49 protein-coding genes and 1 pseudogene (2 of these 50 running past the window's edge) are annotated in these 57,671 nt (G+C 61.6%); 25 read left to right on the forward strand and 25 right to left on the reverse strand.

The features are described from left to right. The 7 genes from ispC to rpsB all read right to left on the reverse strand — a co-directional run. Window positions 1-519: the beginning of a 1-deoxy-D-xylulose-5-phosphate reductoisomerase gene (gene ispC, locus PFEN_RS02470; protein ID WP_191485447.1), read on the reverse strand. It extends 672 nt beyond the left edge of the window; 519 of the gene's 1,191 nt are visible here — the first part of the coding sequence; the start codon lies at window positions 517-519; its stop codon lies beyond the left edge, outside the window. Continuing rightward, window positions 516-1,322, reverse strand: a complete 807-nt coding sequence (locus PFEN_RS02475) for a phosphatidate cytidylyltransferase (protein ID WP_191485448.1) — start codon at window positions 1,320-1,322, stop codon at window positions 516-518. The genes ispC and PFEN_RS02475 overlap by 4 nt, the downstream gene beginning before the upstream one ends. Then, window positions 1,322-2,077 (reverse strand): polyprenyl diphosphate synthase, encoded by a 756-nt coding sequence (gene uppS / locus PFEN_RS02480; RefSeq protein WP_191485449.1) that lies wholly within the window; start codon window positions 2,075-2,077, stop codon window positions 1,322-1,324. Before uppS ends, PFEN_RS02475 begins: the two co-directional genes overlap by 1 nt. 16 nt (window positions 2,078-2,093) lie before the next feature. After that, a complete protein-coding gene (frr, locus tag PFEN_RS02485) occupies window positions 2,094-2,651 on the reverse strand; it encodes a ribosome recycling factor (protein ID WP_191485450.1) in 558 nt (185 codons plus the stop codon). Next, window positions 2,648-3,391 carry a UMP kinase gene (pyrH, locus tag PFEN_RS02490; RefSeq protein ID WP_003189161.1) on the reverse strand — a complete coding sequence of 248 codons (744 nt, stop codon included), beginning with the start codon at window positions 3,389-3,391 and terminating at the stop codon, window positions 2,648-2,650. Before pyrH ends, frr begins: the two co-directional genes overlap by 4 nt. A gap of 203 nt (window positions 3,392-3,594) precedes the next feature. Then, entirely contained in the window at window positions 3,595-4,458 is an 864-nt protein-coding gene (tsf, locus tag PFEN_RS02495) for a translation elongation factor Ts (RefSeq protein WP_191485910.1), read from the reverse strand. Window positions 4,459-4,648: 190 nt separating this feature from the next. Then, window positions 4,649-5,395 carry a 30S ribosomal protein S2 gene (gene rpsB, locus PFEN_RS02500; RefSeq protein WP_191485451.1) on the reverse strand — a complete coding sequence of 249 codons (747 nt, stop codon included), beginning with the start codon at window positions 5,393-5,395 and terminating at the stop codon, window positions 4,649-4,651. A gap of 397 nt (window positions 5,396-5,792) precedes the next feature. On the opposite strand from rpsB, the gene map reads away from it, so the two are divergent. The 3 genes from map to dapC all read left to right on the forward strand — a co-directional run bounded on the left by map (window position 5,793) and on the right by dapC (window position 10,705). Continuing rightward, entirely contained in the window at window positions 5,793-6,575 is a 783-nt protein-coding gene (gene map, locus PFEN_RS02505) for a type I methionyl aminopeptidase (protein ID WP_191485452.1), read from the forward strand. Between the two features lie 56 nt (window positions 6,576-6,631). Then, a complete protein-coding gene (locus PFEN_RS02510) occupies window positions 6,632-9,334 on the forward strand; it encodes a [protein-PII] uridylyltransferase (RefSeq protein ID WP_191485453.1) in 2,703 nt (900 codons plus the stop codon). A 171-nt stretch (window positions 9,335-9,505) separates the two neighbouring features. Next, on the forward strand, window positions 9,506-10,705 hold the full coding sequence (gene dapC / locus PFEN_RS02515; RefSeq protein WP_191485454.1) for a succinyldiaminopimelate transaminase: 1,200 nt from the start codon (window positions 9,506-9,508) through the stop codon (window positions 10,703-10,705). 335 nt (window positions 10,706-11,040) lie between these two features. Here the strand turns inward: dapC and PFEN_RS02520 are convergent, their stop codons facing one another. Further along, window positions 11,041-12,696, reverse strand: a complete 1,656-nt coding sequence (locus PFEN_RS02520) for a Na+/H+ antiporter (RefSeq protein ID WP_191485455.1) — start codon at window positions 12,694-12,696, stop codon at window positions 11,041-11,043. A 269-nt stretch (window positions 12,697-12,965) separates the two neighbouring features. On the opposite strand from PFEN_RS02520, the gene PFEN_RS02525 reads away from it, so the two are divergent. The 4 genes from PFEN_RS02525 to PFEN_RS02540 all read left to right on the forward strand — a co-directional run bounded on the left by PFEN_RS02525 (window position 12,966) and on the right by PFEN_RS02540 (window position 16,150). Beyond that, the gene (locus tag PFEN_RS02525; RefSeq protein WP_412071372.1) at window positions 12,966-13,274 is read left to right on the forward strand and encodes an arsenate reductase; all 309 of its coding nucleotides are present in this window, start codon (window positions 12,966-12,968) and stop codon (window positions 13,272-13,274) included. 45 nt (window positions 13,275-13,319) lie between these two features. Continuing rightward, the gene (dapD, locus tag PFEN_RS02530; RefSeq protein ID WP_191485457.1) at window positions 13,320-14,354 is read left to right on the forward strand and encodes a 2,3,4,5-tetrahydropyridine-2,6-dicarboxylate N-succinyltransferase; all 1,035 of its coding nucleotides are present in this window, start codon (window positions 13,320-13,322) and stop codon (window positions 14,352-14,354) included. Between the two features lie 189 nt (window positions 14,355-14,543). Then, the gene (locus PFEN_RS02535; protein ID WP_191485458.1) at window positions 14,544-15,749 is read left to right on the forward strand and encodes an aminotransferase class V-fold PLP-dependent enzyme; all 1,206 of its coding nucleotides are present in this window, start codon (window positions 14,544-14,546) and stop codon (window positions 15,747-15,749) included. Continuing rightward, window positions 15,746-16,150 carry a SufE family protein gene (locus PFEN_RS02540; RefSeq protein ID WP_191485459.1) on the forward strand — a complete coding sequence of 135 codons (405 nt, stop codon included), beginning with the start codon at window positions 15,746-15,748 and terminating at the stop codon, window positions 16,148-16,150. Before PFEN_RS02535 ends, PFEN_RS02540 begins: the two co-directional genes overlap by 4 nt. 1,857 nt (window positions 16,151-18,007) lie before the next feature. Here PFEN_RS02540 and tcdA read toward each other — a convergent pair. After that, window positions 18,008-18,817 carry a tRNA cyclic N6-threonylcarbamoyladenosine(37) synthase TcdA gene (gene tcdA, locus PFEN_RS02545; RefSeq protein WP_191485460.1) on the reverse strand — a complete coding sequence of 270 codons (810 nt, stop codon included), beginning with the start codon at window positions 18,815-18,817 and terminating at the stop codon, window positions 18,008-18,010. Window positions 18,818-19,080: 263 nt separating this feature from the next. On the opposite strand from tcdA, the gene PFEN_RS02550 reads away from it, so the two are divergent. From PFEN_RS02550 to PFEN_RS02565, 4 genes are all read left to right on the forward strand, one after another. Beyond that, entirely contained in the window at window positions 19,081-21,672 is a 2,592-nt protein-coding gene (locus tag PFEN_RS02550; RefSeq protein ID WP_191485461.1) for a glycosyltransferase, read from the forward strand. Window positions 21,673-21,908: 236 nt separating this feature from the next. After that, complete coding sequence (gene dapE / locus PFEN_RS02555; RefSeq protein ID WP_191485462.1) at window positions 21,909-23,060, forward strand: succinyl-diaminopimelate desuccinylase; 1,152 nt, start codon at window positions 21,909-21,911, stop codon at window positions 23,058-23,060. Then, window positions 23,060-23,869, forward strand: coding sequence for a putative RNA methyltransferase (locus tag PFEN_RS02560; RefSeq protein WP_191485463.1), 810 nt, complete (start codon window positions 23,060-23,062; stop codon window positions 23,867-23,869). The genes dapE and PFEN_RS02560 overlap by 1 nt, the downstream gene beginning before the upstream one ends. A gap of 85 nt (window positions 23,870-23,954) precedes the next feature. Next, on the forward strand, window positions 23,955-24,332 hold the full coding sequence (locus tag PFEN_RS02565; protein ID WP_191485464.1) for a hypothetical protein: 378 nt from the start codon (window positions 23,955-23,957) through the stop codon (window positions 24,330-24,332). Between the two features lie 189 nt (window positions 24,333-24,521). Here the strand turns inward: PFEN_RS02565 and PFEN_RS02570 are convergent, their stop codons facing one another. Further along, window positions 24,522-24,731, reverse strand: a complete 210-nt coding sequence (locus PFEN_RS02570; RefSeq protein ID WP_177092989.1) for a cold shock domain-containing protein — start codon at window positions 24,729-24,731, stop codon at window positions 24,522-24,524. Window positions 24,732-24,974: 243 nt separating this feature from the next. Between PFEN_RS02570 and plsB the strand changes: the two genes are divergently transcribed. The 4 genes from plsB to PFEN_RS02590 all read left to right on the forward strand — a co-directional run bounded on the left by plsB (window position 24,975) and on the right by PFEN_RS02590 (window position 29,457). After that, window positions 24,975-27,482 (forward strand): glycerol-3-phosphate 1-O-acyltransferase PlsB, encoded by a 2,508-nt coding sequence (plsB, locus tag PFEN_RS02575; RefSeq protein WP_191485465.1) that lies wholly within the window; start codon window positions 24,975-24,977, stop codon window positions 27,480-27,482. A gap of 126 nt (window positions 27,483-27,608) precedes the next feature. Further along, window positions 27,609-28,229, forward strand: a complete 621-nt coding sequence (locus PFEN_RS02580) for a hypothetical protein (RefSeq protein ID WP_191485466.1) — start codon at window positions 27,609-27,611, stop codon at window positions 28,227-28,229. 107 nt (window positions 28,230-28,336) lie between these two features. Further along, a complete protein-coding gene (locus PFEN_RS02585) occupies window positions 28,337-28,735 on the forward strand; it encodes a YbaY family lipoprotein (RefSeq protein WP_191485467.1) in 399 nt (132 codons plus the stop codon). A 32-nt stretch (window positions 28,736-28,767) separates the two neighbouring features. Then, complete coding sequence (locus tag PFEN_RS02590; RefSeq protein ID WP_191485468.1) at window positions 28,768-29,457, forward strand: DUF4197 domain-containing protein; 690 nt, start codon at window positions 28,768-28,770, stop codon at window positions 29,455-29,457. Window positions 29,458-29,695: 238 nt separating this feature from the next. Here PFEN_RS02590 and PFEN_RS02595 read toward each other — a convergent pair whose 3' ends face one another. Then, window positions 29,696-32,761, reverse strand: coding sequence for an efflux RND transporter permease subunit (locus PFEN_RS02595; RefSeq protein ID WP_191485469.1), 3,066 nt, complete (start codon window positions 32,759-32,761; stop codon window positions 29,696-29,698). A 6-nt stretch (window positions 32,762-32,767) separates the two neighbouring features. Beyond that, window positions 32,768-33,871, reverse strand: coding sequence for an efflux RND transporter periplasmic adaptor subunit (locus tag PFEN_RS02600; protein WP_191485470.1), 1,104 nt, complete (start codon window positions 33,869-33,871; stop codon window positions 32,768-32,770). A 93-nt stretch (window positions 33,872-33,964) separates the two neighbouring features. Here PFEN_RS02600 and PFEN_RS02605 point away from each other — a divergent pair, with 93 nt between their 5' ends. Next, window positions 33,965-34,600, forward strand: coding sequence for a TetR/AcrR family transcriptional regulator (locus tag PFEN_RS02605; protein WP_191485471.1), 636 nt, complete (start codon window positions 33,965-33,967; stop codon window positions 34,598-34,600). Between the two features lie 70 nt (window positions 34,601-34,670). Here the strand turns inward: PFEN_RS02605 and PFEN_RS02610 are convergent, their stop codons facing one another. Then, entirely contained in the window at window positions 34,671-35,462 is a 792-nt protein-coding gene (locus PFEN_RS02610; RefSeq protein WP_191485472.1) for a class I SAM-dependent methyltransferase, read from the reverse strand. Between the two features lie 92 nt (window positions 35,463-35,554). Here PFEN_RS02610 and PFEN_RS02615 point away from each other — a divergent pair, with 92 nt between their 5' ends. Then, window positions 35,555-36,169: an energy transducer TonB gene (locus PFEN_RS02615; RefSeq protein ID WP_191485473.1), complete on the forward strand. Its 615-nt coding sequence runs from the start codon at window positions 35,555-35,557 to the stop codon at window positions 36,167-36,169. Window positions 36,170-36,353: 184 nt separating this feature from the next. Here PFEN_RS02615 and PFEN_RS02620 read toward each other — a convergent pair whose 3' ends face one another. The 6 genes from PFEN_RS02620 to ppc form a co-directional block, all read right to left on the reverse strand. After that, complete coding sequence (locus PFEN_RS02620) at window positions 36,354-37,181, reverse strand: isocitrate lyase/PEP mutase family protein (RefSeq protein ID WP_191485474.1); 828 nt, start codon at window positions 37,179-37,181, stop codon at window positions 36,354-36,356. Between the two features lie 33 nt (window positions 37,182-37,214). After that, window positions 37,215-38,087, reverse strand: a complete 873-nt coding sequence (locus PFEN_RS02625; protein ID WP_191485475.1) for a DUF72 domain-containing protein — start codon at window positions 38,085-38,087, stop codon at window positions 37,215-37,217. Window positions 38,088-38,100: 13 nt separating this feature from the next. Continuing rightward, a complete protein-coding gene (locus tag PFEN_RS02630) occupies window positions 38,101-38,400 on the reverse strand; it encodes a hypothetical protein (RefSeq protein ID WP_191485476.1) in 300 nt (99 codons plus the stop codon). 285 nt (window positions 38,401-38,685) lie between these two features. Further along, window positions 38,686-39,360, reverse strand: coding sequence for a tRNA (adenosine(37)-N6)-threonylcarbamoyltransferase complex dimerization subunit type 1 TsaB (gene tsaB / locus PFEN_RS02635; RefSeq protein ID WP_191485477.1), 675 nt, complete (start codon window positions 39,358-39,360; stop codon window positions 38,686-38,688). Window positions 39,361-39,453: 93 nt separating this feature from the next. Continuing rightward, complete coding sequence (gene adk, locus PFEN_RS02640) at window positions 39,454-40,101, reverse strand: adenylate kinase (RefSeq protein ID WP_191485478.1); 648 nt, start codon at window positions 40,099-40,101, stop codon at window positions 39,454-39,456. Between the two features lie 286 nt (window positions 40,102-40,387). Next, window positions 40,388-43,018, reverse strand: a complete 2,631-nt coding sequence (gene ppc / locus PFEN_RS02645; RefSeq protein WP_191485479.1) for a phosphoenolpyruvate carboxylase — start codon at window positions 43,016-43,018, stop codon at window positions 40,388-40,390. A 223-nt stretch (window positions 43,019-43,241) separates the two neighbouring features. Here ppc and PFEN_RS02650 point away from each other — a divergent pair, with 223 nt between their 5' ends. The 3 genes from PFEN_RS02650 to PFEN_RS02660 all read left to right on the forward strand — a co-directional run bounded on the left by PFEN_RS02650 (window position 43,242) and on the right by PFEN_RS02660 (window position 45,272). After that, window positions 43,242-43,583: a pilin assembly protein gene (locus tag PFEN_RS02650; RefSeq protein WP_191485480.1), complete on the forward strand. Its 342-nt coding sequence runs from the start codon at window positions 43,242-43,244 to the stop codon at window positions 43,581-43,583. A 414-nt stretch (window positions 43,584-43,997) separates the two neighbouring features. After that, window positions 43,998-44,420 (forward strand): DUF4398 domain-containing protein, encoded by a 423-nt coding sequence (locus PFEN_RS02655; RefSeq protein ID WP_191485481.1) that lies wholly within the window; start codon window positions 43,998-44,000, stop codon window positions 44,418-44,420. Window positions 44,421-44,480: 60 nt separating this feature from the next. Beyond that, a complete protein-coding gene (locus PFEN_RS02660; RefSeq protein ID WP_191485482.1) occupies window positions 44,481-45,272 on the forward strand; it encodes an OmpA family protein in 792 nt (263 codons plus the stop codon). 60 nt (window positions 45,273-45,332) lie between these two features. On the opposite strand, the gene PFEN_RS02665 is transcribed toward PFEN_RS02660, so the two are convergent. The 6 genes from PFEN_RS02665 to prfB all read right to left on the reverse strand — a co-directional run bounded on the left by PFEN_RS02665 (window position 45,333) and on the right by prfB (window position 51,480). Further along, window positions 45,333-45,659, reverse strand: coding sequence for a hypothetical protein (locus tag PFEN_RS02665; protein ID WP_191485483.1), 327 nt, complete (start codon window positions 45,657-45,659; stop codon window positions 45,333-45,335). After that, entirely contained in the window at window positions 45,656-46,570 is a 915-nt protein-coding gene (locus PFEN_RS02670; RefSeq protein ID WP_191485484.1) for an alpha/beta hydrolase, read from the reverse strand. Before PFEN_RS02670 ends, PFEN_RS02665 begins: the two co-directional genes overlap by 4 nt. 82 nt (window positions 46,571-46,652) lie before the next feature. Further along, window positions 46,653-47,966: a flavohemoglobin expression-modulating QEGLA motif protein gene (locus PFEN_RS02675; protein ID WP_191485485.1), complete on the reverse strand. Its 1,314-nt coding sequence runs from the start codon at window positions 47,964-47,966 to the stop codon at window positions 46,653-46,655. 9 nt (window positions 47,967-47,975) lie between these two features. Then, window positions 47,976-48,692, reverse strand: coding sequence for a TetR/AcrR family transcriptional regulator (locus PFEN_RS02680; protein WP_191485486.1), 717 nt, complete (start codon window positions 48,690-48,692; stop codon window positions 47,976-47,978). Window positions 48,693-48,785: 93 nt separating this feature from the next. Beyond that, entirely contained in the window at window positions 48,786-50,288 is a 1,503-nt protein-coding gene (gene lysS, locus PFEN_RS02685; RefSeq protein WP_191485487.1) for a lysine--tRNA ligase, read from the reverse strand. Between the two features lie 96 nt (window positions 50,289-50,384). Continuing rightward, window positions 50,385-51,480 (reverse strand): peptide chain release factor 2 gene (gene prfB / locus PFEN_RS02690; protein WP_191485488.1). Its coding sequence is split into 2 segments (ribosomal slippage): window positions 50,385-51,407 and window positions 51,409-51,480, totalling 1,095 coding nucleotides; the frame shifts between segments, so codons are not numbered across the junction. Window positions 51,481-51,720: 240 nt separating this feature from the next. Between prfB and PFEN_RS02695 the strand changes: the two genes are divergently transcribed. From PFEN_RS02695 to PFEN_RS02715, 5 genes and pseudogenes are all read left to right on the forward strand, one after another. Further along, entirely contained in the window at window positions 51,721-53,928 is a 2,208-nt protein-coding gene (locus PFEN_RS02695; protein ID WP_191485489.1) for a type VI secretion system tip protein VgrG, read from the forward strand. Further along, window positions 53,925-54,926, forward strand: coding sequence for a DUF2515 family protein (locus PFEN_RS02700; RefSeq protein ID WP_224770872.1), 1,002 nt, complete (start codon window positions 53,925-53,927; stop codon window positions 54,924-54,926). Before PFEN_RS02695 ends, PFEN_RS02700 begins: the two co-directional genes overlap by 4 nt. Further along, complete coding sequence (locus PFEN_RS02705) at window positions 54,923-55,813, forward strand: hypothetical protein (protein WP_191485490.1); 891 nt, start codon at window positions 54,923-54,925, stop codon at window positions 55,811-55,813. The genes PFEN_RS02700 and PFEN_RS02705 overlap by 4 nt, the downstream gene beginning before the upstream one ends. Before the next feature lie 195 nt (window positions 55,814-56,008). Next, window positions 56,009-57,010, forward strand: a pseudogene (locus PFEN_RS02710) (DUF2515 family protein). Between the two features lie 74 nt (window positions 57,011-57,084). Continuing rightward, window positions 57,085-57,671, forward strand: partial view of a hypothetical protein gene (locus PFEN_RS02715; RefSeq protein ID WP_191485491.1) — the 5' portion only. The gene runs 226 nt beyond the window's last position; 587 of the gene's 813 nt are visible here — the first part of the coding sequence; it begins with the start codon at window positions 57,085-57,087; its stop codon lies off the right edge, out of view.

Consider the following 57,671-nt stretch of genomic DNA (forward strand, 5'->3'; position numbering starts at 1 on the left):
CGCCGCCAGGCCACGGGCGTGATCCCCGGGCAAGCACTGGAAGATCGCATTGTGCTCGCTGTCGATCGGCAGCAATACCGAACCACTCCTGCGCACCGCCTGCATGAACAGCGCGCCGGTCATCACCAGCGCTTCCTTGTTCGCCAGCAGGATCTTCTTGCCCGCCTCGACCGCCGCCAGCGTCGGCCGCAAGCCGGCAGCACCGACGATCGCCGCCATCACCGCATCGACTTCGGGATCGGCCGACACCTGGCACAGGCCCGCCTCCCCGACGAGAACTTCGGTCGCCAGGCCGGCGTTGCGCAATTGCGCCTGCAGGCCACGCGCCGCGGACGCCTCGGGCACCACCGCATAACGCGGACGATGGCGCACGCAGAGGGCAAGCAACTCCGCCAGCCGGCTGAAACCGCTCAAGGCAAAGGCCTGGTAACGCTGCGGATGACGAGCAATGACATCCAGGGTGCTCAAACCGATGGAGCCGGTGGCGCCCAGTACGGTAATTTGCTGTGGCCGGCTCACGATGCGGCGATCCACAGGAGCACGGCAAAGATCGGAATGGCCGCGGTCAGACTGTCGATGCGATCGAGAATGCCGCCATGTCCGGGCAACAGGTTGCTGCTGTCCTTGATCCCCGTCTGGCGCTTGAACATGCTCTCGGTCAAGTCACCGACCACCGAGATCAGCACGACCAGCGCCGCCCCCAGCAGACCGGCGATCATCTGCCCCGCCCCCCAGCCACGCACAACCCCGACCACCGCGGTGATCACCAGGCTCAAGGCCAGGCCGCCAAAGACGCCTTCCCAGCTCTTGCCCGGGCTGACCGCTGGCGCCAGCTTGCGCTTGCCGAAGGCCTTGCCGGAAAAGTAAGCACCAATGTCGGCTCCCCAGACCAGGATCATCACCGCCATGATCAAGCCGTTCCCCAACGGTTCCTGCTTGATCAGGATCAGCCCCTGCCAGGCCGGCAAGAGGATCAGGAAGCCGATCACCAGCTTGCTGGCGGTCGTCGACCAATGCGCGCTGGTCCCCGGATAAGTCAGCACCAGGAATGTCGCCAAGCCCCACCACAGCACGGCGGCGCCCAACACCCAGGGTGCCAGGTTGGGGAGGATATAGAGGAAGAACAACAGCACCGCGACCAGCGCCGCATAGGCCACCCGGGCCGGCTGCGCCTCGAACCCCGCCAGGCGCGCCCATTCCCAGGCGCCAAGGGTGACGACCAGGCCGATGAACAGCGCAAAGCCCGCGCCTTCGAGCAGGAAAAACCCGCACAAGGCAATAGGCAGGAGGATGAGTGCCGTGATGATGCGTTGCTTGAGCATTAAACCCGGGCCCCGGCTTCGACCTGCTCGCTCGTTTTACCGAAACGACGCTGGCGAGAAGCAAAATCAGCCAGCGCGGTGCGCATGGCCTCGTGTTTGAAGTCCGGCCAGAACAGGTCGGAGAAATACAGCTCGGCATAGGCCAACTGCCACAACAGGAAATTGCTGATGCGGTGCTCGCCGCCGGTGCGGATGCACAGGTCCGGCAACGGCAGGTCGCCGGTCGCCAGGCAGGTCTGCAGCAGTTGCGGGGTGATATCGTCCGGGCGCAGATGCCCGGCCTGCACTTCACGGGCCAGACGCTGCGCCGCCTGGGCGATATCCCACTGCCCGCCGTAGTTGGCGGCGATCTGCAGAATGAAACGATTGCTGCCGGCCGTCGCGGCTTCCGCCTCGCGCATGGCCGCCTGCAATTCGGGGTGAAAGCGCGAGCGATCGCCAATGATCCGCAGGCTGATGTTATTCTCATTGAGGCGCTTGGCCTCGCGGCGCAGCGCCTTGAAGAACAGGTCCATCAAGGCACTGACTTCGTCGGCCGGGCGCTGCCAGTTCTCGCTGGAGAACGCGAACAGGGTCAATACCTCGACCCCGGCCTCGGCACACACCTCAATCACCGCACGCACCGCGTCGACGCCAGCCTTGTGCCCGGCAACACCGGGCAAAAAGCGTTTCTTCGCCCAACGGTTATTGCCGTCCATGATGATTGCAACATGGCGCGGCACCGAGGACGGCACAGCCTGCTTGGTCTTTTCCATGAAAACGTCCTGACCCTTATACGGCCATCAGGTCCGCTTCTTTTTGCTTCATGGCCACTTCGATTTCCGCCACGAACTTGTCGGTCAGCTTCTGGATATCGTCAGCCGCGCGACGCTCTTCGTCTTCACTGATCTCTTTTTCCTTGACCAGATCCTTCAGGTCGCCCAACACGTCGCGACGAATATTACGCACGGCAACGCGAGCGTTTTCCGCTTCTTCACGCGCCTGCTTGGTGAAGCCGCGACGGGTCTCTTCGGTCAGCGCCGGCATCGAGATCAGCAGCAGTTCGCCGAGGTTGGTCGGGTTGAGATTCAGACCGGCGCTGCCGATCGCCTTGTCCACGGCACCGAGCATATTGCGCTCGAAGGCCACGACCTGCAGGGTGCGCGCATCCTTGACGGTGATGTTGGCCACCTGTTTGATCGGGGTGTCAGTGCCATAATAAGGCACCATCACGCCCTCCAGGATGCTCGGGTGAGCCTGCCCGGTACGAATCCGGCCAAACGCGTGGGCCAGGGATTCCAGGGACTTCTTCATGCGCTCTTGAGCGTCTTTCTTGATTTCGTTGATCATTGCTGGCCTTCCTCGATCAGGGTTCCTTCAGCGCCGCCATGTACGATATTCAGCAGGGCGCCGGGCTTGTTCATGTTAAATACGCGCAGCGGCATCTTGTGATCGCGGCACAGGCAGATAGCGGTGAGGTCCATGACACCCAGCTTGCGATCCAGCACTTCATCGTAGGTCAGATGATCGAACTTCTCGGCATGCGGGTCTTTGAACGGGTCCGCGGTGTACACGCCATCGACCTTGGTGGCCTTGAGCACCACATCGGCATCGATCTCGATCGCCCGCAGGCAGGCTGCCGAATCCGTGGTGAAGAACGGATTGCCGGTACCGGCCGCGAAGATCACCACTTCCTTGGAGTTGAGGTGGCGCATGGCTTTGCGACGATCATAGTGATCGGTCACGCCGACCATGGAAATAGCCGACATCACAATGGCCGAGATATTCGCACGTTCCAGCGCGTCGCGCATCGCCAGCGCGTTCATCACAGTGGCCAACATGCCCATGTGGTCGCCGGTGACACGATCCATCCCGGCGGCACTCAAGGCGGCGCCGCGGAACAGATTGCCGCCGCCGATCACCAGGCCGACCTGAACACCGATGCCGACCAGTTGGCCGACTTCCAGCGCCATGCGATCCAGGACTTTCGGGTCGATCCCGAACTCTTCCGAGCCCATCAGGGCCTCGCCGCTAAGTTTGAGTAGAATGCGTTTATAGCGAGCTTGATAGCCACTGCCCTGCTGAGCCATTGCGAATCTCTCCTGCGGCGTTTAAAAAATCTTGCGAGCTGTTTGCAGCCTGCGCTAACTCTAGCTTGGCGCTGCGACAGCGCCATCAGAACACGTCTCTGTAAGACAGTTCCGAATGGAAAAAGAGAAAACCCCTAGTCCCATTTGAAAAGAGGCTGCGCGCGTAAGCGGGCAGCCTCTTGGGTCGACAGTTGAAAACCGTCTTATTGCTTGCTGGCAGCCACTTGAGCAGCAACTTCTTCCGCGAAGTTGTCCACAGGCTTCTCGATGCCATCACCTACCTTGAAGTAAGTGAAGGAAACGATTTCAGCGCCGGCTTTCTTGACCAGGGCACCGACGGTGACTTCCGGGTTCTTGACGAAAGCTTGCTCAACCAGGCTGGCTTCGGCCAGGAACTTGTTGATACGGCCGCCAACCATTTTTTCAACGATTTCAGCTGGCTTGCCTTTGATCTTGTCTTCGTTGAGGGTCAGGAAAACGCCTTTTTCGCGTTCGATGGCCTCAGCGGAAACCTGCGATGGCAGCAGGAATTCAGGGTTGGTCGCGGCAACGTGCATGGCAACGTCTTTGGCCAACTCTTCGTTGCCGCCCTTGAGGGCCACAACCACACCAATCTTGTTACCGTGCAGGTAAGCACCAACCACATCACCTTCGATACGAGCCAGGCGACGGATATTGACGTTCTCGCCAACTTTGGCAACCAGCGCTTCACGCGCCGATTCCTGCGCGGCGATCAGCGGTGCGGCGTCGGTCAGCTTGTCAGCGAAGGCTTTTTCAACGCTGGCAGCGACGAAGCCCTTGAAGTCGTCCTGCAGAGCCAGGAAGTCGGTCTGCGAGTTCACTTCCAGGATCACGGCAGCCTTGCCGTCGCCCTTGATTGCGATGGCGCCTTCAGCAGCAATGTTGCCCGCTTTCTTGGCAGCCTTGATGGCGCCCGAAGCGCGCATGTCATCAATGGCTTTTTCGATGTCGCCGCCAGCCTTGGTCAAGGCTTTCTTGCAGTCCATCATGCCTTCGCCGGTACGCTCGCGCAGTTCTTTGACCAACGCTGCAGTAATCTCTGCCATTTCAAAATTCCTCTTGGATAGGTTATCAACCATTCCACCCGATCGAACGGGCGTTCAATTCTTCCCGACCCCGTTGTAGCGAGCGCACATTACAAAGGCTGTAGCGGCACCACCGACAAACGGTTTTCGAGGTGGCAAAAAGGGGGCCAAGCCCCCTTTTTGCTTACTGAGTCAACGCCAGGGGCGTCAATTACTCAGCTGCGGCGACCGGAGCTTCTTCAGCAGCGGCGGCGAACTCGACGGTGCCACCGTTGACGTTGTTGCGACCGCGGATCACGGCGTCAGCCATCGAACCCATGTACAGCTGGATGGCGCGAATGGCGTCATCGTTGCCTGGGATGATGTAGTCAACGCCTTCCGGGCTGCTGTTGGTATCGACTACGCCGATAACCGGGATGCCCAGCTTGTTGGCTTCGGTGATCGCGATACGCTCGTGGTCAACGTCGATCACGAACAGTGCGTCAGGCAGACCGCCCATGTCCTTGATACCACCCAGGGAACGATCGAGCTTTTCCAGGTCGCGAGTGCGCATCAGCGCCTCTTTCTTGGTCAGCTTGGCGAAAGTACCGTCTTCGGCTTGCACTTCGAGGTCACGCAGACGCTTGATGGAAGCACGGATGGTTTTGAAGTTGGTCAGCATGCCGCCCAACCAGCGGTGATCGACGTACGGCGAACCGCAACGTGCTGCTTCTTCGGCAACGATCTTGCCAGCGGAACGCTTGGTGCCGACGAACAGAATCTTGTTTTTGCCCTGGGCCAGACGCTCTACGAAAGTCAGCGCTTCGTTGAACATTGGCAGGGTTTTTTCAAGGTTGATGATGTGGATCTTGTTACGCGCGCCGAAAATGTACTTGCCCATTTTCGGGTTCCAGTAACGGGTCTGGTGACCGAAGTGCACACCGGCCTTCAGCATATCGCGCATGTTGACTTGGGACATGATAGTTCCTTGATTAAGTCGGGTTTGGCCTCCACGTATCCCAATGACCAACCAGCAGCATCAGCTGAAGGCACCCAGGTCATCGTGTCGACACGTGTGTGGATTTAAGCTTCGCGGGGCTATCCCCGGAAAGCGGCGCATTTTATACCACAGCAACGCCAAAAACGAAACCCGCATTCGCATTTCCCGCCCCGGGCTTTTGCGCGCGTCTTGGATTCAGGCCAGAATGCCCCCAGCTTGATAGAGAGAAGCGATGGCCGGATGCTCATGGTTTACCCCTTCCGTCTGGTAGAATCGCGCTTTTAAGGGTGCTGAAACACCCGGCCGGCCGTCGCGCCCCCGCCGCTTCAGCCCCACTCCGTGTTTATTCGCGCCCGGCGCGTAAAAGAGAGCCTGTATGACCGTCACCCTCAAAACCCCCGAGGACATCGCAAAAATGCGTGTCGCTGGCCGCCTGGCTGCCGATGTACTGGAAATGATCGGTGAGTACGTCAAGCCCGGCGTCACCACCGAGGAACTCGACCGTATCTGCCACGACTACATCGTCAACGTGCAGCAGGCCATTCCCGCGCCACTCAACTACAAGGGTTTCCCGAAGTCGATCTGTACCTCGGTCAACCACGTGGTCTGCCATGGCATCCCGGGCGACAAGCCGCTCAAGGATGGCGATACCCTGAACATCGACGTAACCGTCATCAAGGACGGCTACCACGGCGACACCAGCAAGATGTTCCACGTCGGCAGCGTGCCGGTGTGGGCCGAGCGCCTGTCGCAGATCACCCAGGAATGCATGTACAAGGCCATCGAGATCGTCAAGCCCGGCTGCCGCCTGGGCGACATCGGCGAAATCATTCAGAAGCACGCGGAAAAGAACGGTTTCTCGGTGGTGCGTGAGTTCTGTGGCCACGGCATCGGCAAGGTGTTCCACGAGGAGCCGCAGATCCTGCACTACGGTCGCGCCGGTACCGGCATGGAACTCAAGGCCGGCATGACCTTCACCATCGAGCCGATGATCAACCAGGGCAAGGCCGATACCAAGGTGCTGGGTGACGGCTGGACCGCGATCACCAAGGACCGCAAGCTGTCGGCCCAATGGGAACATACCCTGCTGGTCACCGATACCGGCTATGAGATCTTCACCCTGCGCGGCGATGAGACCATCCCTCGCGTCTCGGCCTGATCCATTGCACCTGCTGCCTTATACAGAACGCCTATAGACCCAAGGAAAGCCAATCGATGCCGCAGGTGGATCCCGAACTCTTCGACCGCGGCCAGTTCCAGGCGGAACTGGCGCTGAAGGCCAGCCCCATCGCCGCCTTCAAGAAAGCCATCCGCCAGGCCCGCGAGGTCCTCGACGAGCGCTTTCGCGCCGGGCGCGATATCCGCCGGCTGATCGAAGACCGCGCCTGGTTCGTCGATAACATCCTGCAACAGGCCTGGGACCAGTTCAGCTGGAGCGAAGACGCCGACATCGCCCTGGTGGCGGTCGGCGGCTACGGTCGCGGCGAACTGCACCCCTACTCGGACATCGACCTGCTGATCCTGCTCGACAACGCCGACCACGAAATTTTTCGCGATTCCATCGAGCGTTTCCTGACCCTGCTCTGGGACATCGGCCTGGAAGTCGGCCAGAGCGTGCGTTCGGTCGACGAGTGCGCCGAAGAGGCCCGGGCCGACCTCACGGTCATTACCAACCTGATGGAAAGCCGCACCGTCGCCGGCCCCGAACGCCTGCGCCTGCGCATGCTCGAGGTCACCAGCACGGCGCACATGTGGCCGAGCAAGGACTTCTTCCTGGCCAAGCACGCCGAGCAGAAGGCCCGGCACCACAAGTACAACGACACCGAATACAACCTGGAACCCAACGTCAAGGGCTCGCCCGGCGGTCTGCGGGATATCCAGACGATCCTCTGGGTCGCCCGGCGCCAGTACGGCACCCTGAACCTGCGGGCCCTGGCCGGTGAAGGCTTTCTGGTGGAAAGCGAAAACGCCCTGCTGGCCTCGTCCCAGGAGTTCCTCTGGAAAGTCCGCTACGCCCTGCACATGCTCGCCGGACGCGCCGAAGACCGCCTGCTGTTCGACCACCAGCGCAGCATCGCCGGGCTCCTCGGTTTCAAGGGCGACGATGCGAAACAGGCGATCGAAAACTTCATGCAGCAGTACTACCGGGTGGTCATGAGCATCGCCCAGCTCAGCGACCTGATCATCCAGCATTTCGAGGAAATCATCCTCGCCCCGGAAGACGAAGCGCCGCCACAACCGTTGAACTCGCGCTTCCAGTTGCACGATGGTTACATCGAGGCGAGCAACCCCAACGTCTTCCGGCGCACACCGTTCGCCATGCTGGAAATCTTCGTGCTGATGGCCCAGCAGCCGGAAATCAAGGGCGTGCGTGCCGACACCATCCGCCTGCTGCGCGAATACCGCCATCTGATCGACGACGACTTCCGCAACGATATCCGTAACACCAGCCTGTTCATCGAACTGTTCAAGTGCAAGATCGGTATCCACCGCAACCTGCGGCGGATGAACCGCTACGGCATCCTCGGGCGCTACCTGCCGGAGTTCGGCGATATCGTCGGGCAGATGCAGCACGACCTGTTCCACATCTACACCGTGGACGCGCACACCCTGAACCTGATCAAGCACCTGCGCAAACTGCAGTACACCCAGGTTTCGGAGAAATTCCCGCTGGCCGCCAAGCTCATGGCCAAGCTGCCCAAGCCCGAACTGATCTACATGGCCGGGCTCTACCACGACATCGGCAAGGGCCGTCACGGCGACCATTCGGAACTCGGTGCGGTGGATGCCGCGGCCTTCTGCGCGCGCCACCAACTGCCGCAGTGGGACAGCCGCCTGATCGTCTGGCTGGTGCAGAACCACCTGGTGATGTCCACCACCGCCCAGCGCAAGGACCTCTCCGACCCACAGGTCATCCATGACTTCGCGCAGACCGTCGGCGACCAGGTGCACCTGGACTACCTGTACGTACTGACCGTCGCCGACATCAACGCGACCAACCCGAGCCTGTGGAACTCCTGGCGCGCCAGCCTGTTGCGCCAGCTCTACACCGAGACCAAGCGTGCCCTGCGCCGCGGCCTGGAAAACCCGGTGGACCGCGAGGAGCAGATTCGCCAGACGCAAAGCGCCGCGCTGGATATCCTGGTACGCGCCGGCACCGACCCGGACGATGTCGAGCAGCTCTGGTCGCAACTGGGCGATGACTACTTCCTGCGCCACACCGCCGGCGACGTGGCCTGGCACAGCGACGCGATCCTGCAGCAGCCGGCCGATGGCGGCCCGCTGGTGCTGATCAAGGAAACCACCCAGCGCGAGTTCGAGGGTGGCACGCAGATCTTCATCTACGCCCCGGACCAGCATGACTTCTTCGCCGTGACCGTGGCCGCGATGGACCAGCTCAACCTGAACATCCACGACGCCCGGGTCATCACCTCCAGCAGTCAGTTCACCCTCGACACCTACATCGTGCTGGACAACGACGGTGGCTCCATCGGCGACAATCCGAAGCGGGTCAAGCAGATCCGCGACGGCCTGACCGAAGCCCTGCGCAACCCGGACAACTACCCGACCATCATCCAGCGCCGGGTACCGCGCCAACTCAAGCACTTCGCCTTCGCGCCGCAGGTGACCATCCACAACGATGCCCAGCGGCCGGTCACGGTGCTGGAACTGAGCGCGCCGGACCGCCCCGGGCTGCTGGCGCGGATTGGCAAGATCTTCCTGGAGTTCGACCTGTCGCTGCAGAACGCCAAGATCGCCACCCTGGGCGAGCGGGTGGAGGACGTGTTCTTCATTACCGACGCCGACAGCCAACCGCTGTCCGACCCGCAGCTGTGCAGCCGATTGCAGGACGCCATCGTCGAACAGTTGAGCGTCGACGCCGAACCGCCCATTGAAACGATGCGCCTGAGTATCTGATAAATGCTTCCCTGTAGGAGCGGCCGGTCGACGCGCGATTGCTCGCGATGCGTCAGTCCAGACACCTTGCTGACGACTGACACAGCGTCATCGCGGGCAGGCCGCTCCGACACTTGATCGACCCGCGCCCGGCAGGCCGCATGCCTACAACCGAATTGAACGAGACTGTCCATGAACAACGCCCTGAACCAGTTGCAGCCCTATCCGTTCGAGAAACTGCGCGCCCTGCTCGGCAGCGTGACGCCGAATGCGGACAAGCGGCCGATCGCCCTGTCCATCGGTGAACCGAAGCACCGCTCGCCGGCGTTCGTCGCCGAAGCCCTGAGCGCCAACCTGGAGCAGATGGCGGTGTACCCGACCACCCTCGGCGTACCGGCCCTGCGGGAAGCCATCGGTGCCTGGTGCGAGCGGCGTTTCGGCGTGCCCAGCGGCTGGATCGACCCGGCGCGCAATATCCTGCCGGTCAATGGCACCCGCGAGGCGCTGTTCGCCTTCACCCAGACCGTGGTCAACCGTGGCGACGACGCGCTGGTGGTCAGTCCCAATCCGTTCTACCAAATCTACGAAGGTGCCGCCTTCCTCGCCGGGGCCAAGCCGCACTACCTGCCGTGCCTGGACGAGAACGGCTTCAACCCGGACTTCGATGCCGTGCCGGCCGAGATCTGGCAGCGCTGCCAGATCCTGTTCCTGTGCTCGCCGGGCAATCCGACCGGGGCGCTGATCCCGCTGGAAACCCTGAAGAAGTTGATCGCCCTGGCCGACGAACATGACTTCGTGATCGCCGCCGACGAGTGCTACAGCGAGCTGTATTTCGACGAACAGACCCCACCGCCGGGCCTGCTCAGCGCCTGTGTGGCTCTCGGGCGCAAGGACTTCAAGCGCTGCGTGGTGTTCCACAGCCTGTCCAAGCGTTCCAACCTGCCAGGACTGCGTTCCGGCTTCGTCGCTGGCGACGCGGATATTCTCAAGGCTTTCCTGCTGTATCGCACCTACCACGGCTGCGCGATGCCGGTGCAGACCCAACTGGCCAGCGTGGCGGCCTGGAACGACGAAGTGCATGTGCGGGCCAACCGCGCGCTGTACCGGGAAAAGTTCGATGCGGTGCTGGAGATCCTGGCGCCAGTGCTGGATGTGCAACGACCGGATGGCAGCTTCTACCTGTGGCCGAATGTGCAGGGCGATGACGCGGCGTTCTGCCGTGACCTGTTCGCCGAGGAACATGTGACGGTGGTGCCGGGTTCCTACCTGTCCCGCGAAGTCGACGGCGTCAACCCGGGGGCTGGGCGCGTGCGCATGGCGCTGGTCGCGCCATTGGCCGAGTGTGTCGAGGCGGCGGAACGGATTCGCGCGTTCATCCTGCGCCGTAAGTAGTTACGGCCAGGGGCGCCCTCAAGCCGAACGCAATCCTGTGGCAAGCGGGCTTGCCCGTGCTGGGGCGCGAAGCGACCCTAAAACCGATGAACTCAGTCTGGCAGGTAGACCGAGATAACCGATTTTACGACTGCTTCGCAGCCGAACGCGGGCAAGCCCGCTCGCCACAAAGCACAAGCCTCAAAGCACAAGGCACAAGGCACAAGGCACAAGGCACAAGGCACAAGGCTCAAGGCTCAAGGCTCAAGGCTCAAGGCTCAAGGCTCAAGGCTCAAGGCTCAAGGCTCAAGGTAGTGTGACTAACTGAACAGCCTGTGAATACCACTCGCCGCAGGCTATTTCACCGAGCCGAGGTTCGCCTCGCTCAGGTCCAGCTCCGCCAGCACCTCGCGCAACACATCGTCGCCGATCTGGTGCTGGCGACTGAGCCGGTACAACTCCAGGCGCTGCGCGCGCAGCGCCTTCAAACGCAGGCGGCGCTCCAGCAGATCCATCTGCAACGCCTGCGCCTGGGCCTCGGCGGAGTCGTTGAACACATCCAACTGATGCCGGTATTCGGCCATCAACTGCGCCTTCAACTCGGTCGCCAACGCAGCCTGGCTCGCATCCAGGGCCGTGGCCGTGTCTTGCGGGGCGCCCAGTTCCTCGACCTCCAGCACACGGATCGCCGCCTCGGCGGTCTTCTTCCAGGCTTCGCGCACTTCGCCGCGGTGCTGGTCATCCTCACTCTTTGGAAGGTCGCGCAACAGCAGCGGCAGGGCAATGCTGGCCGTCGCCAAAGACAGCAGGATTACCCCAGCAGCGATGAAAATCAGCACGTCTCGCTCGGGAAAATCCACCCCGGGCGCAATCAGCAGCGGCACCGACATCACACCCGCCAGCGTCACCGCCCCGCGCACGCCGCCTACCGTCAGCAACCAGCAGGAGCGCCCCTTGGCCATCCCCGACAACTGGCTTTTACCCCGCCAGTCCCGCAGCAGCTCCGCCAAGCGCCAAATGCTGTGCACCCAGATAAAACGCAATGCCAGCAACGCCAGAAAAATCGCCAGCACCTCCAGGCAGCGGTACAGCAGGGTCGGCCATAACGAGGGCTGATGACTGGCGACCGCCTTGACGATGTCCGGTAACTGCAAGCCCAACAACAGGAAAATCAGCCCGTTGAAGGCAAACTCCAGCAACGACCAGACACTACGGTTGAGCAGTCGGGTACTGGTCTGACGCGGCAACAGGTCGAGCCAGCTCTGCATCATCCCCGCCGCCACCGCGGAAAGAATCCCCGACACACCAAGGCGTTCGGCCAACACATAAGCAGCGAATGGCAACAGCAACATAAACACCACGTGGGTCGCCGGGTCGTCCCAACCGCGAGCGATCATCCACACCCGAAGCCGGCCCACCAGCCAGCTCAGTCCCACACCGATGGCCAAACCGCCGACGGCCACCAGGACAAAAGCCACACTCGCACTGGCCAGGGAAAATACCCCGGTCACGGCCGCCACCAGGGCGAACTTGAAGGTCACCAGACCCGACGCATCGTTCATCAGCGCCTCGCCCTGGAGCATGTGCATCAACGGCGTCGGCAAACGGTTCTGGGCGATGGCGGAAACCGCCACGGCATCGGTCGGCGACAACACGGCCGCCAAGGCGAACGCCACCGGCAAGGGGATGGCCGGCAACAACCAGTTAATGAAATAGCCGGCACCGACCACCGTGAACAACACCAGCCCCACGGCCAGGGTCAGGATCGGTCCACGCAAGCGCCACAGCTCGCGCTTGGGCATGCGCCAGCCATCGGAAAACAACAAGGGTGGGAGAAACAGAAACAGAAACAATTCCGGATCCAGCGCCACATGCAGGCCCAGGGTCGGCCAGGCCAACAAGGCGCCCGCGGCGATCTGCACCAGGGGCAGGGGCAGCGGGAGCACCCGCCAGAGCAAACGCGAGACGCCGACCAACATCAGCAGAATCAGGACGGTGTAGGCAGTCTGCATAAAAGGCATTCCCAATCGTTCAACAACACATCCCTGGCAAACGCTTGCCGTCGAAGTGCCATATTAGCCGCTTAAGCTGCCGTCCGGGCGCTGCACGAAAGTCGCAGCCGCCAGGGGAAGATGTAACCACGCACGACTAAGGCGCCTAAGCGGCCCGCTCATGGCATAATCTTTCACCTTTCATCCTTCGCATCTCCAAAGGGGAGGCAATTGCTGTGACCGCTTCGAGCAAAACGTTGCACCTTTTCGGAATCAAGGCCTGCGACACCATGAAAAAGGCCCGCACCTGGCTCGACGAGCAGGCCGTGCCCTACGAGTTCCATGACTACAAGACCACCGGCATCGACCGCGAACACCTGACCCAGTGGTGCAACGAGCACGGCTGGGAAGTACTGCTGAACCGCGCCGGAACCACCTTTCGCAAACTCGACGACGAACGTAAAGCCGATCTCGACCAGGCGAAAGCGATTGAACTGATGCTGGCACAACCCTCGATGATCAAGCGCCCGGTGCTTGATCTCGGTGACCGAACCCTGATTGGCTTCAAGCCAGATAGCTATGCGGCGGCCCTCAACTGAGCCAGAGCGCTCAAGGCCCCCACTCATTTTGCAAGAGGTAACAGCATGTCCACTACTCTGTTCAGCCTGGGCTTCGGCGTTGGCACCCAGAACCGTCAAGGTGCCTGGCTGGAAGTTTTCTACGCCCAACCCCTGATTCAGCCAGCAGCCGAACTGATCGCCGCGATCGCGCCGATCCTCGGCTACAGCGGCGGCAACCAGGCGATCACCTTCAGCACCGCCCAAGCCTCGCAACTGGCCGAGGCCCTGAAAAGCGTCGACGCCGCCCAGGCCGCCCTGCTGACCCGCCTGGCCGAAAGCCACAAGCCGCTGGTCGCCACCGTGCTGGCCGAAGACGTCCAGCTGACTTCGACCCCCGAGGCCTACCTCAAGCTGCACCTGCTCTCCCATCGTTTGGTCAAGCCTCACGGCCTGAGCCTGGCGGGCGTGTTCCCGCTGCTGCCGAACGTGGCCTGGACCAGCCTGGGCGCGATCGACCTGTCGGAGCTGGCCGCGCATCAACTGGAAGCCCGCCTGCGCGGCGAGCTGCTGGAAGTATTCTCGGTGGACAAGTTCCCGAAAATGACCGACTACGTGGTCCCGAGCGGCGTGCGCATCGCTGACAGCGCGCGGATTCGCCTGGGCGCCTATATCGGCGAAGGCACCACCGTGATGCACGAAGGTTTCGTCAACTTCAACGCCGGCACCGAAGGCCCGGGCATGATCGAGGGCCGCGTGTCGGCGGGCGTCTTCGTCGGCAAGGGTTCCGACTTGGGCGGCGGCTGCTCGACCATGGGCACCCTGTCCGGTGGCGGCAACATCGTCATCAAGGTCGGCGAAGGCTGCCTGATCGGCGCCAACGCCGGTATCGGCATTCCGCTGGGTGACCGCAACACCGTGGAGTCGGGCCTGTACGTGACCGCCGGGACCAAGGTCGCGCTGCTCGACGAGAACAACCAGCTGGTCAAGGTGCTCAAGGCCCGCGACCTGGCCGGCCTGCCGGACCTGCTGTTCCGGCGTAACTCGGAAACCGGCGCGGTGGAGTGCAAGAGCCACAAATCGGCCATCGCGCTGAACGAAGCCCTGCACGCGCATAACTGAGCAGGATTGCTGCCGGCGATGGCGCCCGCAAGGCCGCCTTCGCGGGCAAGCTCCGTTCCCACAGGTTCATCGCGTGCTCGGCACCTGCGCGCGACGCCGTACCGTGGGAACGGAGCTTGCCCGCGAAGAGGCCCTCAAAGCGACCACGAATCTCGCCGGCAAGTGTTCCCACCACCAGGGCCGAACACCATGTTGATACCGTCTCCCTGGCGCGCCGATTTCCCGGCCATCGCCGCCCTGCAACGGCAAGACCAGATCTATCTGGACAGCGCCGCCACGACCCAGAAGCCCCAGGCGCTGATCGCTGCCCTGGCGCACTATTACAGCAACGGTGCGGCCAACGTGCACCGTGCCCAGCACCTGCCCGGCGCCCACGCCACCCAGGCCTTCGAAGACAGCCGGAGCAAGGTCGGCCAGTGGCTCAACGTGGGCAACAGCGGACAGATCGTTTTCAGTCACGGCGCCACCTCGGCGCTGAATCTCCTGGCCTATGGCCTGGAAGCCCTGTTCCAGCCCGGCGACGAGATTGTCATCAGCGCCCTGGAGCATCACGCCAACCTGCTGCCCTGGCAGCAACTGGCACAACGCCGGGGACTGCGACTGGTGGTGCTGCCAATCAACGCCGGCGGCCTGATCGACCTGGGCGCCGCCCAGCAGTTGATCGGCCCGCGGACTCGCTTGTTGGCGCTCAGCCAGCTGTCCAACGTGCTCGGGGCCTGGCAACCGCTGGAACCCTTGCTCGCGCTGGCGCGGTCGTTCAATGCGCTGAGCGTGGTCGACGGCGCCCAGGGCGTGGTCCACGGTCGCCACGACGTCCAGGCACTGGGCTGCGATTTCTATGTTTTTTCCAGCCACAAGCTCTACGGCCCCGACGGCGTGGGCGTGCTCTATGGCCGCAACGAAGCCCTGAAGCAACTGCGCCACTGGCAGTTCGGCGGTGAAATGGTGCTGGACGCGGACTATCAGCAGGCCAACTTCCGCCCCGCGCCATTGGGCTTCGAAGCCGGAACGCCGCCCATTGCCGGCGTCATCGGCCTCGGCGCGACCCTCGACTACCTGGCCGGCCTCGACCAGGCCGCCGTCTCGGCCCACGAAGCGGCGCTGCACGCCCATCTGTTGCAGGGTTTGCAGGTACGCAATGGCGTCCGCCTGCTGGGCGAACCGCAGTTGGCGCTGGCCAGTTTCGTCGTCGACGGCGTGCACAATGCCGATCTGGCTCACCTGCTGACCGACCAGGGGATTGCCGTGCGCGCCGGCCATCACTGTGCGATGCCACTGATGAAACAGCTCGGGTTGGCGGGCGCGATCCGCGTATCGCTGGGGCTGTACAACGACTCCGACGACCTGGAGCGGTTTTTCGAGGCGCTGGATCAAGCCCTGGAGCTATTGCGATGAGCCTGCCCGCCGAGGCGCGGCTCGTGCTGGAAAACTTCCAGCACCTGGCGGGCTGGGAACAACGGGCACGGCTGCTGATGCAATGGGGTGAGCGCTTGCCGCCCTTGGGCGACGCCGACAAGACCGAGGCCAACCGCGTGCATGGCTGCGAAAGCCGGGTGTGGTTGACCGGTCGCTTGCAAGATGGTCAGTGGCAGTTTGCCGCGAGCAGCGATGCACGCTTGATTCGCGGCCTGGTGGCGCTATTGCTGGTGCGGGTCAACGGCTTGAGCGCCGACGAGTTGCGGCAGGTCGACCTGCCGGACTGGTTCGCCCAGCTTGGCCTGTCCCGGCAGTTGTCGCCATCGCGCAGCAACGGGCTGAATGCCGTGTTGCAACGAATGCGTGAGTTGACGCAATAGCCCTCAAGTGTGGCGAGCGGGCTTGCCCGCGCTGGGGAGCGAAGCCGCCCTAGAACCAGCCGCTCCGCTGTGTCAGCTAGAATGCGTATATCGGCTCATGCAATAGATCCACTGCGGGAGACCGCATCAACCGGTTTTTCGGGGGCTTCGCCCCCCAACGTGGGCAAGCCCACTCGCCACAAGGGCGGTCCCCTTCGCGGCGGTGCGACGTCCCGACAAGCCCTGCTCCTACAGTACCGAATGCCGTGACACAACGAATGCGTGAGTTGACGCAATAGCCCTCAAGTGTGGCGAGCGGGCTTGCCCGCGCTGGGGGGCGAAGCCGCCCTAGAACCAGCCGCTCCGCTGTGTCAGCTAGAATGCGTATATCGGCTCATGCAATAGATCCACCGCGGGAGACCGCATCAACCGGTTTTTGGGGGGCTTCGCCCCCCAACGTGGGCAAGCCCACTCGCCACAAGGGCGGTCCCCTTCGCGGTGGTGCGACGTCCCGACAAGCCCTGCTCCTACAGTACCGAATGCCGTGACACAACGAATGCGTGAGTTGACGCAATAGCCCTCAAGTGTGGCGAGCGGGCTTGCCCGCGCTGGGGGGCGAAGCCGCCCTAAAATCAGCCGCTCCGCTGTGTCAGCTAGAATGCGTATATCAGCTCATGCAATAGATCCACTGCGGGAGACCGCATCAACCGGTTTTGGGGGGCTTCGCCCCCCAACGTGGGCAAGCCCACTCGCCACAAGGGCGGTCCCCTTCGCAGCGGTGCGACGTCCCGACAAGCCCTGCGCCTACAGTACCGAATGCCGTGACACAACGAATGCGTGAGTTGACGCAATAGCTCTCAAGTGTGGCGAGCGGGCTTGCCCGCGCTGGGGGGCGAAGCCGCCCTAGAACCAGCCGCTCCGCTGTGTCAGCTAGAATGCGTATATCAGCTCATGCAATAGATCCACCGCGGGAGACCGCATCAACCGGTTTTTCGGGGGCTTCGCCCCCAACGTGGGCAAGCCCACTCGCCACAAGGGCGGTCCCCTTCGCGGCGGTGCGACGTCCCGACAAGCCCTGCGCCTACAGTACCGATGCCGTGCCGCAGCGGATGCGTGAGTTGACGCAATAGCCCTCAAGTGTGGCGAGCGGGCTTGCCCGCGCTGGGGGGCGAAGCCGCCCTAAAACCAGCCGCTCCACTGTGTCAGCTAGAATGCGTATATCAGCTCATGCAATAGATCCACTGCGGGAGACCGCATCAATCGGTTTTTCGGGGGCTTCGCCCCCCAACGTGGGCAAGCCCACTCGCCACAAGGGCGGTCCCCTTCGCGGCGGTGCGACGTCCCGACAAGCCCTGCTCCTACAGTACCGAATGCCGTGACACAACGAATGCGTGAGTTGACGCAATAGCCCTCAAGTGTGGCGAGCGGGCTTGCCCGCGCTGGGGGGCGAAGCCGCCCTAAAATCAGCCGCTCCGCTGTGTCAGCTAGAATGCGTATATCAGCTCATGCAATAGATCCACCGCGGGAGACCGCATCAACCGGTTTTTGGGGGTCTTCGCCCCCAACGTGGGCAAGCCCACTCGCCACAAGGGCGGTCCCCTTCGCGGCGGTGCGACGTTCCGACAAGCCCTGCGCCTACAGTACTGATACCGTGCCGCAGCGGATGCGTGAGTTGACGCAATAGCCCTCAAGTGTGGCGAGCGGGCTTGCCCGCGCTGGGGGGCGAAGCCGCCCTAAAACCAGCCGCTCCGCTGTGTCAGCTAGAATGCGTATATCGGCTCATGCAATAGATCCACCGCGGGAGACCGCATCAACCGGTTTTTCGGGGTCTTCGCCCCCAACGTGGGCAAGCCCACTCGCCACAAGGGCGTCCATCTGCTACTCAGGTTTGAGCCGATCCGCCGGCCGGCGCATGCCCGCGACGATCTTGTCCACCGCCTTGGTCGCCGCGACCATGCCGAAGGTCGCCGTCACCATCATCACCGCCCCGAAACCACCGGCGCAGTCCAGCTTCACCCCATCGCCGACAAAACTCTTCTGCAGGCAAATGCTGCCATCGGGCTTCGGATAACGCAGCTGCTCCGTGGAAAACACGCAAGGCACGCTGTAGTGGCGGGTCACCGTGCGCGAAAAGCCGTAGTCGCGACGCAAGGTCGAACGCACTTTCGAGGCCAGGGGATCATTGAACGTGCGGTTCAGGTCGCAGACCTGGATCAGCGTCGGGTCGATCTGCCCACCGGCACCGCCGGTGGTGATGATCTGGATCTTGCGCCGCTTGCACCAGGCGATCAGCGCCGCCTTGGCATTGACGCTGTCGATGCAGTCGATCACACAGTCGATGTCCGTGGTGATGTACTCGGCCATGGTCTCGCGGGTGACGAAATCACTCACCGCGTGTACCCGGCAGTCCGGGTTGATGCCCTTCAGGCGCTCGGCCATGACCTCGACCTTGGCCCGCCCCACGGTACTGTCCAGGGCATGCAACTGGCGATTGCTGTTGCTGACGCAGACATCGTCCAGATCGAACAGCGAGATCTCACCGACACCGCACCGGGCAATGGCCTCGGCGGCCCAGGAACCGACACCACCGACGCCGACGATCGCCACATGGGCGGCCTTCAGCCGTTCCAGACCTTCAATGCCATACAACCGGGCAACGCCGGCAAACCGCGGATCTTCTGCACTCATGACCATTACCCAAAAAACCGGCGCGCATTATAGGGCCGGGCGTAGGCGACGGACATCTCCAGCCTATGAATGGTCGGCGACAAGTGTCAAATCACAACGTTTTGACGAGAATAGCGCTACAACAAACAAGGAAAGAACTTAAACCTCGCGCCATTGCCCAATGCCTGCTTGTACCTACGGTGCTGTACGCTCGACGGATAGCAAGTGTAGGATGCGCGCCGCTCTGTTCCCTGTTCTAGCCCTTTTCGGAACCCGAAATACCTATGTCATCGCGTAAATTTGGACTCAACCTGGTCGTGGTGTTGGCCATTGCCGCACTGTTCACCGGTTTCTGGGCGCTGATCAACCGCCCGGTTTCGGCGCCTGACTGGCCCGAACAGATTGCCGGCTTCTCCTACTCGCCTTTCCAGCAGGGTCAATTCCCGCAGAAAGAACAGTACCCGACCGACGATGATATGCGTCGCGACCTGGAGATCATGAGCAAGCTGACCGACAACATCCGTATCTATTCGGTCGACGGCACCCTACAGGACATTCCCAAGCTCGCCGAAGAATTCGGCCTGCGGGTGACCCTGGGGATCTGGATCAGTCCGGACCAGGAACGCAACGAGCGCGAAATCACCCGAGCCATCGAACTGGCCAACAGCAGCCGCAGCGTGGTACGCGTGGTGGTCGGCAACGAGGCGATCTTCCGCAAGGAAATCACCGCCAAGGAACTCGGCGTGCTGCTCGACCGCGTGCGGGCCGCCGTCAAGGTGCCGGTGACCACCTCCGAACAGTGGCATATCTGGGAACGCAACCCGGAACTGGCCAAGCACGTCGACCTGATCGCCGCGCACATCCTGCCCTACTGGGAGTTCATCCCGATGGAGAAGTCCGGCCAGTACGTGCTGGATCGCGCCCGCGAACTCAAGCGCATGTTCCCGAAAAAGCCGCTGTTGCTATCGGAAGTCGGCTGGCCGAGCAATGGCCGCGTGCGTGGCGGTGCCGAAGCGACCCAGGCCGACCAGGCCATCTACCTGCGCACCCTGGTCAACAAGCTTAACCGCCAGGGCTTCAACTACTTCGTGATCGAAGCCTTCGACCAGCCGTGGAAGGCCAGCGACGAGGGTTCGGTAGGCGCCTACTGGGGCGTGTTCAACGCCGCGCGCCAGCAGAAGTTCAACTTCGAAGGCCCGGTGGTAGCGATCCCGCAATGGCGCGTCCTGGCCATCGGCTCGGTGGTGCTGGCGTTGCTCTCGCTGACCCTGCTGATGATCGACGGCTCGGCCCTGCGTCAGCGCGGACGGACCTTCCTGACCTTTATCGCGTTCCTCTGCGGTTCGGTGCTGGTATGGATCGGCTACGACTACAGCCAGCAATACAGCACCTGGTTCAGCCTGACGGTGGGCTTCTTGCTGGCTATCGGCGCCCTGGGCGTGTTTATCGTCCTGCTGACCGAGGCCCACGAACTGGCCGAGGCAGTCTGGACCCACAAGCGCCGACGTGAATTCCTGCCGGTGGTAGGCGACTCGGACTACCGGCCGAAAGTCTCGATCCACGTGCCGTGCTACAACGAGCCGCCGGAAATGGTCAAACAGACCCTCGACGCCCTGGCGGCCCTCGATTACCCGGACTACGAAGTCCTGATCATCGACAACAACACCAAGGATCCGGCGGTCTGGGAACCGGTGCAGGCTTATTGCGAAACCCTCGGCCCGCGCTTCCGCTTCTTCCACGTCGCGCCGCTGGCCGGGTTCAAGGGTGGGGCACTGAACTACCTGATCCCGCACACCGCCAAGGACGCCGAAGTCATCGCGGTGATCGACTCGGACTACTGTGTCGACCGCAACTGGCTCAAGCACATGGTGCCGCACTTCGCCGATCCGAAGATCGCCATCGTGCAATCGCCGCAGGATTATCGCGACCAGAACGAAAGCACCTTCAAGAAGCTCTGCTACTCGGAATACAAAGGCTTCTTCCATATCGGCATGGTCACCCGCAACGACCGCGACGCGATCATCCAGCACGGCACCATGACCATGACCCGGCGCTCGGTCCTGGAAGAACTGGGCTGGGCCGACTGGTGCATCTGCGAAGACGCCGAGCTGGGCCTGCGGGTGTTCGAGAAAGGCCTGTCGGCGGCTTATCACCACGAGAGCTACGGCAAGGGCTTGATGCCGGATACCTTTATCGACTTCAAGAAACAGCGTTTCCGCTGGGCCTACGGGGCGATCCAGATCATCAAGCGGCATACCGCCAGCCTGCTGCGCGGCAAGGACACCGAACTGACCCGCGGCCAGCGCTATCACTTCCTCGCGGGCTGGCTGCCGTGGGTCGCCGACGGCATGAACATTTTCTTCACCGTCGGTGCCCTGCTCTGGTCGGCGGCGATGATCATCGTGCCGAAACAGGTCGATCCGCCGCTGTTGATTTTCGCGATCCCACCATTGGCGCTGTTCGCCTTCAAGGTCGGCAAGATCCTGTTCCTTTACCGCCGCGCGGTCGGGGTCAACATGAAAGATGCCTTCGCCGCCGCGCTGGCTGGCCTGGCCTTGTCGCACACCATCGCCAAGGCGGTGCTGTACGGCTTCTTCACCAGCAGCATCCCGTTCTTCCGCACACCGAAAAACGCCGATAACCACGGCCTCTGGGTGGCGATTTCGGAAGCCCGGGAAGAGATGTTCATCATGCTGCTGCTGTGGGCCGCGGCGCTGGGGATCTGCCTGGTGAATGGCTTACCGAGCTACGACATGCGCTTCTGGGTGGTCATGTTGCTGGTGCAGTCGCTGCCGTACCTCGCGGCGCTGATCATGGCGTTTGTTTCCTCGCTGCCGAAACCGGCCAGCGCGCAAGAGCCGGCGGCGCTCGCCTAATCGCGACGCACTGCACGAAACGGCGGCCTGCGGGTCGCCGTTTTGCTTTAAGATATCCACCTTTTGCGCACCTCTATATTCCTGTAGGAGCAGCCGGTCGACGCTCGATTGCTCGCGATGATAGTTCAGGCTCCGCGGGGGTTCAGGCTCCCCGCGTTATCGTTAACGCCTATCGTCTCGGAGCGCTGCCCGGAGCAAGCTCGCTCCTACATACATACCCGTTTCGGAGCTTTGCCATGACGGCCCACGCCGACCTTTCGCCGACCCTGCAACTCGCTTGCGACCTGATCCGCCGCCCTTCCGTGACACCGGTCGACGCCGACTGCCAGAAGCTGATGATGCAGCGCCTGGGCGATGCCGGTTTCAAGCTCGAACCGATGCGGATCGAAGACGTCGACAACTTCTGGGCCACCCATGGCCAACAGGCGGGCCCGGTGCTGTGCTTTGCCGGTCACACCGACGTAGTGCCCACCGGTCCGGTGCAGGCCTGGCAGAATGATCCGTTCGATGCACTGATCGACGAACACGGCATGCTCTGCGGACGTGGCGCGGCCGACATGAAAGGCAGCCTGGCAGCCATGCTGGTGGCCGCCGAGCGTTTTGTCGCCGCCTACCCGGACCACAAGGGCTCGGTCGCCTTCCTGATCACCAGCGACGAAGAAGGCCCGGCCCATCACGGCACCAAGGCCGTGGTCGAGCGCCTGGCGGCGCGTAACGAGCGCCTGGACTGGTGCATCGTCGGTGAGCCGTCGAGCACGACCCTGGTCGGTGACGTGGTGAAAAACGGCCGGCGCGGTTCCCTCGGTGCCCGTCTTACCGTACGCGGCGTGCAAGGCCATGTGGCCTACCCGCACCTGGCGAAAAACCCGATCCACCTGGCCGCCCCGGCCCTGGCCGAACTGGCCGCCGAGCACTGGGACGACGGCAACGCGTTCTTCCCACCCACCAGCTTCCAGATTTCCAACCTCAACTCAGGGACCGGCGCGACCAACGTGATCGCCGGCGAACTGGTGGCACTGTTCAACTTCCGCTTCTCCACCGAGTCCAGCGTCGAAGGCCTGCAACAGCGGGTCGCGGCGATCCTCGACAAGCACGGCCTGGACTGGCACGTGGAATGGGCACTGTCCGGCCTGCCGTTCCTCACCGAACCGGGCGCGCTGCTCGATGCGGTGTCGGCGAGTATCAAGGCAGTCACCGGGCGCGAAACCCAGGCCTCCACCAGCGGCGGGACCTCCGACGGTCGGTTTATCGCCACCCTCGGCACCCAGGTGGTCGAGCTGGGCCCGGTCAACGCGACGATCCATCAGGTCAATGAGCGGGTCCTGGCCAGCGACCTCGACGTGCTCACCGAGATCTACTACCAGACCCTGATCAAGTTGCTTGCCTGATGCTTACCTGCCCACTCTGCTCCGCGCCCCTGAGCGCGGTCGACAATGGCGTGGCCTGTCCGCTCGGGCATCGTTTCGACCGCGCGCGCCAGGGTTACCTGAACCTGCTGCCGGTCCAGCACAAGAACAGTCGCGACCCGGGCGACAACCTGGCCATGGTCGAGGCCCGGCGCGATTTCCTCAACGCCGGCCATTACGCACCGGTGGCCCGCCGCCTGGCGGAACTGGCCGCCGAGCGGGCGCCGGGACGCTGGGTCGATATCGGCTGCGGCGAGGGCTACTACACCGCGCAACTGGCCGAGGCCCTGCCCGCGGCCGACGGCTATGCGCTGGATATTTCCCGCGAGGCGGTCAAGCGTGCCTGTCGACGCAACCCGCGACTGACCTGGTTGATCGCCAGCATGGCGCGGGTGCCCTTGGCCGACGCCAGTTGCCAGTTCATCGCCAGCGTATTCAGCCCGCTGGACTGGCAGGAGGCCAAGCGCCTGCTGAGCCGCGGGGGCGGCCTGATGAAAGTCGGGCCGACCAGCGGTCATCTGATGGAACTGCGTGAACGTCTGTACGATGAAGTGCGCGAGTACACCGACGACAAGCACCTGGCGTTGGTGCCCGCCGGCATGGCGCTGGAGCACAGCGAAGTACTGGCGTTCAAGCTGAGCCTGGCCAACGCCCAGGACCGGGCGAATCTGCTGGCCATGACCCCTCACGGCTGGCGCGCGAGTGCCGAGCGCCGGGCACGGGTCATCGAACAGCCTGAGCCGTTCGAGGTCAGCATCTCGATGCGTTACGATTACTTCGTCTTACAATAAATCCACTATTCATGGCCTTGAACAGTGGTTCAAGGCCGACAAAATCCGCGAATGGATTTTTCGAACAGCCACAGCGAGGACTTCCATGCGCCAGCCCGATATCGAGATTTACCTCAAGGACGACGACGTCGACCACAAGGCCATTGCCACCTGGCTCGGCGCCGCGCTGGGCCCTTGCAGCGACTGGAGCCAGAAAGGCCAGACCTGGAAGTGCCTGGCCGGCGGCGTGCCGGTGACCTGGCTGCCCAAGGCCGTGGGCAAATGGAACAGCTTGTACCTGGAAAGCGACCAGACCCCATGGGATGACGACATCGCCTGCGCCCGCGCCGCCTTTGCCGCGCTGAACGTGGAAGTGCGTTGCGCCCCGGGGAGCTGGGTCGAGGAGGAAGGCGAGGAGACCGCCGATCGCTGGATCCGCATCAGTGCCGATGGCGAAGAAGAGATCACCTGGCGTACCGCCTGATGCTGACTGCGGGCACGGAGTCTGTGTGCCGAGCGGGCCCCTGTGGCGAGAGGGCTTGCCCGCGCTCGGCGGCGAAGCCGTCGTCAATCGGCTGAAAGACCGCGTCAGCCGGTTTTGGGGCTGCTTCGCAGCCCAGCGCGGGCAAGCCCGCTCGCCACAATAGGCCCTTCAACAGCATCACATCGGCGGTTACAGCCCGACCACATCCTCGGCCTGCAGACCTTTCTGGCCTTCCACCAGCGCGTACTCCACCTGCTGCCCTTCCGCCAGGGAGCGGTGGCCTTCGCCACGAATCGCGCGGTAGTGCACAAACACATCCGCTCCGTCTTCACGCTGAATGAAACCGTAACCCTTGGCGTCGTTGAACCACTTCACATTGCCTGTCTCGCGCGTTGCCATGAATCCGTACTCCGTCTTGTTATTGTGGAATGGGCCCGGCTCGAAGAGCCCTTCATGGATCGTCGCCTGAACGTCGTGCTGTGCGGATGAGTCCTGCCGTTCATGGCGAACCTCTGAGTATAGGACAGGTCAAAAAACTCTCAATCAATATTAGTTCGCCGCGTTTTTGCCGATCCTGGGTGAATACGGCACACTAGCCGCCGAGCAAACGCTCGGTTCACTCCACTTGCCTGCAGATGCCGTATGACCCGTTCCCCGTTCCGCCGTCTCGTGTTTGGTACCTTGCGTCGCCTCCTGTACCTGTGGGTGCGCTCGGAGACGATCAACCAGTCGTCGCTGACCCTCAACCTCGACCGCAGCCGGCCAGTCTTCTACGTCCTGCAATCACCGTCGCTGACCGACCTCGCCGTGGTCGACCACGAATGCACCAAGGCCGGCCTGCCGCGCCCGGTACTGCCGGTGGCGGTCGGCACACTGGTGGAACCAGCAGCGTTTTTCTACCTGACCCCCGAACCCGACTGGCTGGGCCGCCAGGACAAACGCGGGGCACCACCGACGCTGAACCGGCTGGTCAGCGCCTTGAGCGAAAATGCCGCCGAAGATGCGCTGATCGTCCCGGTGAGCGTGTTCTGGGGCCAGTCGCCGGACAGCGAATCGAGCCCCTGGAAACTGCTGTTCGCCGACAGTTGGGCGGTCACCGGGCGCCTGCGCCGTCTGCTGAGCATCCTGATTCTCGGGCGCAAGACCCGCGTGCAATTCTCCGCGCCGATCCATCTGCGGGGCCTGATCGAGCACAACAAGGGTCACGAGCGTACCGTGCGCATGGCCCAGCGCATCCTGCGGGTGCACCTGCGCAACCTCAAGGCCGCGGTCATCGGTCCGGACATCTCCCACCGGCGCAACCTGGTCAAGGGCCTGGTCAACGAACCGCTGGTGCGCCAGGCGATCGTCGAAGAAGCCCAGCGCGAGAACATCTCAGTGGAAAAAGCCCAGGCCCAGGCCCTGCGCTACGGCAACGAGATCGCCTCGGACTACACCTACACCGCGATCCGCTTCCTCGAAGTGGTACTGAGCTGGTTCTGGAACAAGATCTACGACGGCATCAAGGTCAACCATATCGAAGGCGTGCAGGCCGTGGCCCAAGGCCACGAAGTCATCTACGTACCCTGCCACCGCAGCCATATCGACTACCTGCTGCTGTCCTACCTGCTGTTTCGCAACGGCCTGACCCCGCCGCACATCGCCGCCGGGATCAACCTCAACATGCCGGTGATCGGCAGCCTGCTGCGCCGCGGCGGGGCGTTCTTCATGCGCCGCACCTTCAAGGGCAACCCGCTCTACACTTCGGTGTTCAATGAATACCTGCACACCCTGTTCACCAAGGGTTTCCCGGTGGAGTACTTCGTCGAGGGTGGCCGCTCGCGCACCGGGCGCATGCTGCAACCGAAGACCGGCATGCTGGCCATCACCCTGCGCAGCTTCCTGCGTTCCTCGCGCATGCCCATCGTCTTCATCCCGGTGTACATCGGCTACGAGCGGGTCCTGGAAGGACGGACCTACCTCGGCGAACTGCGCGGCGCGAGCAAGAAGAAAGAGTCGATCTTCGACATCTTCAAGGTCATCGGGGCGCTCAAGCAGCGCTTCGGCCAGGTCGCGGTCAACTTCGGCGAGCCGATCAAACTGGCCGAGTTCCTCGATCAGGAACAACCGGACTGGCGCGCCCAGGCGTTGGGCCCGCAATTCCGCCCGGCCTGGCTCAACCAAGCCACCCACCGCCTCGGTGAGCGCGTGGCCCGCCATCTGAACGAAGCCGCGGCGATCAACCCGGTGAACCTGATAGCCCTGGCCCTGCTCTCGACCACCCGCCTGGCCCTCGACGACCGCGCCATGGCCCGGGTGCTCGACCTTTACCTGGCGCTGTTGCGCCGCGTGCCCTACTCGCCGCACACGACCTTGCCGGAAGGTGATGGCCGCGCGCTGATCCAGCACGTCAAGGACATGGACCTGCTGGCCGAGCAAAGCGACGCCCTGGGCAAGATCCTCTACCTGGACGAGCAGAACGCCGTCCTGATGACCTATTACCGCAACAACGTGCTGCATATCTTCGCCCTGCCCTCATTGCTGGCGAGCTTCTTCCAGAGTGCCACGCGCATGAGCCGCGAGCAGATCCTGCGCTACACCCGCGCGCTCTATCCCTACCTGCAGGCGGAACTGTTCATCCGCTGGTCACTCGATGAACTGGACGCGGTGGTCGACCAATGGCTGGAGGCTTTCGTCGAACAGGGTCTGTTGCGCCTGGAGAACGAGGTCTACCTGCGACCGGCGCCAAGCTCGCGGCACTTCGTGCTGTTGACCCTGCTGTCGCGGAGCATCGCCCAGACCCTGCAACGCTTCTACATGGCCATCTCGCTGCTGCTCAACAGCGGCCAGCACAGCATCAGTGCCGAGGAGCTGGAAGACCTGTGCACGGTCATGGCCCAGCGCCTGTCGATTCTCCACGGCCTGAACGCCCCGGAGTTCTTCGACAAGAGCCTGTTCCGTCACTTCATCCAGACCCTGCTCGACCTCGAGGTCCTGCGCCGCGACGCCAATGGCAAGCTGGGCTATCACCCACTGCTCGGCGAGCTGGCCGAGGGAGCGGCGAAAAGGGTGCTGCCGGCGGAAATCCGCTTGTCGATTCGCCAGGTTGCGCTGCATCGCAGCGAAGATGCCGACGAACAACGCCCCGATCAAGGCATTGAAGTGGGATAAGACCAACCGCCCCAGTCAGACGATTCGGTAAAGCAGCAAGGATGCTTCCCTGGCCGTTTTCAAGTCCGAAGGCGCGTGTAGACTCAATCTTGCGTCGCTTTTGGCGCGTTCGATAAGGACATCGAGATGACTGCAAAAAACCTCGTGACCGCTGTTTTCCATTTCCCTGCGGACTATTCGATCCCGGCCAGGGCCGAAACCCGTATCACCCTGCGCAACCGCTGCACCGACACCCTGCTGGGAACCTGGACCAGCGCTCGGCTTCCGGCCCAATCGCCGTGGCGTTTCACCTTCGAACTGCCGGCGGACCTCAAGCGCAACTGCAAGGTCGAGATCGACATCGACATGAGCGTCGCCGGCACCTCGCTGCTGCCGGATATCAAGTACAGCTTCCGCTGGCGCCGGGACAATCAGGAGGAAATCTTCCACCTGAGCCCGCCGGGATACCTGTACCTCAGCGCCGCGTTGGTGCCGATGATCGGCACGCAGGACAATACCCTGGCGACCCTGCGATTGGTGGCCCAGACCGAACCCGGTATTCCGGTGCATGTCCTCAGCGAGGAAATCACTTTCTTCAAGGGCTCGATCCCGCGCTACCTGCGTTACGACGTGAGCAAGGTCAAGCCGGGCCAGACCTACGAAACCCAGGGCACCTTCGGTGGCCGGCGCAAATTCACCATGAAACCGATTCCGCGGACGGTGGTGCTGCGCAGGGAGAAACCGCAAAGCCTGATACTCAGCGCTTGAGTACATTCCAGCGTTTTTCGAAAACTGGCGTTTGCCGATAAATCCGTTAGATTCTTACTGGCTGGCGCCAGGTTACTTCTGGCGCCATGACCTCGTGAGAAGCCATCATGAAAAAGCTTTCCCTGCTGTGCCTGAGCGTATTGCTCGGCGCCTGTCAAAGCATGGCCCCGAGTGCCAGCGCGCACCTTGACGGAGAGGTGTTCTACTTGCAACGCAGCGCCCTGCCGCCCACGGCGGTGCTGAGCGTCAGCTTGCGGGACGTGTCCCTGGCCGACGCCCCGGCGGTGCTCCTGGCCGAGCAGAAAGGCCCGGTCAAAGGCCAGGTGCCCTTGCCGTTTCACCTCAGCTACGACCCGGCCCAGGTCAAGCCCGGCCATCGTTATTCGATCAGCGCTCGCATCGAACTCGACGGCCAGTTACTGTTTATCAGTAGCCGGCATCAGGGCGTTCAATTGAATGGCCAGGATCCACAACCCTTGCGCATCCGGGTCGACTCGGTGCGCTGATTTCCTTAACCGACCCCAACAAGGAAGCTTACATGCTCCGTCCCTCCCTTCGTCTGGCTGGCCTCTGTGCGGGCCTGCTGATTTCCGTCAACGCCCTGGCCTTGTCCCTGGGCAGTCTCAGCCAGGACCAAGCGTCCGGCGGCCTCAAGGATGCTCTGGCCCAGGGTGCCGTGGCGGCCGTGACCAACCTCGGCAAACCGGGTGGTTTCAGCAACAACCCTGAAGTGAAGATCGAACTGCCGGGCAGCCTCGGCAAGGTCGCCAACAAGATGAAACAGTTCGGCATGGGCGCCCAGGTCGACCAGTTGGAAGCCAGCATGAACAAGGCCGCGGAAGCCGCCATGCCACAGGCCCAGGCGTTGTTGGTGGATGCGGTGAAAAAGATGACCGTGACCGATGCCAAGGGCATCCTCACCGGTGGCAAGGATTCGGCCACCCAGTACCTGAGCAAGACCAGCCGCGAGCAGATCCGCGCCAAGTTCCTGCCGATCGTCAAGCAGGCCACCGACCAGGTGGGCCTGGCCAAGCAATACAACGCGTTCGCCGGGCAGGCGGCGACCCTCGGCGTACTCGACGCCAAGAGTGCCAACGTTGAAGGCTACGTCACGGAAAAGGCCCTGGACGGCCTGTTCAAGATGATCGCGCAGAAGGAAGAAGACATCCGCGCCAACCCGGCGGCGGCGGCCACCAGTCTGGCGAAGAAGGTGTTTGGCGCGCTTTGACGCAACACACGCTGTAGGAGCCGATCTGTTCACTCAAGCCTGAGCACCCACCTTGTGGGAACTGGTCTGTTCATTCAAGCCTGAACACCCACCTGGTGGGAACTGGTCTGTTCATTCAAGCCTGAACACCCACCTGGTGGGAGCCGGATTTATCCGCGAAGGGGCCCTTGAAGCCGCCAAAAGCTTCGCGGCGGTGCGGCGATCCGCCAAGCACCGCTCCCACAGGTTATCTGGCGCTTTATGGCGCGGTCTTCCTCACCCTGAACCATCCCGCATACAGCGCCGGCAGGAACAATAAGGTCAAAGCCGTCGCTACGATCAACCCGCCCATGATCGCCACCGCCATCGGCCCGTAGAACACGCTGCGCGACAGCGGGATCATCGCCAGCACCGCCGCCAGGGCGGTCAGCACGATGGGCCGGAAGCGCCGCACCGTCGCCTCGATAATCGCCTGCCATTGCGACATGCCGGCACGGATATCCTGCTCGATCTGGTCCACCAGGATCACCGAGTTGCGCATGATCATCCCCGACAGGGCAATGGTCCCGAGCATCGCGACAAAGCCGAATGGCTGGCGAAACACCAGCAGGAACAGGGTCACCCCGATCAGCCCCAGCGGCGCGGTGAGGAACACCAGCGCCACCCGCGAGAAACTGCGCAGTTGCAGCATCAACAAGGTCAGCACAACCACGATGAACAACGGCACGCCGGCATTCACCGAAGCCTGGCCGCGCTCCGAATCTTCCACGGTACCGCCGACGTCCAGCAGGTAGCCGTCCGGCAGTTCGGCGCGAATCGGGTCCAGGGTCGGCATGATCTGCTTGACCAGGCTCACCGGCTGCTCCTGGCCGTAGATATCGGCGCGGATCGTCACGTTCGGCAAGCGGTTACGGCGCCAGATAATGCCTTCCTCGAAACCGTACTCCAGGGTCGCGATCTGTGACAACGCCACGCTGGTGCCGTTGTCCGTCGGTACCGCCAGGCTCGGCAGCGCCGACAATTCGTTGCGCTCGGGTGCGGTGCCGCGCATGAGGATCTCGATCAACTCGTTGTCCTCGCGGTACTGGCTGACGGTCGAACCGGTCAGAGTCAGTTGCAAGAAACGCGACAGGTTGGCGGTACTGACCCCCAGCGCCCGGGCCCGGTCCTGGTCGACATTCAGGTAGACCACCTTGCTCGGTTCCTCCCAGTCCAGATGCACGTTGGTCACGTGCGGGTTCTCGCGCACCTTGGCCGCCACCTTGCGCGCCAAGGCGCGGACCACCTCGATATGCTCGCCGGTCACCCGGAACTGCACCGGATAGCCCACCGGAGGACCGTTCTCCAGACGCGTCACCCGCGCCCGCACATCGGCGAACTGCTCGTCGAGGACCTTGATCAGCCAGGTACGCAGCGCTTCCCGCTCCTCGATGCTCTTGGCCAATACAACGAACTGGGCAAAGCTGGTGGCCGGCAACTGCTGGTCCAGCGGCAGGTAGAAACGCGGTGAGCCAGTACCGACATAGGCCACGTAGTTGTCGATGCCGGGGCGGTCCTTGAGCAAGGCCTCCAGACGCGCCACCTGTTCGGTGGTGTTGTTCAGCGAAGCGCCTTCGGCCAGCTTCAGGTCGACCATCAGTTCCAGGCGCCCGGAGGCCGGGAAGAACTGCTGCGGCACAAAACGGAACAACAGCACCGAGCCGATAAACAGGGCAATGGTCAGCACAATCACAGTCTTACGCCGACGCACACACCACTCCACCGTGCGCCTGACCCGCTGGTAGAACGGCGTGCCATAAGGGTCCGGTTGCTCGCCGCCGTGCTTGGCGGCGTGGATTTTCGCCAGGTCCGGCAGCAGCTTTTCGCCCAGATACGGCACGAACACCACCGCCGCGATCCACGACGCCAGCAGCGCCAGGGTCACCACCTGGAAAATCGAGCGGGTGTACTCGCCGGTACCCGACTGCGCGGTGGCAATCGGCAGGAAGCCGGCGGCGGTGATCAAGGTACCGGTGAGCATCGGGAATGCCGTGCTGGTCCAGGCAAAGCTCGCTGCCTTGAGGCGGTCGAAGCCCTGCTCCATCTTGATCGCCATCATCTCCACGGCAATGATCGCATCGTCCACCAGTAAGCCAAGGGCCAGCACCAACGCGCCGAGGGAAATCTTGTGCAGGCCGATGCCCAAGTAGTACATCGCGGCAAAAGTCATCGCCAGCACCAACGGAATCGCCAGCGCCACGACCATCCCGGTGCGCACGCCCAGGGAGAAGAAACTCACCAGCAGCACGATGACCAGGGCCTCCACCAGCACCCGGACGAATTCGCCGACGCCGGTCTTCACCGCGGCCGGCTGGTCGGAGACCTTGCTCAGCTTCATCCCCGCCGGCAGGCTTTTCTGGATCCGGGCGAACTCGGCTTCCAGGGCCTTGCCCAGCACCAGGATGTCACCGCCATCGTTCATCGCCACCGCCAGGCCAATCGCGTCTTCGCCCATGAAGCGCATGCGCGGTGCCGGAGGATCGTTGAAGCCGCGATGCACCTCGGCGACATCGCCGATTCGGAAGGTGCGATCGCCAACCCGGATCGGGAAATTCTTGATCTCGTCGACCGTCTTGAAGTTACCGCTGACCCGCAGTTGCACGCGCTCGCTCGGGGTCTCGAAGAAGCCGGCGGTGGACACCGCATTCTGCTCTTGCAGGGCCTGCTGCACGCTGGCCAGCGGCAGCCCAAGGGTCGCCAGCTTGACGTTGGACAGTTCGATCCAGACCTTTTCGTCCTGCAATCCAAGCAGGTCGACCTTGCCCACGTCCTTGACCCGCTGCAACTGGATCTGGATCCGGTCGGCGTAGTCCTTGAGTACCGCGTAGTCGAAACCGTCGCCGGTCAGGGCGTAGATATTGCCGAAAGTGGTGCCGAACTCATCGTTGAAAAACGGCCCCTGGATGTCCGGCGGCAAGGTCTGGCGGATATCGCCGATTTTCTTCCGGACCTGATACCAGAGGTCGGGAATCTGCGAGGAATGCATCGAGTCCCGGGCCATGAAGGTGACCTGGGATTCCCCGGGCCGCGAGAACGACACGATGCGTTCGTACTCGCCGGTTTCCATCAGCTTCTTTTCGATGCGTTCGGTGACTTGTCGCGAGACTTCCTGGGCTGTGGCGCCCGGCCAGTTGGTCTTGATGACCATGGCCTTGAAGGTGAACGGTGGGTCTTCGCTCTGCCCCAGCTTGGTGTAGGACAAGGCGCCGACCACCGCGAGCAGGATCATCAGGAACAGCACGATCTGGCGATTACGCAACGCCCATTCGGAAAGATTGAAACCCATCGGGGACTACTCCTTGTTGGCCGCCAGATTGACCACGCGGTTGGAGCGATCCACCGGGCGAATCTTCTCGCCGTCATGCAGCACATGCACACCGGCCGCCACCACCCAATCGCCGGCCGCCAGGCCTTCGAGCACCGGCACGGTCTTTTCGCCAAAGGCGCCGACCCGCACGGCGGTACGCTTGAGGGTGTCGTCCGCCTGGACCCGCCAGACATAGGTCGCGCCATTTTCCGCGGTCAGCGCCGACAGCGGCACCGACAACGGCACCACGCCCTCGGCTTGGATAAACACCCGGGCACTCTGGCCCAGCTCAGCCGGGACCTTGCCGGCGCTGAAGGCGATCCGCGCGGCGAAAGTCCGCGACTTGGGATCGGCGGCCGGCGACAACTCGCGGATCCGCCCGTTGAAACGTTGATCCGGCTGCGACCAGAGTTCCACCGCGACATCCTGGCCGATCTTGAACCGCCCGAAGGCCTGTTCCGGGAAGCTGATCAGCACTTCGCGCTCGCCATCGGCAGCCAGGGTGAAGACCGTCTGGCCGGCGGCGACCACCTGGCCGACTTCAACCAGACGCTTGGCCACCACGCCGTCCTGGGGCGCCCGCAACACCGCATAACCGGCCTGGTTGCTGGACACGTCGAACTCGGCCTTGATCTGCTTGAGACGCGCCTCACCGGAACGGTAGAGGTTTTCCGCGTTGTCGTACTGCGAGCGGCTGACCATCTGCCGGTCGAGCAAGGTCTTGTAACGATCGCGCTCGGAGCGCACCAGATTCAGGTTGGCCTCGGCGGCCGCGACCTGGGCGCGGGCCGCTTCCAGTTGCAGGCGCACGTCCTGGGGGTCGAGCTCGGCCAGGGGCTGGTTGGCCTTGACCCGTTCGCCCTCTTCCACCAGTCGGCGGCTGACCTTGCCGCCAATGCGGAAAGCCAGATCAGGCTCGAAACGCGCACGAACTTCGCCGGGATAGCTGTCCACGGACTGAGCCGAAGGCTGTGGCTGGACCACCATGGCCGGACGCACATTGACCTGGGCCGGCTCTTCATGACCACAACCGACAAGGAGAAGGGCTAGACTGATGGGCAAAGCAAGGGGCAGGACATAGCGGAACATGGTGTATGACCTTTCGCTAATGGTGCTCAGAATATTTATACTGGCTAGTATGGTATTAATACCATACCGACCAGTCCAGTATTAAGTAAGAAAATGTCCGACAATCTTTCAGTGCCCAGCGGCCCCGGTCGCCCCAAGGATCTGGCAAAACGCCAGGCCGTTCTGAACGCGGCGAAAGATCTGTTTCTGAGTAATGGATACGCCAGCACCAGCATGGACGCGGTCGCTACAGCAGCAGGTGTTTCAAAGCTGACGGTGTATAGCCATTTCAATGACAAGGAGACGCTGTTCTCCGCCGCCGTGGTGGCAAAATGCGAAGAACAGCTGCCCGAGCTGTTCTTCGCCCTACCCGACGGCGTGCCGGTGGAAAACGTGCTGCTGAACATCGCGCGGGGTTTTCATCAGCTGATCAACAGCGACGAGTCGCTGAAACTGCATCGGCTGATCATCACCCTGGGCAGCCAGGACCCGAGGCTCTCGCAAATCTTCTTCGAGGCCGGACCGCAGCGCATGCTGACGGAGATGGAGCAACTGCTGGGGCGGATTCACCAGAGCGGCGCGCTGGTGATCGACAAGCCGCATAAGGCCGCCGAGCATTTCTTCTGCCTGCTCAAGGGCGCCGGGAACTTCCGGCTGCTGTTCGGCTGTGGCGAGCAACTGAGCGAAGCCAATGGCGAGGCGCATGTGCGCGAGGTGGTGGGGTTGTTCATGCGCGCCTACCGACCCTGAGCACTCTGGCGCTTGTCAGGCCGTTATCGCGAGCAATCTCGCGATGCGGCTCTCAAAACCGCCAAAACCGTCAGGCCAAGCCTGGCTTCAGGGCTTTCTTCGGATAGATATCGTAACGGCTCGACTTGCCATCCAGGCCATGGCTCGGCTTCGGCCCGTCAATGCAGGGTGCCTTGCGCGGGCGCTTGACCACCACCCGATGGGTCGCCAGGGCCAGTGCCGCGGCCAGCAACGCCGGAGCATCCGGGTCGTCGCCCACCAGCGGACGGAACAGGCGCATTTCCTTCTTCACCAGCGCGGTTTTCTCACGGTGAGGAAACATCGGGTCCAGATAGATCACCTGCGGCGCCTCGCCCTCCCAGTTGCGCATCACCTCGATCGAGTTGCCCTTGAGCAAGTGCATGCGCGAGACAATCGGCGCCACCTCGAAATCCTCCAGCCCCCGGGCCAAGCCATCTTCGAGCAAGGCGCCGATCAGCGGCTGACGCTCGATCAGGCTCATCTCGCAGCCCAGGCTCGCCAGCACGAACGCATCCTTGCCCAGGCCCGCCGTGGCATCCAGCACCCGTGGACGCACGCCCGGCTGGATGCCCACCGCCTTGGCGATCATCTGCCCGCTGCCACCGCCGTACAGGCGCCGATGGGCCGCGCCGCCTTCGACAAAGTCCACGCGGACCGGACCGGGAGCCTCCGGCCCCAGCTGTTGCAATTGCAGGCCCTGCTCCGATAGCTGCAGGGCGAACTCCGCGTCAGGCTCGTGCAACGGCAAACCGAGGCGCTCGGCCCACTGTTCGGCCCGGGACCGCAACCCTTCGGCCAGGGCCTCGACTCTGATACGCACCGGCGCTTGTTGCTCACTCATGAAAAACACGCTCAAAAATTTAATGATCGGCAAAAGCTGCCGATAAAAACATTATCCGGCATTTTGCCAGAGCTGAGCGTCAATCGAGAGCCATGTCAGACATTCGCAACACATCCATAGGTTATCTATCGCCCGTCGGCGATTATGGCCTGCGCAATTCCCAGGCACTGAGCGGTGTCAGTCACCTGTGGCAGGATTTTTTTGCCCGGGCGCTGGCCGAACAGGTGGGAGAAGCGCCGGGTGAGCAGAATGTCCAGGCACAACTGCCGGTCGATGGCCCGGTGGAGCCGACCGCCGGTGCCGAGCTGCTGGCGCAGATCGTCGACCAGCGTCAGTGTGACGTCCAGGAAAAACCGGTCCGACCACCGGAGCCACTGTTCCTGCCGATTGCCGAGTTCGACCTGGACCTGTTGAAGCGGCCCGTGCCCTATCCGCCGGAAGAAATCGTCGCCCAGCAGAAACAGCAGGATTTCGAAAGTGGCTGGGTTCGCCCTATCGTCCTCACTGCTGGCCAGCCACTGCCCGAACCGGGCCCCGCGCCGCAACCGCGTCCGCTGCATCTGCCGATTGCCGAGTTCGAGCTGGATCTGCTGGAGCCGCACGTTCCATTCGACGAAGAAACCCTGGCCCAACAGCAGAAAGCCATGGACTACGACCTGCGCTGGGCGCGTCCGTTGGTGGCACAGAACCTGCGCCTGGCGGCCTGAACCCTGGCCTGCTCTGGAAAACACAGCGCAACCATAGATGTAGCCTTGGCCAGGCGGCGATGACGGCGGCACAGTCAGCCTTGATGTTGCCCGCCCCACCACTATCGCAGCCTCGCCAAGGCGAGACAGCTCCTACAACAATGTCGGGAGCGCACGCGAGTTATGTGCACGACCGCGGAGCTTTCTAACCCTTGAACATCTGATTGATCCGCGCAAATGGCATTGCCTGATCCAGCGCGGCAAAGGTCCCCTGCCCACGAATCTCTTCAGCCGCCCGATAGAACGCGCCATACGCCGCCCGGGCCAAGGCCGAGCCGACACTGATGCGCTTGACCCCCAGCTCACCCAGTTCGGCCACCGACAGGTCGACCCCACCAGACATCAATACATTCACCGGTTTGGGTGCCACGGCCTTCACCACCGCCAGGATCTCCTCGCGCGTGCGCAGGCCCGGCGCATACAGCACGTCAGCCCCGGCCTCGGCAAAAGCCTGCAGGCGCCGAATCGTGTCCGGCAGATCCTCGCGCCCGTGCAACAGGTTCTCGGCCCGCGCCGTCAGCATGAAGGGGAACGCCAGGCTACGAGCCGCCGCAACCGCCGCCTCGACCCGCTCGACCGCATGGTTGAAGGCGTAGATAGGCTCGTCGGCATGACCGCTGGCATCTTCGATCGAGCCGCCCACCAGCCCGACTTCCGCCGCTCGCAGAATGGCCTCGGCACAACCGGCGGGGCTGTGGTCGAAACCATTTTCCAGATCCGCGGCCACCGGCAGCGGCGTGGCCAGGACGATGGTCCGCGCGTTATCCAACGTATCGAGCAGCGAATTGGCCCCCTGCGCATCGGGACGCCCAAGGGAAAACGCCAATCCCGCACTGGTGGTCGCCAGTGCCTCGAACCCCAGCGCGGCGAGCATTTTCGCTGATCCGGCATCCCAGGGATTGGGAATCACGAAGGCTCCCGCACGCTCGTGCAGGGCCTTGAACGTCTGGGCTCGAAGGTTTTGCGTCGCCATTGACCGACTCCAGGCAAGAAAAGGATTGTCGCGTCAGAGCAAGCCAAGTTGCTCCGAGGCGGGCCCTCTGTATAGCTCAGCCAGCGCCGGCAAGCCAGGCAGACGCGCCATCAACCGGGCGTGGAAGCGCTGTGCCAGCGCTGGCGCAAGGCGGTTGTCGGAGGTGTGCAAAAACACATAGGGTGTGCGCCCCTCCTCGATCCAACCGGCGACCTTTTCCACCCAGGGGGTCAGGAAAGGCTCATTGGCCGCCAGTTCCGGGTGACCGATAAAACGCACTTGCGGAAACTGCGTGAACGCGGCCGGACGGGGTGGCACCTTGGTTTTTTTCGACTGGGCGTGCAGTACCGAGGCTTCGCTGGAGGTGCAACTGAAGAGCGCCCGCGGATCGAGGCAGATCCGCTCGACACCCCGGTCCAGCAACAGACGGTTGAGCATCCGCTCGGCGTCGCCCTTGGCGAAGAATTCGCGATGGCGCACCTCAACCGCCAGTGGACGCTGCTGCGCGTCGATAAACCCGACCAGTTCAGCCAGGCGCTGCGGCGCGAAACTGGCCGGCAATTGCAGCCACAGCGGCGCCACGCGCGCGCCCAGCGGCTGGAGCAGTTGCAGGAAGTCCTCGGCGGCCGGGACCTGATCGCGCAGGTCACCGCCGTGGCTGATATCCCGGGGAAACTTGGCGGTGAAGCGAAAGTGCTCGGGCATGCTCTGCGCCCAACGCTCCACCGTGGCGCCAGCAGGCCGCGCGTAGAACGTGGTATTGCCCTCGACGGCGTTGAACACCTGGGCGTAAAGATCGAGGAAATCCGTCGTGCGCGCCGTTGCCGGGTACAAGTACTCGCGCCAGGCGTTTTCACTCCAGGAGGGGCAACCGAGGTAGTAAGGCAGCAGGACAGGATCAGTCATTGATCCGATTAAATCAGATATGCAGGTCGAGTCCCAACACTTCCATGTCCCACTCGACAAAGCCGGCGGTGGTCAGGTAGCTGGCCAGGGCCGTGGCAACACTCCGACTCATGGTGCGATGGAAGATCATGTCCTGTGGGCGGGCGGGCAGATTGGCCAGACGGCTACCCGCTGCTTCAGCGCGGGCCGCCACCTCCGACAGGTCCTCGCTGTCCCCACTCGAGACATCAGCCTCGTCGTCAAGCACGACACTGCCTTTACGCGGCTTGCGCTTGATGGGGTAGGACTGTGAGGAAACGCCGTCTATACGCATTGGGGCATGCTCGGTGTTGATGATGGCAATTTAGCAGCACGCACAGCACTTAGCTATTGCTCGAGTGATAACTGGACCACAGAACCTGAAAAAGGTTTTCACACCCCGGTGCCCGGATGGGAAAAACATGATGAACGGCACATTCTTGACTGATCAGGGCGATTTTTCGGCTGATCGGTTTAACGTTCAGTTTAGCTTGAGTTTTATAGGTTGCCGCACAACCCATGGGAGCCGGCTTGCCGACGATGGGGTCAGTAAGCCCTACGCTGGCAGAACCTTGAAACCTCAACGGGCCTTGGGCGTCGCCACCTTGTCGCGCAGGTAGACCGGTTGGGCATCGTCGGCCGGAATGCCCTCGCCGCGAGCCCAGGCAAAGCGCGCCAGGCTCAACAGGTCTTCGGCATGGGGCAGCAGGCTGGCATCCTGGCCGCTCAACGCAACCTGGATCCGCTCACCATAACCCCAACCCGTGCCGGCACCGAACCACTCGCCACTGGCGGCGTCCGGCAAGGCGGCCAGTTGCGGAGCCAACACCGCCTCGACACCGGCCAGGCGCATTTCCCCGGCTTCTTCGCGATAACAGCCCCAATACACCTCGTCCATCCGCGCATCGATGGCCGCCGCGACCTGGCGCACACCGCGCTCGCGAAACGCTCGTTGCGCCAGGACCGCCAGATTCGATACCGGCAGCACCGGACGCTCCAGCGCGAACGCCAACCCCTGGACCACGCCAATGGCAATCCGCACGCCGGTAAAGGCCCCCGGGCCACGGCCGAAAGCAATGGCATCCAGCGCCGACAGACTGATACCAGCGTCCGCCAGCAACTGCTGGATCATCGGCAACAGCTTTTGCGCGTGCAGGCGCGGAATCACCTCGTAGTGGCTCGTCACCTTGCCGTCGTGCAGCAAGGCGACGGAGCAGGCTTCAGTCGCGGTGTCCAGGGCCAGCAAGGTGCTCATTGATGTGTCCGTCAGGTCGAAATTGAAAAAGTGCGACAGTATAAACAACAACAGCCCGCAAGCGGGCTGTTGAAAAGGCAGCGGCTACAAGGATCAGCTCAGCGCGGCAAGCACCTTGCCAGTGATCGCTTCAACCGAACCGACACCGGCGATATGGCTGTAGGTCGGCTTGCCCTTGGCGGCCGAAAGCTTCTGGTAGAACTCCACCAGCGGCTTGGTCTGGGAATGGTAGACCGACAGGCGATGACGCACGGTTTCTTCAGTGTCGTCCTTGCGCTGCACCAGGTCGTCACCGGTCAGGTCGTCCTTGCCGTCGACTTTCGGCGGGTTGTAGACGGTGTGGTAGACGCGCCCGGAGGCCTCGTGCACGCGACGGCCGGCAATGCGCTGGACAATCTCTTCGTCATCGACGGCGATCTCGACCACGTGGTCCAGCTCGACGCCGGCTTCCACCAGGGCCTGCGCCTGGGGAATGGTGCGCGGAAAACCGTCGAACAGGAAACCCTTGGCGCAGTCGGCCTGGGCGATACGGTCCTTGACCAGCGCGATGATCAGATCATCGGAGACCAGGCCGCCGGCATCCATGATGCCCTTGGCCTTGAGACCCAGCTCGGTGCCGGCCTTGACCGCGGCACGCAGCATGTCGCCAGTGGAGATTTGCGGGATACCGAATTTTTCGGTGATGAACTTAGCCTGAGTACCTTTACCGGCCCCGGGAGCTCCCAGCAGAATGACGCGCATCGATGTGCTCCTCAATTTTATATTTAGAAACGCTCGGATTCGCCTCGTGGGGCCAATCTCAAAAATAGGATCATGGCCGCACAAACGGCCAAAGGCTGATCAAGATACACAGCCGACCGTACCCACACAAGCCGCCGAAAGTAGCAGCAACCCACGCCTGCACATGCGGTGAAACCTGCTACGCCAGGTCGCCCCTCGGCAATAAAGCGTCGCCACACAAAAACGACCGCCCCTGACTGGACGGTCGTCTTTGCCCCATTTCAAACAACGAATCTTCCTACCTACCTTAGCCAGTATTGCGCAACCCGGCGGCAATCCCGGCCACGGAGACCAGCAAAGCCTGTTCCAGAGGGCTGTCCTGGGTACTTGCCTGGCGCCGCGAACGGGCCAGCAACTCAGCCTGCAACAGGTGCAACGGATCCAGATAAGTGTTGCGCAGGCGAATGAATTCCAGGGTCACGGGACTATGGGCGAGCAGCTGCGACTGGCCGGTCAAACCCAGGACTACCGCGCACGCCTGCGACAATAGGTCGCGTAAATGCGCCCCCAATGGCAGCAGTTCGGCGTCCACCAGACGTTCGTCATAGGAACGGGCGATATCGCTGTCGGCCTTGGCCAGGACCATTTCCAGCATGTCGATACGCGTGCGGAAAAACGGCCATTGCTCGCGCATCTGCGCCAACAGCTCACCTTCGCCACGCTCCAGAGCCTTGCGCAAGGCCGCTTCCCAGCCGAGCCAGGCCGGCAGCATCAGGCGCGTCTGGGTCCAGCCGAAAATCCACGGGATCGCCCGCAGGCTTTCGATCCCGCCGGCGCGGCGCTTGGCCGGACGGCTGCCCAGCGGCAGGCGCCCAAGTTCCTGTTCCGGCGTGGATTGACGGAAGTACTCGACGAACTGCGGATTGTCCCGCACCTCGGCGCGATAGGCGCTGACACCGTCCGCCGCCAATTCGTCCATCAGCTTGCGCCAGGCCGGTTGCGGTGGCGGCGGTGGCAGCACGGTGGCTTCGAGCACGGCGGCCAGATAGAGGTTGAGGTTCTGCTCGGCGATGTCCGGCAGACCGAACTTGAAGCGAATCATCTCGCCCTGCTCGGTGGTGCGGAAACGCCCCGCCACCGATCCCGGCGGCTGCGACAGGATGGCCGCGTGGGCCGGGCCGCCACCGCGGCCGACGGTACCGCCGCGACCATGGAACAGCAGCAACTCGACCTGCTGCTCGCGACAGATCTCCACCAATCGCTCCTGGGCCCGGTACTGCGCCCAGGCCGCCGCCGTGGTGCCGGCGTCCTTGGCCGAGTCGGAATAGCCGATCATCACTTCCTGGGGGCCTTGCAGGCGCGCGCGATAGCCGGGCAGCAGCAACAGCCGCTCCATCACCGGCCCGGCGTTGTCCAGGTCGGCCAGGGTTTCGAACAACGGCACCACGCGCATCGGCCGTAGCACGCCGGATTCCTTGAGGAGCAACTGCACCGCCAGCACATCGGAGGCGGCACCGGCCATGGAGATCACATAAGAACCGAGGGAAGCGGCGGGCGCCACGGCGATTTCCCGGCAGGTCGCCAGCACTTCGGCGGTGTCCGCGGAGGGTTTGAACCAGGCCGGCAGCAACGGACGACGATTGGCCAGCTCGCGCGTCAGGAAGGCCAGGCGGTCTTCTTCACTCCAGTCTTCGTAACGCCCCAGGCCCAGGTAATCGGTGATCTCGGTCATCGCGGCGGCATGCCGGGAGGCATCCTGACGCACATCCAGGCGCACCAGGAACAGGCCGAAGGTCACTGCCCGGCGCAGGCAATCGAGCAACGGCCCATCGGCGATCACGCCCATGCCGCACTCGTGCAGGGACTGGTAGCACAACTGCAACGGCTCGAGCAGCTCGCGGTTGTGCTGCAACACCTCGTCCGACGCCGCTTGCGGCGTGGCGAGGGAGGTCTGGGCCCAGTTGCGGGTAGCCCGCAGCCGCTCACGCAATTGCTTGAGCAGCGCCCGATAAGGCTCGGCGCTCTCGCCGACCCGGGCACGCAGGGCCTCACTGGCCTGCTGCATCGACAATTCGGCGGCCAGTTGATCGATATCTCGCAGATAGAGGTCGGCCGCCATCCAGCGCGCCAGCAGCAAGACTTCGCGTGTGACCTGGGCCGTGACATTGGGATTGCCGTCACGGTCGCCGCCCATCCAGGAGGCAAAACGAATCGGCGCGGCCTCCAGCGGCAGGTGCAGGCCGGTGGCCGCGAACAGCGCCTGGTCCGCGCGACGCAGGTAGTGGGGGATGGCCTGCCAGAGGGAATGCTCGATCACCGCGAAGCCCCATTTGGCTTCATCCACCGGGGTAGGCCGGGTGCGACGGATCTCCTCGGTGTGCCAGGCTTCGGCAATCAGGCGTTGCAAGCGCTGACGGATCTGCTCGCGCTCGGCGCCGGTGAGGTCACGGTGGTCCTGCTGCGCCAATTGCCCGGCAATCGCATCGTATTTCTGGATCAGGGTACGCCGCGCCACTTCGGTGGGGTGCGCGGTGAGCACCAGTTCGATCTCCAGGCGACCCAATTGCCGCGCCAGGGATTCGGCGCCATGACCTTCGGCGAGCAGCCGGGCCAGCAACTCCGGCAGCACCCGTGCCTCGAAGGGCGCCGGTTGCGACTCGTCGCGGCGGTGAATCAACTGATACTGCTCGGCAATATTGGCCAGGTTCAGGAACTGATTGAAGGCCCGGGCCACGGGCAACAGCTCGTCATCGCCGAGACCGTCAAGGCTGGCGCTGAGTTCGGCATTGGCCGAACCGCTGCGGTCGGCCTTGGCGCCCTTGCGGATACGCTCGATCTTGTCGAGGAACTCGTCACCGTGCTGGTCACGGATGGTATTGCCCAGCAGTTCACCCAAAAGGTGGACATCTTCACGCAAACGGACATCAATATCGGACATCGACAGACTCTCCAGGGGACGCTGAGATGGCTCAAGGGCTCAAGAGTGCACCACGGCGGCGAATGCTTACAAGCTGGCTGACTCATTGACGCCCGACAAAAATCCCCACCGAACCTCTTCGCATCGGACTAGTCTGATGAATAGGCCCCACGAAGGCTTTATCGCCGGTACAGGCCGATCACTCGTCAATACCCCTAATCAGCGGGTGCGAATTGAGGTCGATATGAAAATCCGTGAACTTGCCCAGTATTGGGAAGAAAACGCCAAAGGCCGGCTGAGCGACACCGGCTATGTCATTCATCTGGATGTGGAAGCGGCGGCGCGACTGGCGGCGGTGATCGACATGTACCCCAAGCGGCACCCGGAGGAACTGCTCGGCGAGTTGATCGGCGCGGCGCTGGAGGAACTCGAAGCCAGCTTCCCCTACGTCCAGGGCTCGCAGGTGGTGGCCACTGACGAAGAAGGTGATCCGCTCTATGAAGACGTCGGGCCGACGCCGCGCTTCCTGAGCTTGTCGCGACGTCATCTGCATGATCTGGCGTCCCAGGACAAGCCGAAACACTGAAACCTGGCGCGATTCAGCATCTTGTTCCCGCTCCCGTAACGTCGGTCAACGCGGATCCTGTAGGAGCAGGGCTTGTCGGGACGCCGCATCGCAGCGAAGGCGTCCGTGAGAACGCTAAAAGCTTCGCGAGCAAGCTCTGCTCCTACAGGTTCGGCTGCGTTTCCAAAAAGGCCGTTCAGTTCTTCAACCCTCCGCTCAATACCCCCGCACACCGCGAAAGTTCAGACTTTTCGCACTGACCACTCGGTCAGTACTTTTTCAGGCGATGAGCCATCTTTTCCTGAACTATTCAAAAAAGCCTCGAGTCACAGCCAATAACCATCACCGGAGCAGTCGCAGTGAGTCCAACCGCCAAAGACGGCGCGCCGGGCTCCCGGACCGTGATGGACGATGTCGTCATTCAGGAGCTATCCAATGGAGTTGAAGATCATGAAGACCCACGATATCCAATCCTCGTATCCCCCCCTGCGCGGACTGAAACTGGCCGCGCTGGCGCTTGGCAGCGGCTTGATCCTGGCCGGTTGCGCCGGCAACCCGCCGACCGAGCAATACGCAGTCACCCAATCGGCGGTCAACAGCGCCGTCAGTGCCGGCGGTACCGAATACGCCGCGGTGGAAATGAAGTCGGCCCAGGACAAGCTCAAACAAGCTGAAATGGCCATGCACGACAAAAAGTATGACGAGGCCCGCCACCTGTCCGAACAGGCCGAATGGGATGCCCGCGTCGCCGAACGCAAGGCCCAGGCCGCCAAGGCCGAGATGGCCGTCAAGGATTCACAGAAAGGCGTTCAGGAATTGCGCCAGGAAAGCCAACGCTCCGCGCAACCGGTGCAGTAAGCCGCGGCACGGCTTGACGCCTGCTGCCCTGAAGCTTGAACCCTGAAAGGATGAACTATTATGCGCGCACAATTGATGATCCCCGCCCTACTGGCCCTCAGCATCGGCTTGGCCGCCTGCTCCTCGCAGCCCAATGCCAACCTGGAGCAGGCCCGTACCAACTTCTCCGGCCTGCAAGCCAACCCGCAGGCGAGCCAAGTCGCCGCCCTGGAAACCAAGGACGCCAGCGACTACCTGGACAAGGCCGACAAGGCCTACCAGAACCGTGAAAAGGTCGAGACCGTCGACCAGCTCGCCTATCTGACCAACCAACGGGTTGAACTGGCGAAGCAGACCATTGCCCTGCGCACCGCCGAAACCAACCTGAAAAATGCCGCCGCCCAGCGTGCCCAGGCCCGCCTGGATGCCCGCGACCAGCAGATCAAGCAGTTGCAGGAAAGCCTGAACGCCAAGCAGACTGAGCGCGGCACCCTGGTGACCTTCGGTGATGTGCTGTTCGCCACCAACAAGGCCGACCTGAAATCCTCCGGCCTGGTCAACATCAACAAACTGGCGCAGTTCCTCCAGGAAAACCCCGATCGCAAGGTGATCATCGAGGGCTACACCGACAACACCGGCTCGGCGGCTTACAACCAGAGCCTGTCCGAGCGGCGCGCCACCTCGGTGCAGGTGGCGCTGATCAAGATGGGCGTGGACCCATCGCGCATCGTGACCCAGGGTTATGGCAAGGAGTACCCGGTGGCGGATAACGGCAGCGTTTCCGGCCGCGCCATGAACCGTCGCGTGGAAGTGACCATTTCCAACGACAACCAACCAGTGGTACCGCGCTCATCCATCAGCAGCGCTCACTGATCGGCAGAAAAAACCGCCTGATGTGATCAGGCGGTTTTTTATAACGGCTAGTCGAGCGCGTTACTGCTGCAACTGCGGTGTTTCCTGGCCCATGCAGCGTACCGCCTGCTTCTTGCTGTTCACCAGCACGCCGGTCAGGCCCTTCTGCTCGGTATCGAACAATACCAGCACACCATCGATGCACTGTGCCGTTTGCGCCGCCGGCTCCAACGACACCTTGTAGTCCTCCCCGGGCACCGTCTTGAGCATGGTGAACTCGTTCAGCAGCAGCGCATCCTCCGGCTTGGCGAAATGCAGGTAGCCGTAGTACCACAGGCACGCCACCGTGCCGATAATGCTGACGATACCGGTGATGATCAGGGGAATGGCGTTACGTTCTTCAGTCATTGCGGGCTCTCTGGTTCAACATTCGAATTCGGGACAGCTGGATAATTCGGGATCTCCCCCAGGCGACGCAGGCCGTTGAAGTGCTGCGGGTCGTCGAGATAACGCAGCATCACCTGGCGCCAGGTCGGGTCACCGAAGGTCTGCACATGACCACCACGGGTCAGTTGCAACACCCGCGGCGGCGGTGCCGCCTGATACAGCAGGATACCATTGGCCAATGGCACGACCGGATCATCGAGGCTGTGGAAAATCAGTTTCGGCACGCCGGCCAGGCGTGGCATGGCCTTGATCGCGCTGTCGCCGTCGGGTACCAGCCAGGACAGCGGGATTTGCAGCGGCCAGGTCAGCCAGGACGAAGCCAGGGCATCACGCCCCACCGAACGGTAACTGGCCGGCACGCCATCGAGCACCAGGGCCTTGAGGTGCGACTGGTACTCGGGGTGACGTTCCACCAGGTAATGCACCGCCAGCGCCCCGCCCAGGCTCTGCCCCAGAACCACCAGGGGTTTGCCTTGCACTTCGGGAGCCTGCCGCAACCAGTCGAACGCGGCATCGATATCCTGATAGACCGCCGGCAGGCTCGGCTCGCCTTCGGACAAACCGTAGCCACGATAATCGAGCATCAACACCTGGTAGCCCTGCTCCGGCAACCACCAACTGCCACCCAGGTGCCCGGACAGGTTGCCGCCGTTGCCGTGCAGATGCAGCACCGTGCCCTTGACCGCCACGCCGGCCTTGACCGGCAGCCACCAGGCGCGCAGGCGCAGGCCGTCGGCGGTGGTCAGGGTAATGTCGCGGTATTCGAGGTGCGCTTTGGCGGGGGTGAACGGCAGACCGCGATCGGGGTAGAACAGCAGGGAACTGCAACCGTTCAGGGTCAACAGCAGACATAGCATGCCGAGGATTCTCATCCGTTTGAAGCCTCGCTGGATAGGTGCACAGCCCCCCTGTAGCAGCGTCGACCGGCTGCTCCTACAGGGTTACGGGTAGCGGTCAAAGGATATTAGAGTAATCCGCCTCGATCCGATCCAGGCTCAAGTGGTTCAGGAAGTTGCTGAAACACATCCAGGCCGACAGCGCATTCATGTCGCGGAACTGCTCCGGCAGGTACTTGGGCGGCACGACCAGGCCCTCATCCACCAACTGGCGCAACGTGCGCATATCCTCCAGGGTGGTCTTGCCGCAAAACAGCAACGGCACCTGTTCGAGCTTGCCCTTGCGCACGGCCAACTGAATATAGTTGTAAACCATGATAAAGCCCTTGAGGTAGGACAAGTCTTTGGTAAATGGCAGCCCCGTGGGCGTCGAGCCCCGGAAAATCCGACTGGCGTTGCCGTAGCTTTCCTCCATCTCGAAACCCTGCTCGCGGAAGAACTCGAACACCTGGAGGAAATCCGCGCCCTGCTCCACCATGTCGATGGCACGGGTACGGTTGGTCAACTTGCGCAAGCGGGTCGGATAGGAAGCGAAGGCTATCACTTCCATCAGAATCGCCAGGCCTTCCTGGGTCACGGTCGACGAGGGCGGGCCCTTGGACAGGAAGGTGCAGATCGGCTGGTTCAAGCCATTGAGGGTGGTCCCGACATGCACCAGGCCTTCATGCACCTCCAACGCCCGGACATCCCGCGAGTTGAACATCGCATCGGCGCGAATCTTGATGTAGTCGGCGCCGGCCGCCGCATCGGCGACGATGCCGTCGGACTCGAAGACCCGGATGGTGCCCTCCGCCTCGCCGAACACCTTGTTCAAGCGGCTTTGCAGCAGGTCGACCGCGTCCTTGGCGGTGAGGGTCTTGGGTTCGTCCTTGAGATCGCCGCGCACGTCGATATTGTTCAGGTAGTCGGACAGCATCAAGCCCAGGTCGGCCAGGGTCGGATCACCGGCGTGGAAGGCGTCCGACGCGGCCCCGTAGAGTTCCTGGGAGATCAACCCGAAATCCGCGGTCCCCCGGGCTTCGAGCATCCGCACCACCTGCCGGTACTCGCGGCACATGCGGCGCATGATCTGCCCGACCGGGTTGAACTGGCCGAGCCGACGGGTGATATCGCGCTCGATGTTCTGGAACTCCAGCTTCACCGCACTGGAATCGAACGACAGTGGCCGCGAGGTGTAATAGTCGCGATCCACCGCCGGCATTTCCTTGCCCTTGGCCTTGAGAAAACCCTTGCGGATATTCTCGTCCCACTTCACCGCATCGAGCACGCGAATCGGCGTCTGCGCCAGCACAATGCGATCAGAGAGGCTGCGTATCGTCTGCTGGTATTCGTCCAAGGGTGACTCCTGATAGTTGCGGCGGTGAATAGCCATGCAAAAAGCCTAGACCGACGCCAGCACCAGATGCATGTAACGCGAGAGAGTCCTCAACATGTCCGGTTCAGACTGGGCCTCGGCGTCGTTGAGCAGCCCCTGATATTCCATCCGGCCGATAATCGCCGTCAACACTTTGGCATCCTGCTGCGGCTCCTTGGTTCCCAGTACCTGGACAAACTGGTAGGCGCCCTGCAGGAGAATCTGCTGGTGCGAGCGCACCAACACCGCCAGGCGGGGATTGAGCAGCGCTTCCTGGCGAAACGCCTGCTCAGCCATCAGATACTCGCGGCGGTTGTGCAGTTGCCGCTGAATGTAGTCGGCGATCATCCGCGCGATGTCGTCGGCCAGTTGCGTGCGTGAGGCCACGCTGCCATCCCCGTAGGCGACCATTTCCCGCAACATGCCTTCGGTGTTTCCCCAGAGCTTGGCCATGTAGGCCGCGCTGCGCTCGACATATTGGGCGAAGGTATCGGTGAGCAGGTCATCGATATCCTTGAAGTAGTAGGTGGTGGCCGAAAGCGGTACACCGGCCTCGGCAGCCACTGCCCGATGGCGTACCCCGCGTACGCCATCGCGCACGACAATGCGCATGGCCGCGTCGAGAATATCCTGTCGGCGTTGCTCGCTGCCCTGTCGGCTGGCCTTGCGTCCCTGATATTGAACGCTTTCAGCCACCTCGGTGGCGACGCCAGCTGCTCCCTTTTGCGCCATTGCACGCTCCACTAGCAATCTTCCTCTCTTGTAATATTTTGAAACGCCAGTACCAACAGACAATAAAAAAGCCGCCTTATGAGGGCGGCTTTTTCAACAACACGCTTATGCTTGCGGCCGCATGTGCGGGAACAGGATCACATCACGAATCGACGGTGCATTGGTGAGCAGCATCACCAGGCGGTCGATCCCGATGCCCTCGCCCGCCGTTGGCGGCATGCCGTATTCCAGGGCCCGGACGAAGTCGGCGTCGTAGTGCATGGCCTCGTCGTCGCCGGCGTCCTTGTCCGCCACCTGGGCCTTGAAGCGCTCGGCCTGGTCCTCGGCATCGTTCAGCTCGGAGTAGGCGTTGGCGATTTCACGGCCGCCGATAAACAGCTCGAAACGGTCGGTGACGTTCGGGTTGTCATCGTTGCGGCGCGCCAGCGGCGATACTTCGAACGGATACTGGGTAATGAAGTGCGGCTGTTCCAGCTTGTGCTCGACCAGCTCTTCGAAAATCATCACCTGCAGCTTGCCCAGGCCTTCGAAGCCGAGCACCTTGGCCCCGGCCTTCTTGGCGATGGCGCGGGCGGCGTCGATATCCTGCAGATCGGCGGCGCTGATTTGCGGGTTGTACTTGAGGATCGAATCGAACACCGACAGACGGGTGAACGGCTCGCCGAAGTGGAACACCTTGTCGCCATAGGGCACGTCGGTGCTGCCCAGAACCGCTTGCGCCAGCTCACGGAACAGTTCTTCGGTCAGGTCCATGTTGTCTTCGTAGTCAGCGTAGGCCTGGTAGAACTCGAGCATGGTGAACTCGGGGTTGTGCCGGGTCGAAACGCCTTCGTTACGGAAGTTGCGGTTGATCTCGAACACCCGCTCGAAGCCACCGACCACCAGCCGCTTGAGGTACAACTCCGGCGCGATGCGCAGGTACATGCCCATGTCCAGCGCATTGTGGTGGGTTTCGAACGGCTTGGCCGCCGCGCCACCGGGAATGGTTTGCAGCATCGGCGTTTCCACTTCCATGAAATCGCGCTGCATCATGAAGTTGCGGATATGCGCGATGACCTGCGAGCGGACGCGGAACGTCTGACGCACTTCTTCGTTGACGATCAGGTCGACGTAGCGCTGGCGATAGCGCTGCTCGGTGTCGGTCAGGCCGTGATGCTTGTCCGGCAGCGGGCGCAGGGACTTGGTCAGCAGGCGCACCTGGGTCATTTCAACGTAGAGGTCACCCTTGCCGGAACGGGCCAGGGTGCCTTCGGCTGCAATGATATCGCCCAGGTCCCAGGTTTTCACCGCGGCCAGGGTCTCTTCCGAGAGGGTCTTGCGGTTGACATAGACCTGGATACGTCCGGTCATGTCCTGGATCACCATGAACGAGCCGCGGTTGAGCATGATGCGACCGGCAACCTTGACCGGAATCGCCGCCTCGGCCAGCTCTTCCTTGGTCTTGTCCGCGTACTGTTTCTGCAAGTCTTCGCAGTAGGCGTCGCGACGGAAGTCGTTGGGGAAGGCCTGACCCTTGGCGCGCTCGGCAGCCAGCTTTTCCTTGCGCAGGGCGATCAGGGTGTTTTCTTCCTGTTGCAGGGCTTGCGGGTCGAGTTGTAGGTCGCTCATGTCTTTAGATTTTCCATCACAGGTTCGTTACCCCCGGCCTTCGGCAGGGGTTCACGGCAGGTGGCGCGCCTTGAGGCGAGCCGCCGCCGCAGTGCCTTAAAGCCCTTGCTTGAGGCTGGCTTCCAGGTATTCGTCGATATCGCCGTCCAGCACCTTGTCGCAGTCGCTGCGTTCGATGTTGGTGCGCAGATCCTTGATCCGCGAGGCGTCGAGTACGTAGGAACGGATCTGATGACCCCAGCCGATATCCGACTTGGTGTCTTCCAGGGCCTGGGAAGCGGCGTTGCGCTTCTGCACTTCCTGTTCGTACAAGCGCGCCCGCAACATTTTCATCGCGGTGTCTTTGTTCGCGTGCTGGGAGCGTTCGTTCTGGCAGCAGACCACGGTATTGGTCGGTACGTGGGTGATCCGCACGGCCGAGTCGGTGGTGTTGACGTGCTGACCACCGGCACCGGAGGAACGATAGGTGTCGATCCGCAGGTCTGCCGGGTTGATTTCGATTTCGATGTTGTCGTCGATCTCCGGCGAGACGAACACCGCCGAGAACGAGGTGTGACGACGGTTGCCGGAGTCGAACGGGCTCTTGCGCACCAGGCGGTGCACGCCGATCTCGGTGCGCAGCCAACCGAAGGCGTATTCGCCCTTGATATGCACGGTGGCGCCCTTGATCCCGGCAACTTCGCCAGCGGACAGTTCCATGATGGTCGCATCGAAACCGCGTTTGTCGGCCCAGCGCAGGTACATGCGCAGCAGGATATTGGCCCAGTCCTGGGCTTCGGTGCCGCCGGAACCGGCCTGGATATCCAGGTAGGCGTTGTTCGGGTCCATTTCGCCGCTGAACATCCGCCGGAATTCGAGTTTTTCAAGGGCGCCGCGCAGGCGTTCGACTTCAGCGGCGACGTCGTCGACGGCACCCTGGTCTTCTTCGGCGGCGGCCATTTCCAGCAGGTCGCGGGCGTCGCTCAAGCCGCTGGACATGTCATCCAGGGTCTCGACGATCAGCGCCAGCGCGGAACGCTCGCGGCCGAGGTTCTGCGCATATTCGGGGTTGCTCCAGACAGCCGGATCTTCAAGCTCGCGATTGACTTCGGTCAGGCGCTCATGCTTTTGATCGTAGTCAAAGATACCCCCGAATGGTTTCGGAGCGCTCGGACAGGTCCTTGATACTGTTAAGGATCGGGTTGATTTCCATGGCGGGCAGCACTCGTCGGTGAACTTTTGAAAGCCGGCGAGTATAACCGAGTTGCGCGCGTCCCGGCAGCCCGCTTGGCGGGGTGAAGGCACAAAGTCATGTCCCCAGTGAAAAGATTACCGACCGCGTAGGTCATTAAACGCTTCATACGTAAGGCTTTTCTATTTTTTAGCCGCACTATTCAAACGCACCACCAAGGACAAGCAGACTCTCCCTTACCGCTAGAGTAAGGGACTACGCATGTTCATTTCAGCGCCACCAAACCGCTTTATCTTGAGCCTTCCGGGCTTGGAACCCGAGCTTCAGGTGCTGGCCTTCAGCGGCAGCGAAGCCATCAGCCAGCCCTACCGTTTCGAGCTGGAACTGGTCAGCCGACGCCCGGACCTGAACCTCGACGAGCTGTTGCACCAGCGCGGCTTTCTCGCCTTCAACGATGGCGGCGCGGGCGTTCACGGCCAGGTCTACGGCATCGGCCAGGGCGATACCGGCCAGCACTGGACGCACTACCACCTCACCCTCGTACCGCACCTGACCTATCTGGGCCATCGCTTCAACCAGCGTATTTTCCAGAACCAGAGCGTGCCGCAGATCATCGCCCAGGTGCTCAAGGACCACGGCATCCTCGGCAATGCCTTCAGCTTCAACCTCGCCAAGCCCTTCCCCGCTCGCGAGTACTGCGTGCAGTACAACGAGTCCGACCTGGATTTCATCCAGCGGTTATGTGAGGAAGATGGCCTGCACTACCACTTCCAGCACAGCCCGGCGGACCACCATCTGGCCTTCGGCGATGACCAGACCTTCTTTCGCCGGCTACCCGACGCGGTGCCCTATGTGCCGGACAGTGGCACCGTGGCCGCGACAGCGAGCATCCAGTCTTTCGACCTGCGCCTGGAAACCCGCAGCAGTCATGCCGCCTTGCGCGATTACGACTTCGAAAAACCGCATACCTTGCTGGAGCGGACGACCCGCAGCTCTGACGCCACAGCGCAACCGGAACTGGAGGACTATCGCTACCCGGGCCACTTCAAGCAGGACGCCGCCGGCAAACAGCTCAATCGCCGCCAGCTGGAACGCCACCGCAGCGACTATCGACAGGCCTCGGGCAAGAGCAATGAGCCACAGTTGGTCAGCGGCCACCTCATGACCCTGACCGATCATCCACAGCCGGACTGGAACGATCTCTGGCTGCTGACCCAGCTTACCCACGAAGGTAAACAGCCACAGGTGCTGGAGGAGTCGGCGCCGAGCCCGAGCAGTGCCGACAGCGATTTCCGCCAGGGTTACCGCAATAGCTTTCTCGCCACGCCGTGGGATGTGTTTTTTCGCCCAGCGCTGCGAGCGCGTGAAGCTCGTCGTCTGAATGCCCAGACCGCCATTGTCACCGGGCCGCCGGGCGAGGAAATCCACTGTGATGAATATGGCCGGGTGAAGGTGAAGTTCCACTGGGACCGCGCGGATGAAACCGGCGCTCAAAGCAGCTGCTGGTTAAGGGTGGCATCCGGTTGGGCCGGCCCGGGTCATGGCGCCATCACCCTGCCCCGGGTCGGCATGGAAGTGCTGGTGACTTTTCTGGAAGGCGACCCGGACCAACCACTGATCGTCGGTTGCCTGAACAACGCCGCGCAACAAACGCCCTACCTGCTGCCCGCGCACAAGACCCGCAGCGTGTTCAAAAGCCAGAGCAGCCCGGGTGGTGGCGGCAGCAACGAAATCCGTATCGACGACCTCAAGGGCCAGGAGCAGATCTATGTACATGCCCAACGGGATTTCGAGCAGCACATCGAACACGACCAGCAGGTACAGGTCGGCCATGAACGACATGAAAGCATCGGCGCCAACAGCTATGCCGAGTTCAAGGCTGAAGAACATCACACGGTTCACCAGGATCGTCGCGTCGAGGTGAAAGGTGATGACCATCTGACGGTGGGAAAGAGCCAACAGGTAAAAGCAGGGCTGGGCTACCTCGTCGAGGCCGGCCAGGAAATTCATTTCCATGCGGGCGAAAAAATCGTTATCGAGGCCGGTGCCGAATTGACGATCAAGGTGGGCGGCCACTTCATCAAACTCGACAGCAACGGCATCAGTCGAGTAGGCCCCGATGCCGCTGGGATCGCAGGTACAGGTGCGGGCATTGCCGTGTTGCCTGCTCTTAGCCCCGTCGCCACGGGACAGGCAGGAACCACACATCTCGCACCCGACAGCACATTCCAAGAAGCTCACGATGAGCAAATGCAGTTGCTCAACCGTTCCGGCACGCCGCTGAAAGGGATCAAGGTCGCCATCGCAGTTCCTGGAGCAACCGCCCCTCTGGTTGTCACCAGCGACGCCGACGGACTTCTCCCCCGCGTCAAGACCCAAACCGCCCAGGACCTCAAGGCGTTTCTGAGTTGGGACAAATTCCACGTCCCGGAGGGCGCTGACAGTTACGAAAGGAGTCGCAAGCAATGAGCGCAGATCCGATCCTCACCTGCACCACCAACACCCGACCCGGTTCGCTTTCGAAGCAGACTTTTGGTTGCGAAATACTCTGGGCCTGGGGCCAGCAGGAAGCGATACGCCGGCTGACGGTGGAGAAGCGTGATCCCTATTCACAACAGGTGCGCAACGAGCTGGTCGCCAGTTTCAGTGCTCGTGCCGCGCGCATCGCGGCGACCTATGCGCGGTTCTATCTGGAGCTGGAAGACGGTGGCAAACCCGAACTGAAGGGGCGTTTCTACTGGATGGGCCTGGCGGCTTTTGCCAGTAAACAGGTCAAGTGCGGGTTGGATTTCATACCCGACGCGCTGGCCGTCTCGGTGGGAGATTATCTGCCCAATCCAATGGCCATCGGCAAGGACGGGCTGGGCAAAGGTAATTTCTGGTTGTTCCAGGACATTTTTGTCTGGCACTGGTTTTACAGCCAATTTCCCGAGCAGTTCGAGGAGTGTGCGCTGGAGCGGAATGCGCTGAACTGTCCTGAATTGACACTGGCGGGGCTGAAGAGCTTGCCATGGGCGGAAGAGGCGCTGGCGACTTTGAATAACTTCAAGGTAAATCCTCATATCCTTGAAGCTTTTGAAACTATCAAGAAGTGCGAACAGGCCGCCACGGATAACAAGCCAGACCTGCAGTTCGACTCACTTTTAGCCATAGCCAACCATGAACAGCTAGAAATCCTGCAGCCACTTATCTACGAGAATCAAATCTTCCAAAAAGTGTTGGACCTCCAAGCATTGACAGAAGGGCTTCCCGGTTTCCCTTTAAGGGTTGCAGCTTTCAGTACGGCATGTGATGTAGAAGAAGAAAATCTTCGAGAGCAAATGACGGAAGGGGATCTGTACAACGAAACGCACAGAATGAAATTCATTACAAAAATTGCAAACAAATACCATTCACTAATGCAATACGACACCGAATACATGGAGGAGCGCATTACCTCTATATCCAACTGGTCTAATGCCGCATGAAAAAAATCTTGGTGGCAGCACTAATACTTGGACTCACCGCTTGCGACACCTCGAGTAATCCAGAGAAGCAAAAAATGAAAGACAGCCCCCCTATCATCAAAATCAGCCTTCACGAAGATATAAATGATGTCATAGCACGCAGCCCGATGCCATTCAAACCTGACTGCTTAGCGGCAGTGGGTGTATGTTGGCATGAAATTTCTCGTTCGCCCAATAGCAAAGAACTCCCTATCGCCAGTATAAAAACGGGGGTTCACACGCTACTATTAAATAATGCGTCAAGAATAAGCACTGTCATCTTTGATAGATTCGGTAGTCAAATCGAAAACATAGAAATTGTTTTGAGAGGGCTTCCCGACAACAGCCTACACACGAACCATCAAAATGCTATATACCAACTAATCGACGGTATCCAACGTGCTGGCTGGATTCACTACTACCGCAGGAGCGACCCTAGAGTTTCGGGCAAAGAGATGGACAAAATTCATACACCACGGGAAGTACTTGGAAAATTCACATCCAGCCATCCTTGGCTAGACCCAAACTACAGAATCGACATAAATCGCTGGCTTAAAGTAGGCTCATTTTATAATTGGTATTTTTACAACAACGGTTCATATCTGCACCTTAGAGCATGGCGTCGACTTTCAAAAAAACACCCAGACGAAAGAGGCACTTACTTAATAAGCTTAAATTTTTCAACAGAAGCAGAATTTTGGCGAACTCCCTTCCAAGGCGAAGACAAGCTTCGTTGGAAAGAGCTGATACCCGACGTGCTAGCGGTCGCAAAAAAACAACGCGAAGAACTGGAAGCCAAAGCCCGAGCCGCCGGTATAGAAATTGATGAGTCGTATCAAGACCCTCTGATCAAAGAGTTAAATTTGTGACCCAATACCAAAGTCAAATTTCAATTTTTACCCACCCATGAAAAGTCTGCCTCTTTTCCTGGTTGTCACCAACGACGCCAACGGACTTCTCCCCCGCGTCAAGACCCAAACCGCCCAGGACCTCAAGGCGTTTCTGAGTTGGGACAAATTCCACGTCCCGGAGGGCGCTGACAGTTACGAAAGGAGTCGCAAGCAATGAGCGCAGATCCGATCCTCACCTGCACCACCAACACCCGACCCGGTTCGCTTTCGAAGCAGACTTTTGGTTGCGAAATACTCTGGGCTTGGGGCCAGCAGGAAGCGATACGCCGGCTGACGGTGGAGAAGCGTGATCCCTATTCACAACAGGTGCGCAACGAGTTGGTCGCCAGTTTCAGTGCTCGTGCCGCGCGCATCGCGGCGACCTATGCGCGGTTCTATCTGGAGCTGGAAGACGGTGGCAAACCCGAACTGAAGGGGCGTTTCTACTGGATGGGCCTGGCGGCCTTTGCCAGTAAACAGGTCAAGTGCGGGTTGGATTTCATACCCGACGCGCTGGCCGTCTCGGTGGGAGATTATCTGCCCAATCCAATGGCCATCGGCAAGGACGGGCTGGGCAAAGGTAATTTCTGGTTGTTCCAGGACATTTTTGTCTGGCACTGGTTTTACAGCCAATTTCCCGAGCAGTTCGAGGAGTGTGCGCTGGAGCGGAATGCGCTGAACTGTCCTGAATTGGCACTGGCGGGGCTGAAGAGCTTGCCATGGGCGGAAGAGGCGCTGGCGACGTTGAATTACTTCCAGGTAAACCACCATATTTTTGAAGCTTTTAAAGCTATCAAAAAATATGAACAAGCCACCACCGCAGACAAACCAAGTTTGCAATTTTAGTCACTTTTAGCCATTGCCGACCATGAACAGCTAGAGGTTTTGCAGCCGCTTATCTATGAGAGCCATACATTCCAAAAAGTGCTGGATTTTCAAGCCTTGACAGAAGGGCTCCCTTACTTTCCTCTGAGAGTCGCAGCCTTCAGCGCAGCATGCAACGTAGAAGAGGAACATCTTCGCGTGCAAATGACAGAGGGTGACCTTTACAACAAAGCCGACAGAATGGAATTTATAGGGAGAATCGCGCACCAATATCACAAACAAATGCAAAAGGATATTGAAAACATGGAATCATCCATAACATCGATCTCAAACTGGCAAAACCTCGAGTGAAACACCTAACAATATTGATATTTTTTTTGCTACTAATCTCCCGCAAGGAAACTTACAGAACAGAGGATTCCAACATGCAAAAAGAACACCCGATTATTGAAATAAAACTCCAAGAAGACATCAGCTCAGTCATAACTCGCAGTCCATTTCCATTTAAGTCTGACTGCTCAAAAAACTCCAGCGTTTGCTGGTATAGCCTGTCAAACTCACACAATAGTAAAACGCTACCAACCGTCAAAATCAAAACTGGAGAGCATACTTTACTACTAAAAAATGCGACTACCATCACGTCTGACATATGGAGCAAATATGGCAACCAGATAGAAAGCATCGACATCACTCTAAGAGGGCTCCCCGACGACAGCCTACACACGGACTATCAAGACGCTCTATATCGGCTCATTGATGGACTCCAACGAGCAGGCTGGAGGCATTACTATGGAAGAAGCGACCCGAGAATTTCGGGCAAAGAGATGAATAAAATTGATACGCCGCGCGAAATATTAGGACAGTATGTATCCAGCCATCCTTGGCTAGATCCAAACTATGAAATCGACGTTGAACGCTGGTTAAAAATAGGATCATTTTATAATTGGTATTTTTACAACAACCACTCATACCTACATCTCAAAGCATGGCGTCAACTTTCAAAAAAACACCC

Origin of the sequence: Pseudomonas sp. FEN (assembly GCF_904067045.1) — a bacterium.
In the GTDB taxonomy this organism is placed as follows: domain Bacteria; phylum Pseudomonadota; class Gammaproteobacteria; order Pseudomonadales; family Pseudomonadaceae; genus Aquipseudomonas.

What these genes read in the sequence shown, in the direction of transcription:
- PFEN_RS02475 (WP_191485448.1), bottom strand. Translation starts at nt 1,322, where the DNA reads ATGCTCAAGCAACGCATCATCACGGCACTCATCCTCCTGCCTATTGCC.
- uppS (WP_191485449.1), bottom strand. Translation starts at nt 2,077, where the DNA reads ATGGAAAAGACCAAGCAGGCTGTGCCGTCCTCGGTGCCGCGCCATGTT.
- frr (WP_191485450.1), bottom strand. Translation starts at nt 2,651, where the DNA reads ATGATCAACGAAATCAAGAAAGACGCTCAAGAGCGCATGAAGAAGTCC.
- pyrH (WP_003189161.1), bottom strand. Translation starts at nt 3,391, where the DNA reads ATGGCTCAGCAGGGCAGTGGCTATCAAGCTCGCTATAAACGCATTCTA.
- tsf (WP_191485910.1), bottom strand. Translation starts at nt 4,458, where the DNA reads ATGGCAGAGATTACTGCAGCGTTGGTCAAAGAACTGCGCGAGCGTACC.
- rpsB (WP_191485451.1), bottom strand. Translation starts at nt 5,395, where the DNA reads ATGTCCCAAGTCAACATGCGCGATATGCTGAAGGCCGGTGTGCACTTC.
- map (WP_191485452.1), top strand. Translation starts at nt 5,793, where the DNA reads ATGACCGTCACCCTCAAAACCCCCGAGGACATCGCAAAAATGCGTGTC.
- PFEN_RS02510 (WP_191485453.1), top strand. Translation starts at nt 6,632, where the DNA reads ATGCCGCAGGTGGATCCCGAACTCTTCGACCGCGGCCAGTTCCAGGCG.
- dapC (WP_191485454.1), top strand. Translation starts at nt 9,506, where the DNA reads ATGAACAACGCCCTGAACCAGTTGCAGCCCTATCCGTTCGAGAAACTG.
- PFEN_RS02520 (WP_191485455.1), bottom strand. Translation starts at nt 12,696, where the DNA reads ATGCAGACTGCCTACACCGTCCTGATTCTGCTGATGTTGGTCGGCGTC.
- PFEN_RS02525 (WP_412071372.1), top strand. Translation starts at nt 12,966, where the DNA reads ATGAAAAAGGCCCGCACCTGGCTCGACGAGCAGGCCGTGCCCTACGAG.
- dapD (WP_191485457.1), top strand. Translation starts at nt 13,320, where the DNA reads ATGTCCACTACTCTGTTCAGCCTGGGCTTCGGCGTTGGCACCCAGAAC.
- PFEN_RS02535 (WP_191485458.1), top strand. Translation starts at nt 14,544, where the DNA reads ATGTTGATACCGTCTCCCTGGCGCGCCGATTTCCCGGCCATCGCCGCC.
- PFEN_RS02540 (WP_191485459.1), top strand. Translation starts at nt 15,746, where the DNA reads ATGAGCCTGCCCGCCGAGGCGCGGCTCGTGCTGGAAAACTTCCAGCAC.
- tcdA (WP_191485460.1), bottom strand. Translation starts at nt 18,817, where the DNA reads ATGAGTGCAGAAGATCCGCGGTTTGCCGGCGTTGCCCGGTTGTATGGC.
- PFEN_RS02550 (WP_191485461.1), top strand. Translation starts at nt 19,081, where the DNA reads ATGTCATCGCGTAAATTTGGACTCAACCTGGTCGTGGTGTTGGCCATT.
- dapE (WP_191485462.1), top strand. Translation starts at nt 21,909, where the DNA reads ATGACGGCCCACGCCGACCTTTCGCCGACCCTGCAACTCGCTTGCGAC.
- PFEN_RS02560 (WP_191485463.1), top strand. Translation starts at nt 23,060, where the DNA reads ATGCTTACCTGCCCACTCTGCTCCGCGCCCCTGAGCGCGGTCGACAAT.
- PFEN_RS02565 (WP_191485464.1), top strand. Translation starts at nt 23,955, where the DNA reads ATGCGCCAGCCCGATATCGAGATTTACCTCAAGGACGACGACGTCGAC.
- PFEN_RS02570 (WP_177092989.1), bottom strand. Translation starts at nt 24,731, where the DNA reads ATGGCAACGCGCGAGACAGGCAATGTGAAGTGGTTCAACGACGCCAAG.
- plsB (WP_191485465.1), top strand. Translation starts at nt 24,975, where the DNA reads ATGACCCGTTCCCCGTTCCGCCGTCTCGTGTTTGGTACCTTGCGTCGC.
- PFEN_RS02580 (WP_191485466.1), top strand. Translation starts at nt 27,609, where the DNA reads ATGACTGCAAAAAACCTCGTGACCGCTGTTTTCCATTTCCCTGCGGAC.
- PFEN_RS02585 (WP_191485467.1), top strand. Translation starts at nt 28,337, where the DNA reads ATGAAAAAGCTTTCCCTGCTGTGCCTGAGCGTATTGCTCGGCGCCTGT.
- PFEN_RS02590 (WP_191485468.1), top strand. Translation starts at nt 28,768, where the DNA reads ATGCTCCGTCCCTCCCTTCGTCTGGCTGGCCTCTGTGCGGGCCTGCTG.
- PFEN_RS02595 (WP_191485469.1), bottom strand. Translation starts at nt 32,761, where the DNA reads ATGGGTTTCAATCTTTCCGAATGGGCGTTGCGTAATCGCCAGATCGTG.
- PFEN_RS02600 (WP_191485470.1), bottom strand. Translation starts at nt 33,871, where the DNA reads ATGTTCCGCTATGTCCTGCCCCTTGCTTTGCCCATCAGTCTAGCCCTT.
- PFEN_RS02605 (WP_191485471.1), top strand. Translation starts at nt 33,965, where the DNA reads ATGTCCGACAATCTTTCAGTGCCCAGCGGCCCCGGTCGCCCCAAGGAT.
- PFEN_RS02610 (WP_191485472.1), bottom strand. Translation starts at nt 35,462, where the DNA reads ATGAGTGAGCAACAAGCGCCGGTGCGTATCAGAGTCGAGGCCCTGGCC.
- PFEN_RS02615 (WP_191485473.1), top strand. Translation starts at nt 35,555, where the DNA reads ATGTCAGACATTCGCAACACATCCATAGGTTATCTATCGCCCGTCGGC.
- PFEN_RS02620 (WP_191485474.1), bottom strand. Translation starts at nt 37,181, where the DNA reads ATGGCGACGCAAAACCTTCGAGCCCAGACGTTCAAGGCCCTGCACGAG.
- PFEN_RS02625 (WP_191485475.1), bottom strand. Translation starts at nt 38,087, where the DNA reads ATGACTGATCCTGTCCTGCTGCCTTACTACCTCGGTTGCCCCTCCTGG.
- PFEN_RS02630 (WP_191485476.1), bottom strand. Translation starts at nt 38,400, where the DNA reads ATGCGTATAGACGGCGTTTCCTCACAGTCCTACCCCATCAAGCGCAAG.
- tsaB (WP_191485477.1), bottom strand. Translation starts at nt 39,360, where the DNA reads ATGAGCACCTTGCTGGCCCTGGACACCGCGACTGAAGCCTGCTCCGTC.
- adk (WP_191485478.1), bottom strand. Translation starts at nt 40,101, where the DNA reads ATGCGCGTCATTCTGCTGGGAGCTCCCGGGGCCGGTAAAGGTACTCAG.
- ppc (WP_191485479.1), bottom strand. Translation starts at nt 43,018, where the DNA reads ATGTCCGATATTGATGTCCGTTTGCGTGAAGATGTCCACCTTTTGGGT.
- PFEN_RS02650 (WP_191485480.1), top strand. Translation starts at nt 43,242, where the DNA reads ATGAAAATCCGTGAACTTGCCCAGTATTGGGAAGAAAACGCCAAAGGC.
- PFEN_RS02655 (WP_191485481.1), top strand. Translation starts at nt 43,998, where the DNA reads ATGGAGTTGAAGATCATGAAGACCCACGATATCCAATCCTCGTATCCC.
- PFEN_RS02660 (WP_191485482.1), top strand. Translation starts at nt 44,481, where the DNA reads ATGCGCGCACAATTGATGATCCCCGCCCTACTGGCCCTCAGCATCGGC.
- PFEN_RS02665 (WP_191485483.1), bottom strand. Translation starts at nt 45,659, where the DNA reads ATGACTGAAGAACGTAACGCCATTCCCCTGATCATCACCGGTATCGTC.
- PFEN_RS02670 (WP_191485484.1), bottom strand. Translation starts at nt 46,570, where the DNA reads ATGAGAATCCTCGGCATGCTATGTCTGCTGTTGACCCTGAACGGTTGC.
- PFEN_RS02675 (WP_191485485.1), bottom strand. Translation starts at nt 47,966, where the DNA reads ATGGCTATTCACCGCCGCAACTATCAGGAGTCACCCTTGGACGAATAC.
- lysS (WP_191485487.1), bottom strand. Translation starts at nt 50,288, where the DNA reads ATGAGCGACCTACAACTCGACCCGCAAGCCCTGCAACAGGAAGAAAAC.
- PFEN_RS02695 (WP_191485489.1), top strand. Translation starts at nt 51,721, where the DNA reads ATGTTCATTTCAGCGCCACCAAACCGCTTTATCTTGAGCCTTCCGGGC.
- PFEN_RS02700 (WP_224770872.1), top strand. Translation starts at nt 53,925, where the DNA reads ATGAGCGCAGATCCGATCCTCACCTGCACCACCAACACCCGACCCGGT.
- PFEN_RS02705 (WP_191485490.1), top strand. Translation starts at nt 54,923, where the DNA reads ATGAAAAAAATCTTGGTGGCAGCACTAATACTTGGACTCACCGCTTGC.